The following is a 56,104-nucleotide window of genomic DNA, read 5'->3' as shown; positions in this document are numbered from 1 at the left end:
CAAGCTGCTGCAGCTCAACCCCACCGCGCTCAAGATCCTGCAGGCGCTGATGGAGGCCTCGCCGGCGGTGGTCACCCGCCAGGAGCTGGAGACCCGGGTCTGGGGCGAGGAGCTGCCGGATTCGGATTCGCTGCGCGTGCACATCCACGGCCTGCGGGCGATGGTCGACAAGCCGTTCGACACCCCGCTGATCCAGACCCGCCACGGGATCGGCTACCGGATCGCCCAGCCAGATGGCGGCAGCTGACCCGGGGACGGCGCCCGGACGCAGGCCGCGCTACCGGCGGCGCCTGCGCAGCCGCATCATCGTCACCTTCGTCCTGCTCGGCTTCGGGCTCACGGTGCTGTTCGCGTTCCTGACCCAGGAGGCGCGCAACCGGGTCGAGAACGCGCTGGTCGAGGACGTGCTGAACCAGAACATCGACGAGTACGCGCGCCTGTACTACACCGATCCCACCGGGCGGCCCGAGCTGCCGGTGCAGCAGATGGTGGGGCGGGTGGTCAAGCGCGACCGGTTCGAGGCCCTGCGGCTTGACCAGCCCGACTGGTACGACCTGTCCGACGGCATCCACAACCTGAGCGGGGTGGACGAGACGGGCGAGCCGTTCGCCTACAAGCTGGCGGTGCGCAAGACGCCGGAGGAGTGGTTCTTCCTGGCCTACGACATGACCCAGGCCAGCCGCGGCGAGGCCCAGTTCCAGCGTGCGATCCTGGGCGCGGTGCTGGTGGTGACGCTGCTGTCGGTGCTGCTGGGCTGGTGGTCGGCGGCGCGGGTGATGAGCCCGGTGTCCGAACTCGCCAGGCGGCTGCAGCGCTCCGGCGGCGAGGCCCGGCCCGAGGCCCTGGCCGTCCACTTTCCCGATGACGAGGTCGGCCAGCTGGCCGGCGCGCTGGACGACTACGCCGCGCGCCTGACCGAGGTGGTCGAGCGCGACCGCGAGTTCAACGCCGACGTCAGCCACGAGCTGCGCACGCCGCTGGCGGTGATCCGCGGCGCGGTCGAGCTGCTGCTCTCGCGCCCGGAGATGGACGAGCGCACCCGGGCGCGGCTGCTGCGCATCCAGCGCGCCGAGCAGCAGTGCACCGACCTGATCAGCGCCCTGCTGCTGCTCTCGCGCAACGAGCGCGGGCACGGCAATACCGATGTTTCCGCCGTCGCCGGCCAGCTGCTGGACGCGCATCGCGCCCAGGTCGGGAGCAAGCCGCTGGAGCTGCGCCTGGAGCAGCAGGCGCAGCTGGTGGTCGACGCCCCCGAGTCGGCGGTGTCCGTGGCGCTGGGCAACCTGGTCGGCAACGCGGTCAAGTACACCACGGCCGGCGAGGTGATCGTGCGGATCCTGCCCGGGGTGGTCGAGGTGATCGATTCGGGCCCGGGCCTGGGCGGGGAGGATGCGGCCAAGCTGTTCGAACGCGGCTACCGGGGCACCCACGCCGAGCACTCGCAGGGCGGCGGCATCGGCCTGTCGATCGTGCGCCGCCTGTGCGCCCTCTACGGCTGGGACGTGCGGGTGGTGCCCGGCGAAACCCAGGGCGTGGTGGCGACCCTGTCCTTCGAGGCCGGCGAGCCCCTGTAGGCGCGCGCCTACAGGGGCGGGTCGATGGTGGCGGCGTCGGCCTGGCCGCTGGCCAGCGTCCAGCCGACGATGTCGGCGCTGACCACGGCCAGCGCCTGCTCGAAGGCGGCGACCACCTGCGGCACCGCGGTGCCGGCGGCCGGTTGCGCGGCCAGGAACGTGCGCGAGGCCACCAGCCGCTGGTCGCGGTTGTACAGCAGCTTCGCGGTCACCTCGATGGTGGCCTCGGGCACCGCCTTGCCGGCGTAGTCCGATTCGAACCTGCGCACCTCCATCACCAGCTTGTAGTCGGGACGGATGCCGACCTCGCTGCGGGCGACCGCTTCGATGCGGCCGGAGTCCTCGAAGGCGCGCAGGACGGTGGTTTCCAGCAGGTCGGTGGAGGGCTGCGACCAGGAGGAGCCGGCGTACACCTGCAGCTCCGAGGACGCCGGGCGCACGTTGATGCGCGGGCTGTCCACCATCCGCGAGGCGCTGGAGCCGCCGATCGTGAGCTGCCAGTCCACATGCGGCCAGGACGGGTCGGGCTGCACCCGCACGTCGGGCGAGTAGATCACCCCGCGCTCGCGCGGGCCGCTGCCCAGCAGGCTGCAGCCGGCCATGGCCAGCGCCAGGGCGCAGGCCAGCAGCAGGCGGACGGATGCCGGGAGTGCGGGAGTGCGGACGGGATTGCGCATGTTCATTCGGGTTCGAACTCCGTGGGTGCGTCGCGGCCGAACAGGTAGCGAACCGGGTTGTTGTCCAGCCGGTCGCTGATCCGGCGCAGGTCGCGTACCAGGCCGCGCAGCTCGCCCAGGGTGGGGCCCAGCTGCGACAGGCCGTCGTTGGCGAAGCTGTTGATGGCCGCCCGGTTCTCGTTGAGGATCGCGTCGGCGCCGTCGGCGGCCGAGTCGAGCCGGGCCAGGGTGCTGTCCAGGCGATCCATCAGCGGCGGCAGCTCCTGCACGAACGCGCGGTCGAAGTCGACGATGGCGCTGTTGGCGCTGGTCAGCGTCTGCTCCAGCTGCTCGCTGGCCTGGCGCGCCGAGCTGAGCAGGGCGGTCACCTCCTCGCGGCTGTCGCCGAAGGCCGCGGTCGCGTTCTCCAGGTTGGCCAGGGTGTTTTCGATGCTGGCGATGTTCTCGTTGCTCAGCAGCCCGTCCAGCCGCTCCACCATCCGGCTGGCGGTATCGGCGATGTTCTGCAGGGCCGATGGCGCGGTCGGGATGATCGGCACCTCGCGATCGGTGGTGTCCACCAGCCACGGCGCCTCGGGGCTGCCGCCGGTGAGCTGGATGATCGGCGGGCCGGTCAGGCTGGTGATCGACAGCCGGGCCTGGGTGTCGGCCTTGACCGGCGCGCGCGCATCCAGGCGCAGGCGGGCGATCACCTCGCGCGGATCGTCCGGGGACAGCTGCAGCGACTGCACCGTGCCCACCGCGATGCCGTTGTACTGCACGCTGCTGCCTTCCGAGAGCCCGGTCACCGGCTCGTTGAACACGATCGCGTACTCCTGCCAGCTGCGGTCGGAGGCGAACTTGGCCGCCCACAGCGCGAACAGCAGGCCGAACACCGCCACCGCGATGGTGAAGGCGCCGATCAGGACGTAATTGGCTCGGGTTTCCATGGTCAGGCTTCCAGCGGGTTGCCGTGCGGCGGGTCGCGGTCACGGGCGTTGCGGGCGGCGCGGGCGCGGGGCCCGTGGAAATACTCCTGTACCCACGGGTGGTCGAGCTGTTCGACCTCGCTGATCGGGCCCACGGCCAGCACCTTGCGCTCGGCCAGCACCGCGATCCGGTCACAGATCGCGTACAGGGTATCCAGATCGTGGGTGATCAGGAACACGGTCAGGCCCAGCGCCTGCTGCAGGGTGCGGATCAGCTGGTCGAAGGCGGCCGCGCCGATCGGATCCAGGCCGGCGGTGGGCTCGTCCAGGAACAGCAGCGGTGGATCCAGCGCCAGCGCCCGGGCCACGCCCGCGCGCTTGCGCATGCCGCCCGAGAGCTGCGACGGGTACTTGTCGATGGCGTCGGCCGGCAGGCCGGCCAGCTTCACCTTCAGCAGCGCCAGCTCGTAGCGCAGCGAGTCGTCCAGCGCCGGGTAGTGCTCCTTCAGCGGCACCTGCACGTTCTCGCCCACGCTCAGCGAGGAGAACAGGGCGCCGTCCTGGAACAGTACCCCGATGTTGCGTTCGATATGGCGCCGCGCCTCGACGGACTCGCTCAGCCCGTCTTCACCCAGCACCTGGATCTGCCCGGCGTTGGGCCGGCGCAGGCCGATGACGGTGCGCATCAGCACCGACTTGCCGCTGCCCGAGCCGCCGACCACGCCGATGATCTCGCCCCGGCGCACGTCCAGGTCCAGGCCTTCGTGCACCACCTGCTCGCCGAACCGGTTCTCCAGCCCGCGGATGCGGATGATCGGCTCGCGGCCGTGGTCCTCGCCCATCGTCCTCACCAGCCCATGTGCATGAACCAGATCGCCGCGAACGCGTCGATCACGATCACCAGCGAAATCGTCTGCACCACGCTGGAAGTGGTGCGCTCGCCCACAGACTGCGCGGTGCCGGTGACCTGCAGACCTTCCAGGCAGCCGATCAGCGCGATCAGCAGGGCGAATAGCGGGGCCTTGGAAAGCCCGACCAGCATGTGCCGGAACTCGAAGGTGTCCTGCACCCGTGACAGGTAGGCCTGCACCGGGATTTCGAGGCTGAACACGCCCACGCTCAGGCCGCCGGCCAGGCCGGCGGTCATTGCCAGGAAGGTCAGGACCGGCAGCATCACCAGCATGGCGATGATCCTGGGCAGGACCAGCAGGTCGACGGGGTCCAGGCCCAGGGTGCGGATGGCGTCGACCTCCTCGCGGCTGACCATCGCCCCGATCTGGGCGGTGAACGCGCTGGCGGTGCGTCCTGCCAGGATGATCGCGGTCAGCAGCACGCCGAACTCGCGCAGGAACGCGATGCTGACCAGTTCAACCACGAAGATTTCGGCGCCGAAGTCGGCCAGGATGGTGGCGCCCAGGAAGGCGATCACCGCGCCGACCAGGAACGACAGCAGGGCCACCAGCGGCACCGCGTCCAGGCCCACTTCCTCCATGTGGTGCACGGTGGAGGTGGGCCGGAAGCGCGAGGGCTCTTTCACCAGGCGCACCATCTTGACCAGGTTCTCGCCCAGGAAGCTGAGCAGGGTGGTCGCTTCCTTCAGGTTGCCGTGCACCGCGGCGCCCAGCCGCGCCAGCGCCGCGCTGAAGCCGTACTCGCGCCTGCGCGCCGGCCGGTCGTCCTGCACGTCCTCGATTGCCGCCACCAGCGCGTGGTGGTCGGGATGGAAGCTGAAGCCCGAGGAGTCCAGGCCGTGGCGGTTGGCGAACCGGATCAGCCGCAGCACGCCCAGCGTGTCCAGCCGTTCCACGCCGGTGGCGTCGATCACGGTGATCCCGTCCGGCGCCTGGGCCAGCGCCTGGCCGATCAGCTCGGTGTGGCGCAGCGTCCAGCGCCCCTGCAGGCGCAGCCGCGCGGGATCGGCGGGGTCGGCGTGCGCGCTGGGCGGGGTGGCGGGAGGCGACATGGGCCATAGAGTACGCAATCACGCCTGCAGGCAGTGAATCCACGGCGTCCGGTGCGCCTGCCACTGTCAGGGCGGCGTGGCCCATGCGATCCTGTGCCGATGACCGCAACCCCGCTTCGCACGTACAGCTATGCCGCCCGGATCGGCTTCGTGGTGGAGCTGGCCGAGCACCTGCACGCCTACGGCACCACCGCCCAGCGCCTGGAGGGCGCGGTGGTGGGCGTGGCCCACCAGCTGGGCCTTGAGTGCGAGCCGCGGGTGTCGCCGACCGGCATGCTGCTGGCCTTCAGCGACCCGCAGTGTCCGCCCGGCGAGAGCGACATCACCCGGGTGCTGCGCATGGGCCTGGGTGAAATCGACCTGTACAAGCTCAGCGAGGCCGATCGGATCGCCGAGGAGGTGCTGGCCGGCACCCTGGATCTGTCGGACGGCCACAGCGCGCTGCTGGAGCTGCAGCTGCGCCGCCCCGGGCGCGGCGGCAGGATCCTGCATGCGTTCGGGTTCGCGATGATCGCGGCCGGCGTGGCCGGCCTGTGGCGGCTGCCGTGGCTGGACATCGCCACCGCCGCCGGCATCGGCCTGCTGGTGGGCCTGCTCGACATGGCCACCCGCAACGGCGACCGGCTCAAGGAGGCGCACGAGGCGATTGCCGGCATGCTGGCGGGCTTCGCCGCGATCGCCGTAGCGAGCATGGTCGGGCCGCTCAACCTCAATACCGTGGTGATCGCCTCGCTGCTGGTGCTGCTGCCGGGCATGGCGATCACCAACGCGGTCAACGAGCTGACCAGCCAGCACCTGGTGTCGGGCACGGCGCGCCTGTCCGGCGCGGTGGCCACGGTGATCAAGCTCACCGTGGGCACGATGATCGCGCTCACCGTCGCCCAGATGCTGGGCATCGAGCCGCAGGTGCGGGCCTGGCGGCCGCAGCCGGACTGGGTGGAGTTGGTGGGCCTGGTGGTGGCCTGCGCGGCGTTCGCGGTGCTGTTCCGGGCGCGCCTGCGCGACGTGCCGGTGGTGATGGCGGCCGCCGCTACCGGGTACCTGATTTCGCGCTACGCCGGGCTGGCCTGGGGGGCGCCGATCGGGCTGTTCCTGTCGGCGCTGGTGGTGACCGCGGGCGGCAACGGCTATGCCCGCTGGGCCAACCGGCCGGGTGCGATCGTGCGGGTGCCGGGCATCATCATGCTGGTGCCCGGCAGCGCCAGCCTGCGCGGGCTGATGACCCTGATCCAGCAGCAGGACATGGCCGTGGGCCAGCAGGCGCTGATGGCGGTGGTGAATATCATCCTGGCGCTGATCGCCGGGCTGCTGTTCGGCAACCTGATCCTGCCCGCGCGCAAGAACCTCTGATCCTCCGCCGCAAAATGAAAACGCCGGCGCGGGGCCGGCGTTTTCGAAGGGCGGTGCTGAACCGGTTGTTTCCCGGTTACTTCCTGATCAGGAAATCCTCGACTTTCTTGCCCTTGGCGACCTCGGCGGCCAGCCAGCGCGGCTGCTTGCCGCGGCCGGTCCAGGTTTCATCCTTGTTGGCCGGGTTGCGGTACTTCGGCGGAACCTTGCCGAGCTTGCGGCCGGCGGTGGTCTTCCTGGCCACCTTGCGGGTGGCGGTCTTGCGGGTGGCGCCGGTGCCGCCGAACAGCTCATCGATGGTGTAGCCCTCCGACTTGGCCAGGGCCCTGAGCCGGGCGCGCACGGTGGTGATCGGCTTGCGCTTGGCCAGGGCGGTCTTGCGGCGCTTGGCCTGGGTGATCAGCGAGGCCAGCTCTTTCTGGGACAGGTCGTTCAGGTCGATCGCCATCGAATGCTCCTGCGAATGGGGAAGATAATGGGATGGATAACCCTCGGCATTCAGATGCCGCGCCGCGGATCATAATCGAATATATAAAGGCGATACAAATGCCGGGGTAAGCACCCCGGCATTCCGGGCGGTGCCGCTTCAGGCCCCGAGCCTGTCCATGAGCGCCGCCCGGTCGAGCGGTTCGGCGGCATCGGCAGTGCGGGCACGGTATTCATAGGTGCCCGCGGCCAGCCCGCGTTCGGAAACCACCACCCGGTGCGGGATGCCGATCAGCTCCATGTCGGCGAACATCGGGCCCGGGCGCAGGCCGCGGTCGTCGAGCACGGCGTCGATGCCGGCGGCCCTGAGTTCTTCGTATAGGCCCTGCGCCGCGGCATCGACTTCGGCAACCTTCTTCGGGTTGATGACGCACACCGCCACGTGCCACGGCGCCATCGCCTCGGGCCAGATGATCCCGGCCTCGTCGTGGTTCTGCTCGATCGCGGCGGCGACGATGCGCGACACGCCGATCCCGTAGCAGCCCATGGCCGGATGCACGTGGCCACCGCTTTCATCCAGCACGGTGAAATCCATGGCCTGGCTGTACTTGCGACCCAACTGGAACACGTGGCCGACCTCGATCCCGCGCGCGATGTCCAGGGTGCCGCCGTCGGCGGCGCGCTCGCCCGCCACCACCTTGCGCACGTCGGCCACCACGTCCGGTTCGGGCAGGTCGCGGCCCCAGTTGACCCCGGCCAGGTGCCGGCCGGCCTGGTTGGCGCCGACGACGAAATCGGCCATCGCCGCCACGTCGCGGTCGGCCACCACCCGCACCTTGCCGCGCGGGCTGACCGGGCCGATGAAACCCGGCTCGCTGCCCAGGTGGTCGGCGATCTCGGCTTCGGTGGCCATGCGGTAGCCGGCCATGCCCGGCACCCGCTCCAGCTTGATCTGGTTGACCTCGTGGTCGCCGCGCACCAGCACCAGCACCAAGCCGTCATCGGTCATGGTGGCCACGGACTTGACGGTGCGGCCCAGGGCGATGCCCAGCAGTTCCGCCACCGCCTCGCAGGTCTTCTGGGTCGGGGTGTCGACCTCGTGCATGTCCCCGGTCGCGTCCGGGCGCGGGCCCGGCGCGGCGGCGGTCGCGGTTTCCACGTTGGCGGCGTAGCCGGAGGCATCGGAGAAGGCGATCGCGTCCTCGCCCGAGTCCGCCATCACGTGGAACTCCTGCGAGGCGTCGCCGCCGATCGCGCCCGAGTCCGCCTGCACCGCGCGGAAGCGCAGCCCCAGCCGGGTGAAGATGCGGGTATAGGCGGCGTGCATGTTGGCGTATTCGGCGGCCAGGCCGGCATCGTCCAGGTGGAACGAATAGGCGTCCTTCATCAGGAACTCGCGCGCGCGCATGACCCCGAACCGCGGCCGGATCTCGTCGCGGAACTTGGTCTGGATCTGGTAGTAGTTCACCGGCAGCTGTTTGTAGCTGGACAGCTCGTTGCGGGCGAAGTCGGTGATCACTTCCTCGTGGGTGGGGCCCACGCAGTACCAGGCTTCCTTGCGATCCTGCAGCTTGAGCAGCTGGCCGCCGAAAACCTCCCAGCGCCCGCTTTCCTCCCACAGCTCGCGCGGCTGCACCGACGGCATCAGCATCTCGATCGCGCCGGCCGCGTCCATTTCCTCGCGCACCACCGCCTCTACCCTGCGCAGCACCCGCAGGCCCAGCGGCGACCACGTGTACAGTCCGGCGGCCAGGCGCCGGATCATGCCGGTGCGCAGCATCAGCCGGTGGCTGGCGACCTCGGCGTCGGCGGGGGTTTCACGGGTGGTGTGCAGGTGGAATCGCGACAGGCGCATCGGCGGGGAACCGGGCAGGGAAGGGCCGGTCATTGTGCCACGCGCAGGCGCCCGGGCCGGGCCCGGGATCAGCGTTTGCGGCCGTCCACGTGGATGCCTTCGCGCGGCTGTATGTCGACCTTTTCGTAGCGCACGCCGGGCGGTGGCGGCTGGTCGGTCACGTGGCGCACGCCGTCGGCGTCGCGCCAGCGGTAAAGCACCGGCCGGGACTCCTCGTAGGCGGCTTCGGCCGCGGCCAGGGCACGCTGCTCGCGCTGCTGCCGCTGCTCCGGCGGATCGCGCGCCAGCCACCAGGCCAGCGCGATGACGCCGGCCACGACCACGACGATGGCCCAGCCCCGGTGCACGGGTCAGCCGTCGGCGTCGTCGCAGTAGGCGCGGGCGGCGGCGCGTGCCAGCTCAAGCTGGTTGGTGCGCTCGTCCGCGCTCAGTTCGCGCACGTTGCCGCTGCCGTCGTCCTGCTGCACCGGGCCTTCGCCGAGCAGGATCTCGATATTGGCGCGGGCGGTGGTGCACTGCGGGTTGGCCGCGGCCTCCTGCGCGGGCGGGGGCGTCGTGGCCAGGGTGCTGGCGCCGGTGCTGGTGACCTGGCGGGTCTGGTACGGGGTGCCGGCGGGGGGCGGGGTTTCGGAGAAATGGGTAACGCCCCGGGCGTCGGTCCACTGGTAGATCTCGCTGGCGCTGGCGCCCGCGACGGATGCGGCCAGGGCCAAGGCGGCACAGGCGATGGAAAGGCGCATTGCGGGTGCTCCGGTGGCGTTGGAAGTTATGCGGATTGCAGCACCCCGCCGCCGGGGGCGCAAGTCGCCGGCGGCCGGATTGCCCCGGGTTTCCGCCGTATCCGGGCGGCGGCCGGTAAACTCACGCCATGGACGACCAGCACACCCCGGCCGGGGCCGCGCGCTCGCGCGGCATCTACCTGTTGCCGAACCTGTTCACCACCGGCGGCCTGTTCGCGGGTTTCTTCGCCATCATCGCCGCCTCGCAGGGGCGGTTTGGGCCCGCGTGCGTGGCGATTTTCGTGGCCGCGATCCTGGACGGCATCGACGGCCGGGTCGCGCGCCTGACCAATACCCAGAGCGAGTTCGGCGTGCAGTACGACTCGCTGGCCGACCTGATCAGCTTCGGCATGGCGCCGGCGCTGGTGATGTACCACTGGGCGCTGCTGGAGCTGCGGCTGGACGGCACCACCCTGGGCCGGGTGGGCTGGCTGGCGGCGTTCCTGTACGCGGCCTGCGCGGCGCTGCGCCTGGCCCGGTTCAACAGCCAGGTGGCGGTGGTCGACAAGCGCTGGTTCATCGGCCTGGCCAGCCCGGCGGCGGCGGGGCTGATGGCCAGCTTTGTCTGGACTGCCCATTCGCTGGGCCAGGACGGATACACGATGCGCTGGGTGGCGCTGGCGGTCACGGTGGTGGCCGGGCTGCTGATGGTCAGCCGGATCCGCTACTCCAGCTTCAAGGGGCGGGGCAGCGGGCCGCGCTCGGATCGGGTGCCGTTCTTCGTGCTGCTGATCGCGGTGGGCGTGCTGATCGCGCTGTGGATCGACCCGCCCAAGACGCTGCTGGCGGCGTCGCTGCTGTACGCGCTGTCCGGCCCGGTGTGGTGGCTGGTGCGCCGCCGCAGGCCGGCCGGGCCCGACGCCGCATGAGCTGGGACGGCCTGCAGCGCGAAGCGCTCGATGCGATGGGCTACGGGCTCATGCGCAGGGTCGATCCGGAGGCCGGGGAGGTGCCCGAGGGGGCGCTGTACGACGCGCTGCTGCGTGCCGCCGGCCGCGACCGGGACTCGTCCGATGCCGCGGCGCTGTGCCGCTCGTGGCCATCGCCCGAGGCCCTGCGCGACCCGGCCGCCAAGCGCGCGCTGTGGCCACGGCTGCGCGCGCTGCGCAGGCGGCCGCCGCCGTGATGGGCGCGCAGCCGGCAGGTGTCCCCACGCCGCGTGCCGGGCTGCGCCGCATGCGCGAGCAGGATCTGGACGCGGTGATCGCGATCGAACACCGCGCCTATCCGTTCCCGTGGACGATCGGCATCTTCCGCGACTGCCTGCGCGCGGGCTACCCGGCCTGGGTGCTGCACGACGATGGCGGCATCTTCGGCTACGGGGTGCTCAGCGTGGCGGCCGACGAGGCGCACCTGCTCAACGTGTGCGTGGCCCCGGAGCTGCAGGGACGCGGGCACGGCCGCCGCCTGCTGCGGTCGCTGCTGCGCATTGCCCGGTACGAAGGGGCAATGCGGGTGTTCCTGGAGGTGCGTCCGTCCAATCCGCAGGCGGTGGCGCTGTACCAGGACGAAGGCTTCAACGAGATCGGCCGGCGCCCGCGGTACTACCCCACCCACCAGGGACGCGAGGACGCGATCGTGATGGCCCTGGAACTGCTGCCGGAATAGCGGCGCGGGTTACAGCCGGGCGCGCTGGGCGGCCAGGTTTTCGTGCTGGGCCGTCCAGTCGGCCAGGCGCTTCTGCTCCTGCTCGACCACGGCCGCGGGCACCTTGTCGCTGAACTTCGCCAGCTTGGCGGCGCTCCTGTCCTTTTCCGCCGCCACCCGGGCCAGCTCCTTGTCCAGGCGCGCGCGCTCGGCGTCCAGGTCGACCAGGCCTTCCAGCGGCACGAACAGCTTGATCGTGCCGGCCAGGCCGGTGGCGGCCGGCGGCGGGTCGCCGTCGATGGCGTCGATCCGCTCCAGCCGGAGCAGCGACCTGAGCTGGGAGTCGAAGCGCTGTACGCGGGCGGCATCGGCCTGGCTTCCGCCCTGCACCAGCAGCGGCACCTGGCGGTTGGGCGACACCCCCAGTTCGCTGCGGATGCGCCGCAGCGCGGACACCATCTGCTTGAGCCACTCCACGTCGGCCTCGGCGCTGGCGTAGCCGGCCGCGTCGAAGTCCCGCGCCTGCGGATAGGGCCGCAGCGAGATGGTCGCCGCCTCGATGCCCAGCCGCGGCGCGACCTGGCGCCACAGCTCCTCGGTCACGAACGGGATCAGCGGGTGCAGCAGCCGCAGCAGCGCCTCCAGCACCCGCAGCAGGGTGCGCCGGGTGCTGTCGGCCGCGGCCGGGTCGTCGCCCTGCAGGGCCGGCTTGGCCAGCTCCAGGAACCAGTCGCAGAACTCGTCCCAGGTGAACTCGTACAGCGCCTGGGCCAGCAGGTCGAAACGGTAGCTGGCGAAGTGTCCGGCGGCCTCGGCGGAGGCGGCGGCCAGCCGCGCCAGGATCCACTTCTCCGCGTCGGTCACCGGCGCGTGGTCGCCGCCGGCGTCCACGCCCTCGGTGTTCATCAGCACGAAGCGGGTCGCGTTCCACAGCTTGTTGCAGAAGTTGCGGTAGCCGTCGGCGCGGCCCAGGTCGAACTTGATGTCGCGGCCGGGGCCGGCCAGCGCGGCCATGGTGAAGCGCAGGGGGTCGGCGCCGTGGGCGGCGATGCCCTCGGGGAACTCCCTGCGGGTGGCCTTTTCGATCTTCGCCGCCATCTGCGGCTGCATCAGGCCGCTGGTGCGCTTGGCCACCAGCGCGTCGATGGAGATGCCGTCGATGATGTCCAGCGGGTCGAGGATGTTGCCCTTGGACTTGGACATCTTCTGGCCCTCGCGGTCGCGCACCAGGCCGGTGATGTAGACGTCGCGGAACGGCACCTGGCCGGTCAGCCGGTCGGTCATCATGATCATCCGGGCGACCCAGAAGAAGATGATGTCAAAGCCCGTGACCAGCGCGCTGGAGGGCAGGAATTCATCGAACCCGCGCTCGGCCATGGCCGCTTCGTCCGGCCAGCCCAGGGTGCTGAACGGCCACAGCGCGGAGGAGAACCAGGTCTCCAGCACGTCGCTTTCCTGGCGCAGCGGCACGTCGGCGGCCAGCCCGGAGCGGGCGCGGGCGTCGGCCTCGTCGCGGCCGACGTGGATGTTGCCGGCCTCGTCGTACCAGGCCGGGATCCGGTGGCCCCACCAGAGCTGGCGGCTGATCGTCCAGTCCTGGATGTTCTCCATCCAGTGGCGGTAGGTGTTGATCCAGTTGGGTGGCACGAAGCGGACGGAGCCGTCCTCGACCAGCTCCATCCCGCGCCGGCCCATGTCGTCCATGCGCACGAACCACTGGTCGGTAAGGTAGGGCTCGATCACCGAGCCGGAGCGGTCGCCGAAGGGCTGCATGATCGCCCTGGACTCGACCACCGGGTTGCCCTCGGCGTCGGTCACCGCCAGGCCCTCGGCGGTGATCGCTTCGACCACGCGCCGGCGCGCCTCGTAGCGGTCCAGGCCGCGCAGGTCGTCGGGCACCAGGTTGACCGCACCCACGTCGCCGGCATCGCGCCCGCCGCGGGCGATCTCGCCGGCGATGCGCGCGCTCTCTTCATAGCCCAGGCCGTCGCTGCGCATCCGCGCCTTGCCGTCCATCAGCGCGTACAGCGGGATGCCGTTGCGTACGGCCACCTGGTAGTCGTTGAAGTCGTGCGCGCCGGTGATCTTGACCGCGCCGGAGCCGAACTCCGGATCCGGGTATTCGTCGGTGATGATCGGCACCAGCCGGCGGTGCTGCTTCGGCCCGACCGGGATCTCGCACAGCTTGCCGACGATCGGCGCATAGCGGGCGTCGTCCGGATGCACCGCCACCGCGCCGTCGCCGAGCATGGTCTCCGGGCGGGTGGTGGCGATGGAGATGTAGTCGCGGGTCTCGCGCAGGGTGACGTTGCCGTCGGCGTCGCGCTCGATGTATTCGTAGGTCTCGCCGCCGGCCAGCGGGTACCTGAAGTGCCACATGTGGCCCGGCGCTTCGCGGTTTTCAACCTCCAGGTCGGAGATCGCGGTGTCCAGCACCGGATCCCAGTTGACCAGGCGCTTGCCGCGGTAGACCAGGCCCTGCTCGTGCAGGCGCACGAAGGCCTCGATCACCGCCGCCGACGGGCCCGGATCCATGGTGAACACCTTGCGCGACCAGTCGCCCGAGGTGCCCATCCGGCGCATCTGCCGCTCGATGGTGTCGCCGGACTGCTGCTTCCACTCCCAGACCTTTTCGATGAAGCGCTCGCGGCCCAGCGAGTCACGGGTCTCGCCCTTGCCCTCGGCGGCCAGGTTGCGGTTGACCACCATCTCGGTGGCGATGCCGGCGTGGTCGCTGCCCAGCTGCCACAGGGTGCGGAAGCCGCGCATGCGGTGGTAGCGCACCAGCGCGTCCTGCAGGGTGTGCTGGAACGCGTGGCCCATGTGCAGGGTGCCGGTGACGTTGGGCGGCGGCAGCAGCACGGTGTAGGCCGGGCCGTCGCCGCGCGGCGCGAACGCGCCGGAGGCTTCCCACTCGGCGTACAGGCGGGACTCGAAGCTTCCGGGTTCGTAGCTGGGGGCGAGGGACATGGGCGGTCGGGGATTGTCGGATCGGGGTGGCGGGGAACTACATGTCGTATTTCTTCAGCGCCAGGCCGCGGGCCTGGTACTGCTTCCAGCGCTCGCGCAGCGGGCCGCGGGCGGCGGGGTCGGCGGGCACCACTTCCAGCACCCGGTCAAAGCCGCCTTCCACCGGCGCGTCGCGCAGGTTGATCACCAGCGGGCGCATCGGCGGATCCATGTCCGGGCTGGCGATCAGCACCGGCGCGTCCGCGTCATCCTCGGGCGACTCCATGCCGGCGATCTGGTGGGGGATGAAGACGTCGTCGCCCATGTCCCACAGCAGGTCGTCGACCAGTTCGGCCTGGGCCTGGTCACGGGCCAGCACCAGGGTCGGCAGGCCGGCGTCGTGGGCCTTGCGCGCCAGTTCGCACACCAGCCGCATCGGCTGGTCGCGAAAGCGCGGCTTGGCGATCAGGTAGAAGTCGGCGCGCACGGCTGGCGGGGCGGGCGGCTCAGGCCGCCCGATCCAGCAGCCACTGGCTGAGCAGGCCCACCGGCCGGCCGGTCGCCATGCTCATCTTGCCGTCGCCGCTGGCGGTGCCGGCGATGTCGATGTGCGCCCAGCGCTGGCCCTCGGTGAAGCGCGAGAGGAAGCAGCCGGCGGTGATCGCGCCGGCCCAGCGGCCGCCGATGTTGTAGATGTCGGCGAAGCTGGAGTCGAGCATCGGCTGGTATTCGTCCCACAGCGGCAGGCGCCAGGCGCGGTCGAACACGGTCTCGCCGGCGGCCAGCAGCTCGTCGGCCAGGTCGTCGTGCTTGCTCATCAGGCCCGAGGCCTGGCGGCCCAGCGCGACCATGCAGGCGCCGGTGAGGGTGGCCACGTCGATCAGCGCCTGCGGCTCGAAACGCTGGGCGTAGGTGAGCGCGTCGCACAGGATCAGGCGGCCCTCGGCGTCGGTGTTGCCGACCTCGATGGTCTTGCCCGACATGCTGGTGATCACGTCCGAGGGGCGGTAGCTGTTGCCGTCGATCGCGTTCTCCACCGCCGGCACCACCACCCGCAGGTTGATCGGCAGCTCCAGGCCCACCGCGGACACGAACGTGCCCATCACCGTGGCCGCGCCGCACATGTCGTACTTCATGTCCTCGATGCCGCCCTGGGTCTTCAGGTTCACGCCGCCGGTGTCGAAGGTGATGCCCTTGCCGACCAGCACGTACGGCTTGGCGTCGCCGCCGTTGTTCCACTCCAGCACCACCAGGTGCGGGCGGTTGGCCGAGCCGCGCGCCACCGACAGCAGCGAGCCCATGCCCAGCTCCTGCATCTGCGCCTCGTCGAGCACGGTGCAGGAGGCCTTGTCGAAGCGGGCGGCGAAGGCCTGGCCCTGTTCGGCCAGGTAGGCGGGGTTGCAGACGTTCGGCGGCAGGTTGCCCAGCTCGCGGGCGAATGCGACGCCGGCGGCGATCGCCTTGCCCTGGGCCAGCGCCTGTTCGTCATCGGCGGCCACGGCCAGGGTGCGCAGGCCGGTCTGCTCGCGCTTCCTGTTCTTCGCCCCCAGGGTGGCGACGTAGCGGTAGGCGGCGTGGTCGGCGGCGATCACCGCCTGGCGCACGTTCCACGCGCTGTCGCGATCCTTGACCTGGACATCGGCCAGGGCCAGCAGGGCGTCCTCCACCGGGCCGGTCTTGAGCGCGCCCACGGCGGTGGCGACCGCCTTCTGGTAGGCCGCGGGCCCGAACCGGTCGCGCTCGCCCAGCCCCACCACCAGCACCCGGCTGGCGGTGACGCCGTCCACGCCGTGCAGCAGGGCGCTGGCGCCGGCCTTGCCGGGCAGGTCGCCGGCCGCGGCGAGCCTGGCCAGGCGCCCGCCGGCGGCCTGGTCGAGGGCCTGGGCGGCGGGGCTGAGGGTCTTGTCGGCGAACACGCCCACCACGATGCAGCCGGTCTGGGCGGTGGCGGGGGCGTCGCGGTTCAGGGTGAATTCGAGGGTCATGAACGAGATTCCATGTGCAGTTCCTTACAATCGGCGGTTCCGCCCCCGTCCAGATCCCTTCCCGGGGATCGGCGGAGCGGGCTGGAACGCCCGTGGCAAGGTACGAAAAAGAATCCACAATTCTAAGGCAAGCGGTTTTTTCATGCCCAAGCTCGACAGTTACCTGTTCCGCGAATTCACCCAGTCCACCTTCGCGGTGCTGGTGGTGCTGATGGTGGTCAGCCTGGGCGGGGTGTTCGCCGACGTGCTGGGCAACATCGCCCGCGGCCGGGTGCCGGCGGGGATGATGCTCTCCCAGCTCGGCCTGCAGGTGCTCAACTACCTGCCGCTGGTGCTGCCGCTGGGCCTGCTGCTGGGCCTGCTGATGTCGGTGGGGCGGCTGTACCGGGATTCGGAGGCGCCGGTGATCACCGCGATCGGGGTCGGCCCGGTGCGGATGCTGCGGCCGGTGCTGATGCTGCTGGTGCCGATGGTGCTGGTGATCGCGGTGTGCTCGACCTGGCTGGGGCCGTGGGCGCGGGACTATTCGGCGCGCATGATCGAGGCCGGCAGCCGCAGCATGCTGATCGCGGGGCTGGAGGCCGGCCGCTTCGTGGAGGTGCCCGGCGGCGGCGGTGTGGTCTACGTGGGCGGGATGTCCGGCGACGGCACCCAGATGGCGCGGGTGTTCGTCTACCAGCAGGAAGGCGAGCGCATGGACGTGACCACCTCGGCCACCGGCCACCTGCGGGTGGAGCCGGACGGGGAGCGCTACCTGGTGCTGGACGACGGATTCCGGGTCGAGGGGCCGCAGCTGGAGGGGCTGGATTTCCGCCTGATGCGCTTCGCCAGCAACGAGCTGCGCCTGCCCGAGGCCGACCACAGCCGCGACGAGGCCGATCCGGAGCTGATGCCCACCCTGGCCCTGTTCGATGACGCGCGGCCCGAGGCGCGCGCCGAGCTGCATTACCGCCTGGCGCCGCCGCTGCTGGCGCTGGGCTTCGGCCTGCTGGCGGTGCCGCTGGCGCGCAGCCCGCCGCGGCAGTCGCGCTATGGCCGCACCATGCTCGCCTTCCTGGGCTACTTCGTCTGCGTCAACCTGATGATCCTGGGCCAGGACTGGCTGGCCGAGGGCACGATTCCGGTCGGCCTGGGCCTGTGGTGGCTGGTGCTGCCGGTGCTGGTGCTCGGGACGTGGCTGTATTTCGCCGATGGCCGGCTGCGGCGCTCACCCTGGAGGCGCCGCGCATGATCCGGTTCCCCAGGCTCCATGACCTGTACGTGGCGCGCGTGGTGATGACCACGGTGCTGCTGACCTGGGCCGTGCTGACCGGGCTGGATTTCATGATCAGCGGCCTGCTGTCGGAAATCGACGACATCGGCGAGGGCAATTACGGCTTCGTCAGCGCCCTGACCTACGTCATCTACACGGTGCCGCGGCGGGCCTACATCATGTTCCCGACCGCGGCGGTGATCGGCACCCTGATGGGACTGGGGGTGCTGGCGGCCAGCTCCGAGCTGACCGCGCTGCGCGCGCTGGGGCTCTCGCGCAAGCGCCTGAGCGCCTCGGTGGCGGTGCCGCTGCTGGTGCTGACGGTGGTGATGGTCCTCAACGCGGAGACCCTGGCGCCGTGGGCGCAGCGCAGCGCCGACACCATGAAGGGCGCGGCCAAGTCCAGCGACCTGATCGTGGCCCGCTATTCGGGCCTGTGGGCGCGCGAGGGGCAGACCTTCCTCAACGCCCAGGGCGGCCAGGAGCGCACCGAGGGCGGCCGCCAGGTGCTGGAGTTGCAACAGGTGCGGCTGTTCGAGTTCGACGAGGGCGGCCGCCTGGCCTCGGTGGCCAATGCCGCCAGCGCCGAGCATGACGGCGACGGCTGGCTGCTGCGGGACGTGCGCCGGGTGTGGTTCGAGGAGCGCGCGGTGTCCGAGACCGAGGTGATGGAAGAGCGCTGGACTTCGGAACTGGACGCGGCCGCGCTGGCCACCGCCGGCAACCTGTGGCGCCCGCGCTACCAGAGCGCGGCCGACCTGCGCAGGGGGATCGACTACCGCCAGCGCAACGGCCTGGACGCCGCCGAGTACGAGGAGCACTACTGGGGGCGCTGGTTCTATCCGCTCAGCGTGCTGGCGCTGGTGCTGGCGGCGATTCCGTTCGCGTTCGGCAGCCTGCGCAGCGGCGGGCTGGGGCGCAGGCTGTTCATCGGGGTGGTGTTCGCGCTGGGCTTCTGGCTGCTGCAGAACCAGTTCGTGCGCATGGCGGGGGTGTACCGGTTCGACTTCCGGATCGCCTACATGATCCCGCCGATGGTGATGCTGGCGGTGTCGTTCCTGCTGTTCCGGCGCCGCAGCGGCTAGCTGCGGCGGGGCCGCTCAGTCGATGCCGAGCTTCTTGAGCTTGTAGCGCAGGGCGCGGAAGGTGATGCCCAGCGCGGCGGCGGTGCGGGTCTTGTTGTAGCGGTTTTCCTGCAGCGCCTGCTGGATCGCCGCGCGCTCGATCTCCTCGATGTAGGAGGGCAGGGCGGAGGAGGCGGTGTCGTAGGGGCTGATCCTGGCCGGGTCGGTTTCCGGCGTGGTGGCCTCCGGCCGGGACTGGCGCGCCTCATGCCGGGGCAGCTGCAGGTCGTCGGCCTGGATGACCTCGCCGTCGGCCAGGGCCAGGGCGCGTTCGAGGATGTTCTCCAGTTCGCGCACGTTGCCGGGGAAGCCGTAGCCCTCCAGCGCCTGCAGGGCGCCGTCGGACAGGGTCGGCACGTCGCGGTGCATGGCCTGGGCCAGGCGCTTGAGGATCGCGGTGGACAGCAGCGGCAGGTCGCCGGTGCGCTCGCGCAGCGGCGGCACGTGCAGGCCGATCACGTTGATGCGGTAGTACAGGTCGTGGCGGAAGCTGCCCAGGTCGACCAGCCCGGAAAGATCCTTGTGGGTGGCCGAGAGGATCCTCACGTCCACGCCCACCTCGTTCTGGGCACCCACCGGGCGCACCTTCTTCTCCTGGATCGCGCGCAGCAGCTTGACCTGCATCGACAGCGGCAGCTCGGCGACTTCGTCCAGGAACAGGGTGCCGCCGTCGGCGGACTGGAACAGCCCCGGCTTGTCGGCGTGGGCGCCGGTGAAGCTGCCCTTCTTGTGGCCGAAGAACTCGCTTTCCATCAGCTCGTTCGGGATCGCGCCGCAGTTGACCGGCACGAACGGGCCGGCCGCGCGCGAGCCCTGGGCGTGGATGGTGCGCGCCACCAGCTCCTTGCCGGTGCCCGACTCGCCGCTGATGTGCACCGGCGCCTGGCTGCGGGCGACCTTGGCGATGGTGCGGCGCAGCCCGACCATCGCCTCGGACTCGCCGAACAGGCGGCCGGCCTCGTCGGGCTGCTCCTGCTGGCGCTGGCCCAGCTCGAGCGCCTGGCGCACCAGGCCGCGCAGCATGTGCACGTCGACCGGCTTGCTGACGAAGTCGAAGGCGCCGGCCTTGAGCGCTTCCACCGCGGCCTCGACGTTGCCGTAGGCGGTGATCACGGCCACCGGGGTCTGCGGGAAGCGGGTGGCGATCTCGGCCACCAGCTCCAGCCCGGAGCCGTCCGGCAGGCGCATGTCGGTCAGGCACAGGTCGTAGGCCACGTTGCCCAGCATCTGCCGGGCGGCGCCCAGGTTGGGCGCGGTGTCCGTGCGCAGGCCCATGCGGCCCAGGGTCAACACCAGCAGTTCACGGATGTCGTGTTCATCGTCGACGATCAGAACGCTGCTGTTCTCACTCATGGGCGCGACCGGGGGCAGGCAGGGGAAATCCAGTGCACATTGTGCCTTGGATCACGTCCAACGTAACAGTTTGGGGCCGATATTGCCCGGCTGGGGCGGTTTTTTGCCCGGCGCGGGTCAGGCCCGGTCGCGCGCCAGCAGCGGGTTGCGCCCGGCCAGGGTGATCCGGAAACAGGCGCCGCCGCCCGGAACCGCCACGTAGTCCAGGCTGGCGCCGTTGGAGCGGCACAGCTCGCGGGCGATATACAGGCCCAGGCCGGTGCCGTGCTCGGAGGTGGTGAAGAACGGGCGTCCCAGCTGGGCGGCGATCGCGTCGGGCACGCCGGGGCCGCGGTCGCTCACCTCCAGCACCGGACGCCCTTCCAGCTCGTCCACCGACAGCGTGATCCGGGCGGCTTCGGAGGGAAGGCGGCCGTAGTTGATCGCGTTCTGGGCCAGGATGGTCAGGATCTGCTGCAGATGACCGGGGTCGAACACCCCGGTCAGCGGCCGCTCGCGGCCGGCGACCCGCAGGCTGCCGTTCTCCGGGGTCATGGTGCGCGAGAACTCGTCCACGAACCTGCGCGCGAACGCCACCAGCTCAAGTTGCTCGCCCATGGCGCGCTCGCGCCGGGCCAGGCCCAGCACGCTTTCCACGATACCGTTGGTGCGCTGGCACTGCTGGTGGATGATCTCCAGCAGCCGGCGGTCGCTGTCGGGCAGGGCGGTGGACTCCTCCAGCAGCTGCACCGAATAGTTGATCGCCGCCAGCGGGTTGCGGATCTCGTGGGCGAGGCTGGCCGAGAACCGCCCCATCGCCGACAGGGTCAGCGATTCGGCCCGGCGCGAAACCAGCGAGGCGTCGTCCAGGAACACCAGCACGGTGTCGCTGTCGCTGAGCAGGCGGGTGAAGCGCGGCTGCACCTCCAGCTTTTCGTGGCCGTAGGGCATCGGGGTGTCGTCGGGCTCGCCGGTGCGCAGCCACTGGGTGAGGCGGGCGGCAAGTTCGGGCGACAGATCTGCCAGGTTGCGGCTGTCCAGGCCCCGGTCGGACTCGCCGTACAGCTGCATGGCCGCCTCGTTGGCCAGCCGCACCCGGCGGGTACCGTCGACCATCAGCACCCCGGTGCGCATGCGGCGGATGATCAGCTCGTTGATCCCGGCCAGGCTCTCGGCCTCGGCCCCGCGCCGGTCGGCCAGGTCCTGGCTGGCGCGCAGGCGTTCGCCGAGCAGGAAGGTCAGGGTGACCATGGCGAAGAAGCTGAAGGTGAACATCAGCAGCTCGGCCAGCGGCCGGTCGGCCGAGCCGCCGGCGAGCCGGCTCCAGACGAACTCCACCAGCAGCGCCACCGAGGCGAACGCGGCCACCGCCAGGCTCGCCCGGAGCGAAAGGAACAGCGCCGCCGCGCCCAGGTTGAACACCAGCATCAGGGCGATGCCGGGCCCGGCCTGGGGCAGGGCGTGGGTGACCAGCGCGGCCACCACGATGTCGGCGCACACCCCGACCAGGGCGATCTCGCCCATCCGGGTGTCGGCGCGCCGCGACCACAGCAGCAGCGCGATCGCCGCCGGCACGTAGGCCAGGCAGGCGGCGATGGCCAGGGCCAGGTTGCGCGGCTCGCCGATCAGGGCCTCGCCCGGGCCGAACACCATCAGCGCCAGCAGGCTGGCCTCGAGCAGGCGGTAAAGCGAGAACAGGTACAGCTCTCGCCGCAGGACGCGCTGGGTGTAGGCGGGCTGGGAGAAGATCGAGAGCAAGCGCGGGCCTGTCGGACGCCGGGGCGGGTACAGGCGCGAGTATAGGCCCGGGGCGGCCGGGCCCGGGCGCCGGGGCGGGTGCTTTTGCCCGGATCGGCCGCATCGGCGAGAATAGCGGGCCGGCCCGGCCGTGCGCCGCGTCCGTCCCCTCCCACGCATGGATTCCACATGAACTTCCACGAATACCAGGCAAAACAGCTTTTTGCCGACTACGGCATCGCCGTTCCCGCCGGGCGCGTCGCGCGCTCCCCCGAGGAGGCCGTGGAGGCCGCCAAGGCCATCCCCGGTGACCTGTGGGTCGTCAAGGCGCAGATCCACGCCGGTGGCCGCGGCAAGGCCGGCGGCGTGAAGCTGGCAAGGACCATGGACGAGGTGCGCGACTACGCCAAGGGCATGCTCGGCACGAAGATGGCCACCTACCAGACCGCCGGCGTCGAGCTGCCGATCGATTCGGTGCTGATCTCCGAGGGCACCGACATCGACAAGGAGCTGTACCTGTCGGTGCTGGTCGACCGCGGCACCCAGTCGGTCACCTTCATCGCTTCCAGCGAGGGCGGCATGGACATCGAGCAGGTGGCCGCCGAGACCCCGGACAAGATCCAGACCCTCAACGTGAACTACGTGCAGGGACTGCAGCCCTACCAGTGCCGCGACCTGGGCTTCGCCCTGGGCCTGAACGCCAAGCAGGTCGGCCAGCTGTCGAAGATCATGCTGGGCCTGTTCAAGCTGTTCAACGAGAAGGACCTGGCCCTGGTGGAGCTCAACCCGCTGGCCATCCTCACCGACGGCAGCCTGGCCGTGCTCGACGGCAAGGTCGACTCGGATGACAACGCCGCCTACCGCCATCCCGACCTGGTGGCCATGCGCGACATCCGCCAGGAAGACGAGACCGAGGTGGCCGCCAGCCAGCACGACCTGAACTACGTGACCATGGACGGCAACATCGGCTGCATGGTCAACGGCGCGGGCCTGGCCATGGCCACCATGGACGTGATCCAGCTGGAGGGCGGCTCGCCGGCCAACTTCCTGGACGTGGGCGGCGGCGCCACCAAGGAGCGCGTGACCGAGGCGTTCAAGCTGATCCTCTCGTCGGACGACGTGAAGGCGATCTTCGTCAACATCTTCGGCGGCATCGTCCGCTGCGACATGATCGCCGAGGGCATCATCGCCGCGGTCAAGGAAGTGGACGTCAAGGTGCCGGTGATCGTGCGCCTGGAAGGGACCAACGTGGACGCCGGCAAGGAGCTGCTGAAGAGCTCCGGCCTGGCGATCACCCCCGCCGACGACATCAACGACGGTGCCCGCAAGGCCGTCGCCGCGGCCAAGGCCGCCTGACCGAACTCCAAGGATCCTGACGAAATGAGCGTTCTTGTAAACAAAGAAACCAAGGTGATCGTGCAGGGCTTCACCGGCCAGCAGGGCACCTTCCACGCCGAGCAGATGCTCGAATACGGCACCAAGGTGGTCGGCGGCGTGACCCCGGGCAAGGGCGGCAGCGAGCACCTGGGCCTGCCCGTGTTCAACACCGTGGCCGACGCGGTCAACGAGACCGGCGCCAACGCCTCGGTGATCTACGTGCCGCCGCCGTTCGCGGCCGACGCGATCCTGGAGGCGGCCGAGGCCGGCATCCAGGTGATCGTGTGCATCACCGAGGGCATCCCGGTGCTGGACATGCTGCGGGTCAAGAAGACCCTGGTCACCACCTACCCGGACACCGTGCTGGTGGGCCCGAACTGCCCCGGCATCATCACCCCGGGCGAGTGCAAGATCGGCATCATGCCGGGCCATATCCACCAGCCGGGCAAGATCGCGATCGTGTCGCGCTCGGGCACGCTGACCTATGAGGCGGTCAAGCAGACCACCGACGCGGGCCTGGGCCAGTCGACGGTGATCGGCATTGGCGGCGACCCGATCAACGGCCTGAACTTCATCGACTGTCTGAAGCTGTTCCAGGACGACGCCCAGACCGAGGGCATCATCATGGTCGGCGAGATCGGCGGCAGCGCCGAGGAAGAGGCGGCCGAGTTCATCGCCCAGTACGTGACCAAGCCGGTGGTGGGCTTCATCGCCGGTGCCAGCGCGCCGAAGGGCAAGCGCATGGGCCACGCCGGTGCGATCGCCTCAGGCGGCTCGGGCACGGCCGAGGGCAAGTTCGCGGCGATGGAGAAGGCGGGCGTGACCACGGTCAAGTCGCCCGGCGACCTGGGGCCGGCGATCGCCAAGCTGCTCAACGGCTGATCTCGCGCCAATGCAGGACAGCGAAAAGGCCGCCCGGAAGGGCGGCCTTTTTCATGGGTCTTCTTTCAGGCCTAGGGTGCTGCTTCTTCGCTTTGGCTCGCCCGTGACCTGACGGGCCCCGCCGTAGCGCAGCGCAGGCCGGGGGACATGGAGCCTGAAGGGCACCCCCGCCCGGTGCCCCCGCATCACGTCAAGCCCGTTTTCTTCGCCTGTCGGGAAAAAGCCTATTTCAGCTTCGCAGCCTTGCGCAGCGCCTCGGCGCGGTCGGTCTTTTCCCAGCTGAAGGCGGTCGCGGTCTCGGACTTCTTCACCACCTCGCCGTTCACCGTTTCGTCCCAGCGGTAGGTGTACTCGAACGGCTTGCGGCCGAAGTGGCCGTAGGCGGCGGTCGGCTGGTAGACCGGGTGGATCAGGTCGAGCATGGTGACGATGCCGTACGGGCGCAGGTCGAAGTGGGCGCGGATCAGCTTTTCGATCTGCGCGTCGCTGATGCGGCCGGTGCCGAAGGTGGTGACCGAGATCGAGGTCGGCTCGGCCACGCCGATGGCGTAGCTCAGCTGCACCTCGCACTTGTCGGCCAGGCCGGCGGCCACCACGTTCTTGGCCACGTAGCGGGCCGCGTAGGCGGCCGAGCGGTCGACCTTGGAGGGATCCTTGCCCGAGAACGCGCCGCCGCCGTGGCGGGCCATGCCGCCGTAGGTGTCGACGATGATCTTGCGCCCGGTCAGGCCCGCGTCGCCCACCGGGCCGCCGATCTCGAACTTGCCGGTGGGGTTGATGTGCAGCTTCTTCTTGGGCAGCGCGTCCAGCCACGCCTTGGGCAGCACCGGCTTGAGGATGTGCTCGCGCACGCCCTCCACCAGGTCCTTCTGCTTCACGCCCGGATCGTGCTGGGTCGAAAGCACCACCGCGTCCAGGCCGACGATCTCGTTGCCGTCGTAGCGCAGGGTGACCTGGCTCTTGGCGTCCGGGCGCAGCCACGGCAGCGGCGAATTGCGCTTCTTGCGCACCTTGGCCTGCTGCTCGACCAGGCGGTGGCTGTAGTAGATCGGCGCCGGCATGTACTCGGGCGCCTCGTTGCAGGCGTAGCCGAACATCAGGCCCTGGTCGCCTGCGCCCTGCTGCTCGGGGTTCCTGCGATCCACGCCCTGGGCGATGTGCTGGGACTGCTTGCCGATCAGATTGAGCACGCCGCAGGTCTCGCCGTCGAAGCCGACCTGCGAGCTGTCGTAGCCGATGCCGGTGATGACCCGGCGCACCAGCGCCTCCAGATCCACCCAGGCCGAGGTGGTGACCTCGCCGGCCACGATCGCCACGCCGGTCTTGATCAGGGTCTCGCAGGCCACGCGGGCGCGCTTGTCCTGGGCCAGCATGGCGTCCAGCACGGCGTCGGAGATCTGGTCGGCGACCTTGTCCGGATGGCCTTCGGACACCGACTCGGAGGTGAAGAGGTAGCTCGACATCGCCATATCCTTGTATTCGGATGGAAAGATAGTCGCGAATGATACTGCCCGCGGGGCAGGATTGCATGATGGCCTGGAGGCCATTGGGGCGGGGTTAAACTGGCCGCCCCCCGCATCGCTGACCCACGACACATGACACAGATGCATATTCCCGACGAGCAGCTCGGCGAGCAGGAGCTGGAGGAGCTGGAAGCGCTGGCCCATGAGTGGGCCGGGCACGGCGGCATGCCGCTGGAGGCGCTGGACGGGTATTTCTCCGCGCTGATCGCCGGCCCCGGCCCGGCGCCCATGCCCAGCGAGTACCTGGCCGCGGTGGTGGGAGAGGACTACCAGTGGGCGGGCCGGGAGCAGGCGTCGCGTGCGCTCGAACTGCTGACGGGGTTCTGGAACCACGTCGCCTGGCGGATCGCGCAGCCGATCCCGGACGATGACGACGAGTCCGACGAGGCGATGGAGGCGCGCATGATGCTGCTGCCGATGCTGGCGCTGCCCGAGCCGGAGACGGAGGGCGAAGGGGACGAAGTGGCCGACGATGCCGATCCGTTCGACGGCATCCCGCCCGAGTTCCCGGTCGGCGCGCTGTGGACGTCGGGCTTCCTGCAGGGCATGTCGCTGCGCTCGGACGGCTGGGAGCAGTGGATGCAGGCTGACGAAGACCTTGCCGCCGACCTGCAGGATCTTTCGCGCCTGGCCCTGGTCGACCCCCGCCAGGCCGAGGAGCTGGGCGAGGACTGGGACGCGCGCTACGGCCTGGAGGAGCGCCTGGGGCTGCTGACCATGGTGCCGGGACTGCTGAACGACCTGTACCTGTCGGGGATGGAGGAGCAGGCGGCCGGCAGCGAGCCGATCCGCCGCGAGCCGCAGCCCGGTCGCAACGATCAGTGCCCGTGCGGCAGCGGCCGCAAGTGGAAGAAGTGCTGCGGGGCGCCCACCCTGCACTGATCCGGGCGCCGGGCCCGGCCGCGCTGTCACCGACCTGCCGCACGGCTGCCATCCGGATGTCTTGACCACGGCGCAGCATGCGTGGCGGCTGGAGGCCGGTGACCGCGCGCATGCTTCAGGTCGAAGAACGACTGCAACGCAACTTTCCGCACTGGTTCAGGGGCCGGCGGGCGCGCATCGCGCGACCGCTGCTGCGCACCGCAGGGCGCTGGTCGCGGCTGGATGCGGTCGACGCCTTCCTGGCCGGTCACGGCCACCTGGACGGCTTCGCGTTCGTGTCGGCGGCGCTTGCGCACCTCGGCGTGCGCTACCGCATCGACGATGCCGACCTGGAGCGCATCCCGGCGCAGGGAGCGCTGCTGGTGGTTGCCAACCACCCCTCCGGCGCGCTGGACGCGCCGGTGCCGCCGGAGCTGGTTGCAGAAGCGATCGCCGGTACCGAGCTGCTCGGCAGCACCGCCGACCGCATGCAGATCCGGCTGGCCAGCTGCGCCCCCGGCTCGCCGCTGCTGCGCGAGATCGGCCGGCTGCGCGAGCTGACCTTCCGCAGGGTCGGCGAGGGCACCGGGCGGCGGCTGGACTTGGATGCGTACGACGCCCACTACCAGCACATCGTGGTCTGGGACGCCGCCGCGCAGCGGATCGCCGGCGCGTACCGGATCGCACGCGGGGCGCGGGTGCTGGCCGCGCGCGGGCTGGACGGGCTGTATACGGCGTCGCTGTTCCGCTACGAGGACGCGGCGATCCCGCGGATCGCCGAGGGGCTTGAGCTGGGGCGCAGCTTCGTGACGCCCGAATACTGGGGCAGCCGCAGCCTGGACTACCTGTGGCAGGGCATCGGCGCCTACCTGCGCCGGTACCCGGGGGTGCGCTACCTGTTCGGCGCGGTGTCCATCAGCGCGGCGCTGCCGCTGCAGGCCCGCGAGCAGCTGGTGGCGTACTACCAGCGCTACTACGGCGCCGGCGACACCTTCGCCAGGCACGCCAACCCGTTCGAATACTTTGCGGCGCCGCCGTGCTTCGGCGACCTGGACGCGCAGACCGCATTCGGGTGATGGGCGGAACCGGGATTGGATCGGGCCGGCAAAGGACGGTGTTCGTCTCCGACGTGCACCTGGGCTCGCGGCATTGCCACGCCGACGCGCAGGCGCGGTTCCTGTCGGGACTGGAGTGCGAGCGGCTGTACCTGGTGGGCGACATCGTCGACCTGTGGTGGATGGCCAGGCGCCGCGCCAGCTGGCACCAGGCGCACAGCCGGGTCGTCCAGGCGCTGCAGGAACTGCACCGCGCCGGCACCGAGATCATCTACATCCCCGGCAACCACGACCGGCCGGTGCGCAGCATCTGCGGGCTGATGCTGCCGGCGATGCAGGTGCGCCGGCGCGCGATCCACGTCACCGCCGACGGCCGCCGGCTGCTGGTGGTGCATGGCGACGAGTACGACGGCATCACCCACTTCGGCGGGCTGCAGGAGAAGTTCGGCGACTGGCTCTATTACCGGATCCTGACCGGCAACGGCATGCTCAACGCGGTGCGGCAGAAGCTGGGGATGCGCTACTGGTCGCTGTCGGAGTTCCTCAAGCGCCGCAGCACGGCGGCCGAGCGCTATATCGAACGCTTCGTGCAGGCCGGGCTGGACGATGCCGCCACCCGCGGGCTGGACGGGATCGTGTGCGGGCACATCCACCGCGCCGCGCTGGTCGAGCGCGATGGCCTCATCTACGCCAACGACGGCGACTGGGTGGAGAGCCTGACCGCGCTGGCGGAGGCGCACGACGGCAGCCTGCGCCTGCTGGCCCACACTGGCGAGGTGCTGGCCGAGCTGCCGCCGCGGCTGCGGCTGGTGCACGACGGGGGGCTTGCCCGGGCGGCCTGAGCCGGGCCCTCCCCCCTACAATGGCGGCATGGATTCGCTGAGCCAGATACTGCTGGGCGCTTCGGTCGCCGCCATCGCCGTTCCCGCCGCCCACCGCCGCGCCGCCCTTGCTGCCGGCGCCGTGCTGGGCACGTTGCCGGATCTTGATTCGCTGCCGCTGTGGCTGCTGACCGACGACCCGGTGGCGCTGATGACCCTGCACCGCGGCGCCAGCCATTCGCTGCTGGTGCTGCCGTTCGTGGCCTGGGCGGTCTGGTGGTTCTTCCGCCGCCGCGGCGGCCGGGTCGCGCAGGCGCCGGGGCGCTGGTTCTGGGCGATCACGCTGGCGCTGGTCACCCATCCGCTGCTGGACGCGTTCACCGTCTACGGCACCCAGCTGCTGTGGCCGCTGCCGGTGCGGCCGGTGATGTGGTCGAGCCTGTTCATCGTCGATCCGGCGTACACGGTGTGGCTGCTGCTGGGGGTGGTGGTGGCGCTGTTCGCCGGCCCGCGCATTGCGGCGCGGAATGCGCTGGCGGCGGGGCTGGCGCTGAGCACCGCCTACATCGGCTGGTCGCTGGTGGCCAAGGCCATGGTCGAGCGCGAGGCGCAGCGTTCGCTGGCGGCGATCGGCCTGGCCGACGCGCCGCGGTTCTCGGTGCCGATGCCGCTCAACACCCTGCTGTGGCGGGTGGTGGCGATGACGCCGGACGGGTTCGTGGAGGGTGAGCGCTCGCTGGTGGCCGACCGCGGGCCGATCCGCTTCCGCCACCATGCATCGGACGTGCGGGCGTTCGGGGACGCGGGCCACGTTCCGGCGCTGCAGCGCCTGGCGTGGTTCAACCACGGCTTCATGAAGGCGCAGGTGCAGGACGGCCGGCTGCTGCTGAGCGACCTGCGGATGGGCGCCGAGCCCGACTACAGCTTCACCTTCGCCGTGGCCGAGGCCGATGGCGGCGGCTGGCGCGCGATCCCGCCCGAGCAGCTGCGGTGGGATCTGCCGCGCGGAGACCAGCTGGCGGTGATGTGGGAGCGGATCTGGAACCAGCCGCCGGTACACGAACCCGGCGCCGTGCAGGGCATCGGCGCTCCTGGCCCTTAGCAGGCGGCAGAAGCCGCGGTCAGGCGGCGACGGGCAGGGCGGGAGGCACGCCCGCGATCAGCGCGTCGAAGTAGTCACGGGTCAGCGCGATCTGGGAGTCGGCGGCCTGGGCCTGGTTGACCACCGCGCGGAAGGCCTGGTTTTCGGGCCTGTCCTTGGCATACCAGCCCAGGTGCTTGCGGGCGATGCGCACGCCGGCCTGTTCGCCATGGAAGGCGTGCAGCGACTCCAGGTGTCCGATCAGGATGTCGCGCACCTCCACCAGCGCCGGCTCGGGGAGCTGCTCGCCGGTGGCCAGGTAGTGCGCGACCTCGCGGAAGATCCACGGCCGGCCCTGGGCCGCGCGGCCGATCATCACCGCGTCGGCGCCGGTATGGCGCAGGACTTCGGCGGCCTTGCGCGGCGAGTCGATGTCGCCGTTGGCGATCACCGGGATCGCCAGCGCGGCCTTGATCGCGGCGATGGTGTCGTATTCGGCCTGCCCCTTGTAGTGCTGGTCGCGGGTGCGCCCGTGCACGGCCAGCGCGGCGATGCCGCTGTCCTGGGCGATGCGCGCGATCACCGGGGCGTTGCGATGGCAGGCGTCCCAGCCGGTGCGGATCTTCAGCGTCACCGGCACCTCGACCGCGGCCACCACCGCTGCCAGGATCCGGCCCACCAGCGCCTCGTCGCGCATCAGCGCCGAGCCCGCCCACGCGCTGCACACCTTCTTGGCCGGACATCCCATGTTGATGTCGATGATCTGCGCGCCCTGGCCGGCGTTGTGGCGCGCAGCCTCGGCCATGGCCGCCGGCTCGGTGCCGGCGATCTGCACGCTGACCGGGTCGGGCTCACCGGCGTGATCCATGCGCTGCAGCGACTTGCGGGTCTTCCACAGCCGCGGATCGCTGGTGGTCATCTCCGACACGGCCAGCCCCGCGCCCAGCCGCTTGCACAGCTGCCGGAATGGCTTGTCGGTGACCCCGGCCATGGGCGCCAGGATCACCTTGGGCTGGATGTGGTGCGGGCCGATGCGCATCGGGCGATTGTACCGCCGGGCCCGGCGGCTATTGCTCCGGCGGCTCCTGCGCCGGGGGCGCGGACAGCTGCGGTTCGGCCGCCGGGTGCCGGCGGGAGATGAAGAACCCCCACAGCGCGATGAACAGCGCCGCGATCATCGGCCCGGCGACGAAGCCGGTCAGGCCGAACATCGCCAGCCCGCCCAGGGTAGACAGCAGCACCAGGTAGTCCGGCATCCGGGTCTCGCGGCCGACCAGGATCGGGCGCAGGATGTTGTCGATCAGGCCGATCACCACCGCGCCCACCACGATCACGATCACGCCCCTGACGATAGACCCGGTGGCCAGCAGCCAGATCGCCACCGGCCCCCAGACCAGCCAGGAGCCTACCGCCGGCAGCATCGACAGGAAGGTCATCACCACCCCCCACAGAACCGCGCCGGGCACCCCGACGGCCCAGAACAGGATCCCGCCCAGCCCGCCCTGCACCATGGCCACGATGAGGTTGCCGCGAATGGTGGCCTTGACCACCGAACTGAACCTGGCGACCAGGCCGTCGACGTAGGCGCGCTCCATCGGAATCGCCTGTTCGATCAGCCCGACGATGCGCTCGCCGTCGCGGAAAAAGAAGAACAGCAGGTAGAGCATGACCGCGATGGTGACCAGCATCTGCAGGGTGTTCTGGCCGATGCTGAGCGCCTGGGTGGCGACGAACTGCAGCGCCTGGGTCGCGGCCTGGGCCGCGCGCTCCTGCAGCGCGGCCATGTTGTCGATGCCCAGCCGCTGCAGCCACTCCAGCGCCCACGACGGCGTGCGCGCACCGATGCCTCGCAGCTGCTGCGCCAGGGAGCCGCCGTCGTGGGTGAAGCGGGCGTAGATCTGGGCCACTTCCTGGATCACCGACATGGTGATCAGCCAGATCGGGATGATCACGATCAGCACGCAGATCAGCAGCGTGGACAGCGCCGCCAGCGTCCGGCGGCCGGACAGGCGGGCGAGGAGCGACTGCTGGATCGGCCAGAACAGCACCGCCAGCGCCGCCGCCCAGAAGATCGCCGCGTAGAACGGCCGCAGCAGGAACAGGAAGGCGAGGCTGACGCCGGCCAGCGCGACCAGGAAGGCGCCGTTGTGCAGTGAGGAGTCTTTCATGGCCGGTGGTCGCGCTGGATGCGTCGGAAGTTAGCAGGGATCGCCGGCTGCTGCCCGTCAGCCGCCGAAGCGCTCCAGCACCTGGGCGCGCCAGGGCATCGCCGAAGCCGCCCCTGGGCGCTCGGTTGCCAGCCCGGCCATGCGTACGGCGTAGTGGACGTGACCGGCAAACGGCGCCTGCGGCGCCATGGCCAGGCCGGCCGCGAGGGCGCCGTTGAAGGCGTCGCCCGCGCCGGTGGTGTCGACCGGCTGCACGCTGGCTGCCGGCACCCGCTGGTACGGATGCGCGTCGCCGCGCAGCCCGCCTTGGGCGTGGGAAATAAAGGCCCCTGTCGCTCCCAGGGTCACCACGACCGTGCCGTGCGGCAGCAGGATGCGGCAGAGCCGATGCAGCCGGGCATCGTCCATCGTGGCCACCTTGGCGGCATCGATCTGCTCGCCGGCGTGGGCCGCGAGCAGGGCGGCGAACTCGGTTTCATTGGGCGTCAGCACGTCGCTGGCGGCCAGCAGGCCGGCCGGGCAGTCGGCGTTGGCCGGGGCGGGGTTGAGCACGGTGGTGGCCCCGCCGGAGCGGCCCGTCCGCAGCGCCTGCAGGATACTGTCCGCCGGTGACTCCAGCTGGGCCAGAACCACCGCCGCCGCCGCGCCCAGCGCCGCGGCCTGGGAATCGATGAAGGCGATGTCCAGGTCGGCGTTCGCGCCGGCGCCGATCACGATGCTGTTGCGGCCGGCCCCGTCAACGTAGATCCCGGCGGTGCCGGTGGGCGCCGCGCTGGCGGCCGGGCGCAGGTCGATCCCGTCCGCCTCGGCCAGCGAGCGGGCCAGCGCGCCGCCGGCATCGGCGCCGATCGCGCACAGGAACACGGTGTCCGCACCCGCCCGCCGCGCGGCCACCGCCTGGTTGAAGCCCTTGCCGCCCGGGCCGGTGGAGTACTCGCCGGCCAGGGTCTCGCCGGGGTGCGGCAGCCGCGGCGCCCGCCACACGTGGTCGACGTTGAACGAACCCACCACCACGACCCGGCCCATGGCGCGTGCTCCTCAGACGAACTGCGTCAGCATGCCGGCGATGGTGGCGGTCATCAGGGTCACGATCGAGCCGCCCAGCACCGCGCGCAGGCCGAACCTGGCCAGATCCGCGCGCCGGTTGGGGGCGATGCCGCCAACGCCGCCGATCTGGATCGCGATCGAGCTGAAGTTGGCGAAGCCGCACAGCGCGTAGGTCGCGATCACGGTGCCCTGCGGGGTCAGGCTCACGCCCTCGACGTTGCCACGGATGATCTCGCCCAGCTGCACGTAGGCGACGAACTCGTTGAGCACCAGCTTGGTGCCGATCAGCCCGCCGATGGTGTGCGCGTCCTGCCAGGGCACGCCGATGACCCAGGCCAGCGGCGAGAGCAGCACGCCCAGCAGCGCCGATAGGTCGGTCGGCCGGCCCATCACCTCCTGCAGGCCGGTGGCCTCGCCCAGCCACACCAGCGGCGCGTTGAGCAGGGCGATCAGGGCGATGAACGCCAGCAGCATCGCGCCCACGTTGAGCGCCAGCTTGAGGCCGTCGGCGGCGCCGGAGGCCGCCGCGTCGATCACGTTGGCGGTGGTCTTTTCCACCTCGATGGCCACGCTGCCCCGGGTCAGCGGGGTTTCGGTCTCGGGCTTGAGGATCTTGGCGATCACGATCGTCGCCGGCGCCGCCATCACGCTGGCGGTGATCAGGTGGCGGGCGAAATAGGCCTGCTGGGCAGGATCGTCACCGCCCAGCAGGATGACGAAGGCGCCAAGCACGCCGCCGGCGATCGTCGCCATCCCCGACACCATCACCGTGAGCAGTTCGGACTGGGTCATCTTCGCCACGTAGGGCCGGATCACCAGCGGCGCCTCGGTCTGGCCGACGAAGGTGTTGGCGCTCACCGCCAGCGTTTCCGCGCCGGACACGCGCATCAGCCGGGTCATGCCCCAGGCCATCGCCTCCACGATCTTCTGCATGATCCCCAGGTGGTAGAGCACGCTCATCAGACTGGCGAAGAAGATGATGGTGGGCAGCACCTGGAAGGCGAAGATGAAGCCGAAGCGCGAGGTGTCCATGAGGTCGCCGAAGATGAACGTCGCGCCTTCCGCGGTGAAGCCGAGCAGGAGCACGAAACCGCGCGACACCGCGCCGATCACCGCGCCGAAGTAGGGAGCCGACAGCACCGCGGCCACGGCCGCGACCTTCAGCGCGCCGCGGCTGAAGCGTGCCGGGGCCTGGGGAGCGGCGCCGTTGCGCCGGGCGAGGGCCTCGGCCAGCACCAGCAGCGCGGTGGCGGCCCAGCCGGCGATCGCCAGCCGCGGCAGCCACTGCAGCACCGGCGGGCTGACCGAGCCCAGCCAGGCCAGGAAGGTGTCGCCAAGCAGCACCAGGCCCGCGAACACGATCTGCAGCACCACCCCGGTGGCGACCAGCGGCCACGACACGCCGCGCTTGTTGTCGGAGAACAGCCAGGTGATCGCCAGCAGAACAGCCAGTCCCAGGAGGCCGAAGCCGACCCGCATCAAACCTTCCATCCGCTGTCCCCGGGACCGTGATCGATCGCGCAGGGTAGGCGAGGCGGGGCGATCGCGGCAACATTTGCACCCTGCCGCAGCCCCGCGCGGGGCATGCCGGGCTCAGCCGTCGCGCGCGACCACCCGGTTGCGGCCGGCCTGCTTGGCCTGCTGCAGGCGCCGGTCGGCCGAGCGCAGCAGCTGCGAGGTCGAGGCGCCGTCCTGCGGCCAGGAGGCCAGGCCGGCGCTGAAGGTGAGTTGCTGCGGATCGGCGCCGCGGCCGCCCAGGAACGGGCGCTCGGCCAGGCTGCGCCGCATCCGGTCCAGACGTTCCCACGCGCTGCCGATCGGAGACGCCAGCAGCAGCACGAACTCCTGGCCGCCGATCCGCGCCAGGTGCTCGTTCTCCTCCAGCATCCCTTCCAGCTCGGCGGCGACCTGGCGGATGGCGCGGTCGCCGCCCTGGTGGCCGGACTCGTCGTTGATCCTGCGGAAGCCGTCCAGATCCAGCAGCGCCAGCGTCAGCGAGCCGCCGCCGGCGCGCACCGAGTCGAAGATGCGCGGCATGCTCTGCAGCAGCCAGGCGCGGTTGGGCAGGCCGGTCAGCCCGTCGCGGCCGGACATCGCCACCAGCCGCTGCATGCGGTAGACGATGGTGGCCGTCACCACGGTGACGATCAGTAGCAGCACCACCCGTTGCACCTGTCCGCCCGGCGTGGCGGTGCCGTACTCCACCGAGACCAGCAGCGGGTCGGGGGTGAGGGCGAACACCGCCCAGCCGATCAGCGCGTACTGCACTATCGCAAGCCCGCCGATGTACAGGGTGAGGCGGCCGTCGTGGCGCAGCGCGGTGAGCACGATCGCGATCACGTAGAAGCACCACACCACCAGGCTGCCGATGCCCGCCACCGGGTCGTAGCCGGTCAGCGCCACCAGCACGCCGCTGGTGGCGGTCACGTCCCAGATGCTGGTGGCGTGCGGCAGCCATGGATGGCGGCGGGCGTTGCGGGCCAGGGCCAGCCAGACCTGGGCCACGATGTTGACCACCACCGCCGCCACCAGCCCGATCATCGCCTCGTGCACGGTACTGCCGCCCAGCAGGGCCAGCAGCGGCAGCAGCAGCGCAATGGCGCAGGCGGCGGCGCGTACGCGTGCCACCAGCAGCTCGCCCCCGGCGCCCATCTCCAGCGCCAGCTGGTCGGGCCGGGCCAGCAGTTCGCTGATGATCCTGGATGGGCGCTTGCTCGCGTCCAGCATGTCCGGTCTCCCAATCCCCGGCGCAGCATAGCGCCCCGGGCCCGGTGGCCCCTGGGACGCGCCTTGCCGTTGACAGTCAAATGATAATCATTAACATTAAATTTCCCGATTCGCCGAGGACGCCCCCAATGGCCGTCGCCAATCCGCACGTTGAGTTCCAGCTCGTCCGCCGCTCCCCGGGCCAAGTGTCCCCCGGGGGCGCATCGACGGCCCAGTGCGATTGCGAGGTGGACAGCGCCTGCCTGCTGCAGGGCCGGCGCGAAGTCCTGATCCGCCACGCCGGCGAGTGCTACCGCCTGCGCCATACCCGCAACGGCAAGCTGATCCTCACCAAGTAAACCGGGCGGGCGCCTTCCGCGCGCCCGCTGTTCCAAGGCACGCCCGCAACCCGGCCCCGCCGGACGCCAGCCGCCGCCCGCCTTCCCCCGAGCGAGCCTGCGATGCGTCCAACCCGCCTGTTGCTGCCACTGTGCGTGGCCTTTTCCGGTGCCGCCTTTGCCGATACCCGCCCCGAGGCGGATCCCGCCGCGGATGCGGTCGACTTCCATCGGGTCGTGGTCACCGCCACCCGCAACGAGCGCGCGATCCTCGACGTGCCCAACACCGTGGACGTGATCGAGCGCGAGCGCATGGACGTGCTGCTGGTGCGCGACCTGAAAGACCTGTTCCGCTACGAGCCGGGGGTGACGGTGACCGGCTCCTACGGGCGCTTCGGCATCGGCGACATCCGCATCCGCGGCCTGGGCGGCAACCGGGTGCGCATCCTCACCGACGGCATCCCGGTGTCGGATGCGTTCGAGATCGGCAGTTTTTCAAACGCCAACCGCAACTTCGTCGACCTGGACACGCTTAAGCGGGTCGAAGTGGTGCGTGGGCCGGGCAGTTCGCTGTACGGCTCTGATGCGCTGGGCGGGGTGGTGTCGTTTGTGACCAGGGACCCTTCGGACTATCTGGAGCCGGGCAGGGATGCCCACCTTGGCTTCAGGCTGGGCGTGGAGAGCGACTGGGACGGCCTGTTCGCAGGCGCCACCGCGGCACTTGGCGGCGAGCGCTGGTCGGGGCTGGTGGCGGTGGGCCACCGCCAGGGCCGGGAGACGGAGAACATGGGCGGCAACGACAGCGCCGGCTCCGCCCGCACCGCGCCCAACCCGCAGGATCGCGACGGCCGCAGCGTGCTGGCCAAGCTGGTGTTCGAGCCCAGCGCCCGCCAGCGCCTGCGGCTGACCGTGGAGGGCAACGAGGACAGCGCCGAAACCGACATGCTGAGCATGCTCGGCCTGCAGGGGCTGACCGGCGCGGTCAATACCGCGGTGCGCGCGGACGACCACCAGACCCGCGCGCGGGTGGCGCTGGCGCACGAGATCGGCGGGCTGGGCACGGGCTTTGCCGACGCGCTGGACTGGCAGGTGTACCGCCAGGACAGCGAGACCACCCAGGACACCCTGGAGGAGCGGATCACCGCCGGCGAGGCCCGGGAGCGGCGCGAGCGCAGCTTCAACTTCGACCAGCGCGCGTACGGGCTGCAGGCCAACTTCTACAAGGCTTTCGCCACCGGTGGCGCCCGCCACGACCTGACCTGGGGCATCGACGCCTCGCGCACCGAAACCCGGCAGAAGCGCGACGGGCTGGTGACCAACCTGGTGACCGGCGCCACCAGCAGCGCGATGCTGCCGGACGTGTTCCCGGTGCGCGACTTCCCGGTCAGCACGACGACGACGTACGCGCTCTACGCCCAGGACGAGATTGTCTTTGGCGACAGCGGATTCCGGCTGGTGCCGGGGGTGCGCGTGGATCGCTACGAGCTGCGGCCGGAGCTGGACGACATCTTTGCCGGGGACAACCCGGGGGCCGGGGTCAGCGACCTCACCCGGACCCAGGTCTCGCCCAAGCTCGGCGCGGTGTGGCAGTTCGACGGCGGCTGGTCGCTTTTCGGCGGCTACGCGGGCGGTTTCCGGGCGCCGCCCTACAGCGACGTCAATATCGGCTTTACCAACGTCATGTTCGGCTACACCGCGATCGCCAATCCGGACCTGCGGCCGGAGACCAGCGACGGGCTCGAAGCCGGCGCGCGCTACGCCGGGGAGGCGGTGTACGCGGGGCTGACCGGGTATTACAACCGCTACGAGGACTTCATCGAGTCGCTGCGCTTCGTCGGCTTCGACGGCCAGGGGCTGATGGTATTCCAGTCGCAAAATGTGTCCGAGGCGCGCATCCGCGGCGCAGAGCTGAAGGCGGGCGTGGACCTGGGCGCGCTGTCGCCGGCTTGGCACGGGTGGTCGCTGCGCGGCGCGGCGGCGTGGTCGCGCGGGGAGGACCGCACCGCCGGCGTGCCGCTGGACTCGGTGGACCCGCCCACCGCGACCCTCGGCGTGGCATATGACGCCGGCGGCTGGGGCGCCGAGCTGGCCGGCCGCTTCGTGGCAAGGAAGGACCGCGTGTCCGACCCCGAGCTGTACCGCACCCCCGGCCACGCCGTGTTCGACCTGTACGCGCACTGGGAATTCGCGCCTGGCCTGCGGGTGAACGCGGGCGTGCGCAATCTCGCCGACCGCAGGTACTGGGCGGCCGGAGACCTGCCGCTGGCCGTTGCCACCAGCGGCGTGCTGGACCGCTACACCTCCCCCGGCCGCAGCGTCGCGGTCAGCCTTTCGGTGGAGCTTTGATTCTTCCGCAACACATCCAGACGAGGACCCTGCCCATGAAACCGGAACTGCTTTTCAAGCTGGCACTGCTGCCGCTGCTGTCCTGCGGCGTCGCCGCGGCCTCCGAACCCCTGCCGCCCGACCCGCAGCGCGACCGCGAGTCGATCCTGGCCATGCAGGGCGAATACACGGTGGACTTCATGTTCGATGAAACCGTGCTCCTGGCCGAAGGCTACGAGCGCATGGAGCCGCAGCGCAGCGGCGGCGACGAGGTCGTCATCGTGGTCGAGGACTCGCCCGGCAAGGTCGTGCTGCAGCACATCCTGGTGCACCAGCCGACCGGGCATGTGACCAAGCACTGGCGCCAGGACTGGATCTACGAGGCGCCGCAGCGGTGGGAGTTCACCGACGAGCTGACCTGGCAGCTGCGCGACATCCCGGCCGAAGTCAGCAGGGGCGCCTGGACCCAGTGCGTGTACGAGGTCAACGACGCGCCGCGCTACTGCGGCACCGGGCGCTGGAACCACCGTTACGGGGTGGCCACCTGGACCTCGGACCGTACCTGGCGCCCGCTGCCGCGGCGCGAGTACACCAGGCGCGACGACTACAACGCGCTCAACGTGGAGAACCGCCACACCATTGTCGCCGGCGGCTGGACCCACGAGCAGGACAACACCAAGGTGGTGCGGCGGGCCGATGGCAGCACCGAGCGCACGATCGCGCGCGAGGTCGGCTTCAACGACTACATCCGTACCGACGAGCTCGAGTTCGCGCCGGCGTACGCCTACTGGGATGCGACCGCCGGCTACTGGGCCCGGGTGCGCGAGCGCTGGGACGCGCTGCTGTGGCAGGGGCCGGGCATGCGCCTGAAGACCGGCGTCGACGGCATGGAGCTGATCATGCCGCTGTTCGAGCAGGCCGGGCGCGTGGAGGAGGGCGAACAGGTCGGCGACGCCGAGATCGATGCGGCGTTTGATGAATGGGTGGAGCCGGTGGAAGCCGGCGCCCGGGCCGCGGCAGGGTAGCCTCCCTGCGCCCCCGGTGGCACGCCCCGGCCCTATACTTCCGCCGTCCGCCAACCGGCGGGTCCAAGGGGAGAGGATCGATGGGGGCGAGTGGATTCCTGGCGGCCGTGCTGCTGGTGGCCGGCGTGATCGTGCTGTTCAAGACCGTGCGCATGGTGCCGCAGGGCTACGAGTGGACGGTTGAGCGCTTCGGCAAGTACACCCACACCATGGATCCGGGGCTGCACTTCCTGATCCCGGTGGTGTACGGCGTGGGCAGCAAGATCAACATGATGGAGCAGGTGCTGGACGTACCCAGCCAGGACGTCATCACCAAGGACAACGCGGTGGTGCGGGTGGACGGGGTGGTGTTCTTCCAGGTGCTGGACGCGGCCAAGGCGGCGTATGAAGTGGCCAACCTCGAAGTGGCCACGATCGCCCTGGTGCAGACCAACATCCGCACCGTGATTGGCTCGATGGACCTGGACGAATCGCTGTCCAACCGCGAGAGCATCAACGCCAGGCTGCTGGACGTGGTCGACCACGCCACCAGCCCTTGGGGGGTGAAGGTCACCCGCATCGAGATCCGCGACATCGCGCCGCCGCGCGACCTGGTCGACTCGATGGCACGGCAGATGAAGGCCGAGCGCGACCGCAGGGCGGTGATCCTGGAGGCCGAAGGCCACCGCCAGTCCGAGATCCTGCGCGCCGAGGGCGAGAAGCAGGCCGCGATCCTGGAGGCGGAAGGCGAGAAGGAGGCCGCGTTCCGCGAGGCCGAGGCCCGCGAGCGGCTGGCCGAGGCCGAGGCCAACGCCACCCGCATGGTGTCCGAGGCGATCGCCCAGGGCGACGTGCAGGCGATCAATTATTTCGTTGCCCAGAAGTACGTGGAGGCGTTCGAAAAGCTGGCAACCGCGCCCAACCAGAAATTCGTGCTGATGCCAATGGAGGCCAGCGGCATCATCGGCTCGATCGCCGGCGTGGCCGAGCTTGCCCGCGAAGCGCTGGGCAAGCAGCAGAACGAGACCCAGGCCCGGGTCGCCGCGCGGCGGGGAGGCTGACCGTGCGCTGGGACGTGGTGGCCTGGGCGGCGGTGGCGCTGCTGCTGTTTGCGGCCGAGGCGCTGGCGCCCGGCGCCTTCATGCTGTGGATGGGCTTTGCCGCCGCGGCGGTGTTCCTGGCGGTGCTGGTGGTGCCGGGGATCCCGCTGCTGGTGCAGATCGCGGCCTTCGTGGTGCTCAGCTTCGTGTCGATCCAGGTCTACCGGAAGTGGTTCCGGCAGCGGGCGCGCGAGAGCGACCGGCCCACGCTCAACCGCCGGGCGTCCCAGCACGTGGGGCGGGTGGTGCCGCTGGAGCGCGCGATCGAGGCCGGCAGTGGCCGGGTGAAGATCGGCGACGCGTTCTGGACCGTGCAGGGCCCGGACCTGCCGGCGGGTACGCCCGTGCGCGTGGTCGGCACCGACGGCAGCAACCTGCAGGTGCGAGCGGAGCCCGCCGCCGGCCCCGCCGGTCCGCATCTGGGATAATGCCGGTCCCCGCCCCACTCGACAGGTAAGCCATGCTCCGCAGGACCGTGCTCAACGACACCCACCGCGCCCAGGGCGCGAAGATGGTCGACTTCGGCGGCTGGGACATGCCGCTCAACTACGGCTCGCAGATCGAGGAGCACCACCAGGTCCGGCGCGCGGCAGGGATGTTCGACGTCAGCCACATGACCGTGATCGACCTGTCCGGCCCGCAGGCGCGGGGATTCCTGCGCAGGCTGCTGGCCAATTCGATCGACAAGCTGAAAAAGCCGGGCAAGGCGCTGTACTCGTGCATGCTCAACGAGCAGGGCGGGGTGATCGACGACCTGATCGTCTACCTGCTCGGTGAAGACAACTACCGCATCGTGTCCAACGCCGCCACGCGCGACAAGGACATGGCGTGGATCGAGGCCCAGGCAAAGGGTTTCGACGTGCAGGTGAGGGAGCGCCCGGAGCTGGCGATCATCGCCGTGCAGGGCCCGCAGGCGCGCGACGCGGTGATCGGCCTGGTGGCCGACGGCGACCGCGAGCGGGTCACGGCGCTGGGCAAGTTCGCCGCGCTGGACGTGGCCTCGGCCGAAGGCGTGCCGCTGTTCATCGCCCGCACCGGCTACACCGGCGAGGACGGCTTCGAGGTCGTCCTGCCAGAAGACGGCGCGGTCGCGTTCTGGAACGCCCTGGCCGAAGCCGGGGTGAAGCCGGCCGGCCTGGCCGCCCGCGACACCCTGCGGCTGGAGGCGGGCATGAACCTCTACGGCCAGGACATGGACGAGGAAGTCACGCCGTACGTTGCCGCCCTGGGCTGGACGGTGTCGCTGGACGAAGGCCGCGATTTCATCGGCCGCCAGGTGCTTGAGCAGCAGAAGGCCGCGGGCGTGCCGCAGCAGCTGGTCGGCCTGGTCATGGACGAACGCGGCGTGCTGCGCCACGGCCAGCGCGTGCTGACCGATGCCGGCGAGGGCCAGGTCCTCTCGGGCACCTTCTCGCCCACCATCGGCAAGGCGATCGCGTTCGCGCGCGTCCCCGCCGGCGAGCCGGGCCAGGTCCGCGTGGACCTGCGCGGGCGCGAGGTCCCGCTGCGCCTGGTGCGCTATCCGTTCGTGCGCGAAGGCCAGGTCCAGCCCGGCATCGCGGAGTGATTCCAGGCCGGCCGGACTGCCATCCCGGCCGGCTCCTTGGCTACACTAGGCGCGTTCCTTCCCAACCCACGTGATCCGGAGCAAGTCATGAGCGAGATCCCAGGTGATCTGAAATTCCTCAAGTCCCACGAATGGGCGCGCGTCGAAGAGGGCGGCAAGGTAACGATCGGCATCTCCGATCACGCGCAGGAATCGCTTGGCGACCTGGTTTACGTGGACCTGCCCGCGGTGGGCGACACCGTCGAGGCCGGCAGCGGCGTGGCGGTGGTGGAGTCGGTCAAGGCCGCCTCGGACATCTACTCCCCGGTGTCGGGCACGATCGTGGCGATCAACGAGGATCTGTCCGACAAGCCGGAGACGATCAACGAGGACGCCTACGGCGATGGCTGGATCTTCGTGGTCCAGACCGACGACATCGAGCCGGTCAACGACATGCTCGATCCGGACGCCTACGCGGCGCTGATCGAAGAGTAGTCCGCGGCCATCGCGATCGCCTTCGGGCTCGCGTCATGTCCAACACGAATGCCGGCGCATGCGCCGGCATTCGCGTCTTCGGGTTCGCGCACTTTCGGCGCAGTCGGTCTTGTGCGGCGCGAAATGCGCACGCGTTGATGACTGCAAGGCAACCATGACCCGACGCTTGCCCGCGTGCCACGCGAAGCCGTTGCCCGCGTAGCCGGGTTGCGTGCCAACGGCAGCGCGCTTGCAGGCCTGCAAGCACCAAACAGCTTGAATACAGCTGTTTCCCATCGTGCATGACATTGCATGCCGACGCGTGCCGCGCGCTGCGCCTGATCAATGCGAGGTGCCTGGCGACGCGCGTTGCCTGCATGGGATGCATTGCGACGTGCATGCGCGCGTGACGAGGTGTTGACAGTGGAAAAAAGCGTGATTAGGTTTCGCCCAAGCAGGCGTTGACTGCATAGACGAGTGAAGCGCATCAAAGCGAACGGACACGGGACGCACAACTCTTCCGCCACGAACCTCGAATCGGTGGAAGCGGGCATCGTCTCCCCCGGGAAAACCACATACGAATTCCATGGCACCCGCGATGCAATCGTCGCGGGTGTTTTTTTGTCCTGCAGGCAGTCGCCGGCCACGCTGGCCGCGCGTGCGCTGCGGGCACTGCCAGATCCGTCCCGTCGCGCGTTGCGCGTCGGCGGTTGGTCGCGGGTCCGATCCCCGCGATGTCTTGCAAACTGGGCCGTAGTCAGCAACGCGTAGTCCAACGACGAGGAGAGCCATCACATGGCCACGAAGAAAGCTGCGAAGAAACGCACCGCCACGAAGAAGGCGGCCAAGAAGGTAGCCAAGCCGAAGAAGGCAGCCGTTCGCAAGGTCGCCAGGAAGGCGGCGGCGAAGAAGGCCGTCCGCAAGGTCGCCAAGAAGAAGGTCGCCAAGAAGGCGACGAAGAAGGCCACCAGGAAGGTCGCAAAGAAAGCAGTGAAGAAGGCGGCGAAGAAGGCCACCAGGAAGGTTGCGAAGAAGAAGGTCGCAAAGAAGAAGGTTGCCAAGAAGGCCACGAAGAAGGCAACGCGCAAGGTCGCAAAGAAAGCCGTGAAGAAGACCGCGAAGAAGGCGACGAAGAAGGCGGCGAAGAAGGCCACCAAGAAGGTCGCGAAGAAAAAAGTCGCCAAGAAGGCCGCGAAGAAGGTCGTGAAGAAGGCGACGGCAAAGAAGGCCGCCCCGAAGAAGGCTGCCAGGAAGACCGCGAAGAAGGCTGCGAAGAAGACGGCCAGGAAAAAGACGTCCCGCGCCAAGAAGGCGGCCCCGGCCGTGATTCCGGCGGCACCCGCGCCGTTGATGTAAGCCAGGCCCCGGTTCGCAATCCAGACTCCCTTCCCGCGTGCCCAGGCGGGGAGGGAGTTTTTTTATCCGCGTGGGTCAACCGCGCCAGCGGCCTGCTGCAGCTGCGGGCCGCGGCCGGCGGCAGGGCCGGCCGGCGCCGGGGTCACTCCGGCATTGCGCGCGAAATGGTGGCGGCAGGGCCGCCGGCGACGTGTCCGGTGCTGTCGCCACGGGCGGCGGTTTCGCCACCGTAGCGGGTCTCGGGCTCGTAGTCGTAGTCGACGGCCAGCCAGCGCTCGCCCGACAGGCCGATGGCGCGATCCAGGATGGTCGGCATCAGGCCGGAAGGCAGCGAGCTGCCGCTGTTCCACAGGATCACCACGCCCAGGTCGCGCTCGGGCAGCATCGCCATCGCGCCGCGATAGCCCTGCACCGCGCCGCCGTGGAAGACCATGCGATGGCCGGAGTAGTCATACACCCGCCAGCCCAGGCCGTAGCCGGCCGCGTTCAGGCGCTGGCTGCGCCAGGAGCCGCGACGCCCGCGCATCTCGCCCGGGGTGCCGACGATCGGCGAGTGCAGCGTGGACAGCAGCGGCGCGGGCAGCACGTCGGGCCGGTAGCCCATGTTGGCGATCAGCCACTGGGCCATGTCCGAGATGCTGGCGTTGACGCCGGCGGCCGGGGCCACGCGGTAGTAGGTGGGCTTGGGGGTGAGCGAAGTCCAGCCGCGGCCGGAGCGCACGTGCGGCCGGGCCCAGCGCGGGCTGTTCTGGATGCCGTCCAGGCCGTAGCTGGCATCGTGCATGCCCAGCGGCTTGAACAGCCGGCGCGACACGGCCTCGTTGAAGAACTGCCCCGAGGTGGCGAACACCACGTCACCGACCAGGCTGAAGGCCACGTTCTGGTAGCCGTAGCAGTCGCCCGGCTGGCAGGTCATCGGCGCCTGCGACAGCCGCTGCACCAGGCTGCTGTATTCGGCGCCGGCCTCGATGTCGCGGTCGTAGGTGTGCCGGCCCAGGCCGACCCGGTGGCTGAGCACGTCGGCCACGGTAATCATTTCCGCCGCGGTGGGGTCGGACATGCGCAGGCCGGGCATGTAGTCGACCACCCGGCTGTCCCAGCGCATCGCGCCTTCGGACACCAGCATGCCGGCGATGGTGCCGGCGAAGGACTTGGACAGCGAGGCCAGGCGGAACACGGTGTGGGCATCCACCGGCTCGGCGGCGCGCACGTCGGTGATGCCGTATCCGCGCGCGCTGAGCACCTGGCCGTTGTGGACGATGGCCATGGCCAGCCCGGGTACCTTCTGGCCTTCAACTAGGGCCTCGGCCATCGCTTCGAACTCGCGCACGTCGAAACCCTGTGCGAGCGGCATCACCTCTTCGGGCGGGGGTAGCCCGGCGGGGCGGCCATCGGACGGCGCGGGGAAGGCCGGCATGGTTTCCGGGAACGGGGCAACGGCCTGCGCCGGTGCCTGCGCCGGCGTCTGCGCGGCGGTGCCCAGCGCAAGCGGCATCAGCATGCCGACCAGTCCCAGCTGCCAGGCCCTGTTGCCGGCCCGCCACCGCCCACGCGTTTTCACTTTCATCGGGTCTTCCCCCTGCGTATGCTCTGCCTGCCGGCCCGATGATAACGCGTCGAAATCCAATTGCATGAACAAGGGGAGCTTTGATGGGTAGCATGCTGATTGTCCTGGTATTTCTTGGCCTGATCGTGGCCTTCGCCCTGTGGGGCGTGGGCATCTACAACGGCCTGGTCACCGCCCGCAACGCATTCAAGAACGCATTCGCCCAGATCGACGTGCAGCTGCAGCGCCGTTTCGACCTGATCCCCAACCTGGTCGAGACCGCCCGGGCCTACATGGGCCACGAGCGCGAGACGCTGGAAGCGGTGACCGCCGCGCGCACCGCGGCCCAGTCCGGCCTGGCCGCGGCCAAGGCCAACCCCGGCGACCCCGAGGCGATGGCCACCCTGGCCGCCACCCAGGGCCAGCTCAACGGCGTGCTCGGCCGGCTGATGATGGTGGCCGAGGCCTACCCGGATCTGAAGGCCAACCAGAACATGATGCAGCTCACCGAGGAGCTGACCAGCACCGAGAACCGGGTGGCGTTCGCACGGCAGGCCTACAACGACTCGGTGATGGCCTACAACAACAAGCGCGAGGTGTTCCCGTCCAGCGTGATCGCCGGCATGTTCAACTTCGCCGCCGCCGCGCTGCTCGACATTCCCGCCGATCGCGCCGAGGTGCGTGAGGCGCCGAAGGTGCAGTTCTGAATTTCTTCGAGCGCCAGGAGCAGGCGCGCCGCAATACCACGCGGCTGGTGGTGCTGTTCGCGCTGGCGGTGTTGGGCATCGTCGGCGCGGCCTGCCTGGCGGTGGCGGCGGTGGTCGGCCCCGATCCGGGCGCGCTGCTCGGCACCGCCGTCATCACCGGCGGCATCATCGGCGTCGCCTCGATGTACCGGATCTCGTCGCTGGGCGGCGGCGGGGCGGCGGTGGCGATGCAGATGGGCGGCGTGCCGGTGCCCGAGGACACCCTCGACCCACAGCTGCGGCGGCTGCGCAACGTGGTCGAGGAGATGTCGATCGCGTCCGGGGTGCCAGTGCCGGCGGTGTTCGTGCTTGAGCAGGAAGCCGGCATCAACGCCTTCGCCGCCGGCTACTCCCCGTCCGACGCGGCGGTGGCGGTCACCCGCGGCACCCTGGACAGGCTCAACCGCGACGAGCTGCAGGGCGTGATCGCCCACGAATACAGCCACATCCTCAACGGCGACATGCGCCTGAACATCCGCCTGATGGGCGTGCTGTTCGGGATCCTGGCGCTGGGCCTGATCGGGCGCAAGATCCTGTACTTCGGCGGGCGTTCGCGCGAGCGCGGTGCGGCCGTGATCCTGGTCGCGGCGCTGGCGGCGATCGTGATCGGCTACATCGGCATCTTCTTCGGCCGCATGATCAAGGCCGGCGTGAGCCGCTCGCGCGAAGTGCTGGCCGACGCGTCGGCGGTGCAGTTCACCCGCCAGACCCGGGGCATTGCGGGCGCGCTGAAGAAGATCGCCGGGGTGCAGGAGGGTTCGCGCTTCGAGCAGCGTGCCGACGCGGAGGAAGTCAGCCACATGCTGTTCGGCGACGGGGTGGGGCTGTCGGGCCTGTTCGCCACCCACCCGCCGATCCTGCAGCGCATCCAGGCGCTGGAGCCGGGCTTCCGTTCCGAGCAGCTGGAGCGGCTGCAGAAGCAGTGGTACGCCGCGCCGCCCAACGGCATGCAGGAGGATCTGGCCATGGGCCTGGCCGCCGATGGCGTGGCGGTGCTTCCGGATGCGCGCTCGGAGCTTTCGGTGACCCCGCCGATGGTTTCGGCACAGGTCGCCAATCCGCGCGACGACGACTACCGCCGCGCAGACACCATCGCCGCGACCCTGCCCGAAGAGCTGGTGGCGCTGGCCCGCCAGCGCGAGGCGGTCAAGCCGCTGCTGCTCGGCCTGCTGCTGGATGATCCCGATGCCTCGGTGCGCGGCCACCAGCACAGCGAGATCGTCGCCCGCCTGGGCGAGGAAGTGGCCGCAAAGGCGGAGGAGCTGCGCGCCGGGCCGCTGCTGGCCCTGCATCCGATGTACCGCCTGCCGCTGGCCCAGCTTGCGTTCCCGGTCCTGCGCCTGCGCCCGCGCCCGGAGCTGGAGGCCTTCCTGGACACGGTCCACGCCGTGGTCCACACCGACGACCACGTATCGCTGTTCGAATACTGCCTGGGCCAGCTGCTGGAAACCCAGGTGCGCGAGTCGCTCGACCCGCGCCGCCATGCGCGCTTCGGCCGCCGCAAGCCGGGCAACGTCAAGCAGGAGTTCGCCACCCTGCTGGCCGTGGTGGCGCAGGCCGGCCACGCCGACCCGGACGAGGCGCGCCGTGCCTACCTGGCCGGGATGCAGCGGGTGCTGCCGCGCGACCACGTGGCCTACGCGCCGCCGGCGCGGGGCGTACTGGCCCTGGACGACGTGTGGGATCCGCTGGACCGGCTGGATCCGCTGGCCAAGCAGGTGATGGTGGAGGCGATCACCGCCGCCGCCATGCACGACGGCCGGGTCACGGTGGCCGAGGCCGAGCTGCTGCGCACAATCTGCGCCGTGCTGCACTGCCCGCTGCCGCCCATGCTCGAACAGGGCTGAGGTGCTTTGAGCCCGGCCGCGCTTGCGGCATACTCGGCAGTCCGCGCGTTTGATGATGGATCATCAAGGAGCACGACATGGACGTACTCGCGACCGCGATGGCCGCGCTGGCCTCGCCGGGACAGCACGACCGCCTGCTGCGGCTGCACACCCCGCTGGGGCGCGACGCCCTCGTGGCCGAGACCCTGCACGCGCGCGAATCCCTGGACGGCGGCGGCTTCCGCCTCGAACTGACCGCGCTGTCCACCGACGCCCACCTGGCCCTGGACGACCTGTTGGGCCAGCCGGCGCTGCTGGAGCTGCTGACCGCCGACTCGCGCACCGACCTGCGCCCGTTCCACGGCCACGTCACCGCCTGCGAACTGCTCGGAAGCAACGGCGGCCTGTCGCGCTACCGGCTGGTGGTGGAGCCGTGGCTGGCGTTCCTGCGCCAGCGCGTGGACAGCTACGCCTTCCAGGACATGACGGTGGTGGAGATCGTCGAGGACATCTTCGCCGACTACGCGCAGGCGGGCGCGCTGGTGCCGGCCTGGCGCTGGGAGCTGGCCGATCGCGCGCTGTACCGCAGGCGCAGCCTGACCACCCAGTACGAAGAGAGCGACTCCGGCTTCCTGCACCGGCTGCTGGCCGAGGAGGGCATCTTCTACTGGTTCGAACACGCCGGCGCCGCGGATGACGAGGGGCTGGGCAGCCACACCCTGGTGCTGTGCGACCACGTGGACGCCTTCGCCGATGCCGGCGCGGTGCGCTATCACCGCAGCGACGCCACCGAGCGCGAGGACAGCATCCAGCAGTGGCAGCAGGTGCGCCGCTGGCAGACCGGGCGCATGGAGCGCGCGAGCTGGGATTACCGCAGCCTGGGCATGCGGCCGGCTTCGGCGGACGGCGAGGTGTTTGGCGACGTGGTGGCGGTGGATGAGGACACCGCGGGGCCTTATGGCTGGGTCGATGCCGCCCAGGGCGAGCTGCGCGCGCGCAGACAGATGGAGGCGCTGCAGGTGCGCGCGCACGCCGTGGACGGTGCGGGTACGTGGCGGCGGTTGGCGCCGGGGGTCGGCTTCGAACTGACGGGGCACCACGCCCACCGGGAAGCCGGTGAGCGCGGCTTCGCCTGCGTTTCGGTGATCCATGAGGCGCGCAACAACCTGGACGCGGAGATCTTCGACGCGCTGGAGCAGGCGCTGGGGCCGGTGGCGATGCCGGGGGCAGGGCTTCCCGCGCCGCTGGCGGGCCTGGATGCGGAGGATTCCGGGCAGATAGGGGAGGCGCCGGGAAGCGACCAGTTCTATCGCAACACCTTCAGCGTGATCCCGCAGGGCGTGGCCTACCGGCCGCGCACCGTGGACGGCCACGGCCTGCGGCTGCATCCGCGGCCGACCGTGCACGGCACCCTGGGCGCGATCGTGGTCAGCGACGGCGCGCCGCTGCAGACCGACCGCGACCACCGGATCAAGGTGCAGTTCCCGTGGCAGCGCGGCGCGGACGCCAGCAGCGGCACCGCCCACCCGGGCGGCGACGACAACGCCCCCGGCAACGACGGCGCCTGGACGTGGGTGCGCGTGGCCACCCCGTGGGCCGGTGACAACTGGGGCGGGGTGGCGATTCCGCGCCGGGGCCAGGAAGTGCTGGTCGCGTTCCTGGAGGGCGACATCGACCGGCCGGTGGTGGTGGGCACCGTCTACAACGGGCGCGGCCAGGACGATGCCCAGCACAACCAGGTGTCAGGCGGCGGTGCGGGTGCGACCGGCAACGCGGCGGCCTGGTTCGACGGCAACGACCACGGCGCGGTGTACACCGGCTTCAAGAGCCAGGCCCTGGCCAGCAGCCAGGACGGCGGTGGCGGCTACCAGCTGCTGCGGCTGGACGACACCCCGGGCGAGGGCCGCGCGCAGGCGGCCACCACCCAGCACCAGAGCACGCTGACGCTGGGCCACCTCAAGGGCGGGCAGGACAACGTGCGCGGCGTGGACCGCGGGTTCGGAGTGGAGCTGTCCACCCAGGCCAGCGGCGCCCTCCGCGCCGGGAGCGGCCTGTTGCTGACCACCGAGCCGGGCCGGCAGCAGCTGGAGGCATCGCAGACCCTCGGCCAGCTGGGCGAAGGCGAGCAGCTGCTGCAGGCGCTGGCCGACACGGCGAAGAGCCAGGAAGCCGTTCTACCCGGCGACCCGGACACGCTGCCCGCGCAGGAGGGCCTGCAGCAGCTGCAGCAAACCCTGCAGGCGACCCGCCAGGGCAGTGCCGGGGGCGGGGAGGGCGAGGGTGCCATCGGCGGTGGTGAAGGTGAAGTACCCGCCTGGAGCAGCCCGCAGCTGGTCGCCTCCAGCCCCGAGGGCCTGATGAGCCTGACCCCGGCCGACCAGGCCTGGGTCTCCGGCACCCAGACCACGCTGGTGGCCGGCGCCGACCTGGACTGGGCCAGCCAGGGTGAGAGCGTGATTGCCGCAGGCGGCGGCATTGCGCTGTTCACCCAGGGCAGTGACGGGCCGGCGGGCAAGCCGAACCAGGAAACCGGTATCGCCATGCACGCGGCGCAGGGGAAGGTGAGCGCGCGGGCGCACCGCAACGAGGCGAAGGTGGCGGCGAAGCAGAGCGTGATGATTGCCAGCACCCAGGCGGATGTGGAAGTCGCCGCGCCCAGCAAGCACGTGCTGCTGACGGCGCAGGGCGCCTACCTGAAGCTGGAGGGCGGGGATATCGAGCTGGGGGCGCCGGGGACGGTGGAGTTCAAGGCGGCGAAGCGGGAGTTGACGACGCCGAAGGCGGCCAGCGGGCAGGTGCCGTTGTTCGGAGAGGCCGAACCGAAGTTCTGCGACTACACCGCGCGCCAAGCCGAAGCAGACGGCGCTGCTACGGTGCCAATGGGCGGATGATGGCCCTGGAGCGACTCCACGACCTGGGTTACCGGGAACTGTTCGGCCACGACTTCGCGCTGATCAATCCGGTGCGGGTGCGCGAAGAACGGTGGCAGGACCTACCGGTCGTGCCCCTGCGGGCGCCGGCGTTTGACGCGCAGCCCCACCTCGTGCCCCGGCTGCTGCCGCTGGCGTCGCTCGATGACGAACAGCAGGTCGAGCTGCTCGAGCGCAACGACCGCCAGTGCGTGGAAACCGGCCAGCCAATGTTCTGCGCCCTGCTTGCGAGCCCTGCCGAAACCCGATCGCTGGCGGCCAGCCTCGGCAGCAGGATGCTGCTGGATGCGCCCACTGGGCAGGCGGTGTGGCTTCGCTTCCATGATCCGAGGGTGTTCAGTGCGCTGGCGTGGTGGCTGGATCAGGATCAGATTGGATGTCTGCTGGGGCAGGCACAGCGCTGGACCTGGTACGAGCCCAGGGACGCCAGCTGGCACCAGCTGGAACGTCCGCCCGTCTCGGGGCCCCGGCGGTTGAGGCTCAACAAGGAACAATGGGATCGGCTTGAACGCCAGCCTCTGGTCAACCGCACCCTGAAGGAGTCGGGCCGGACGCCGCCGTTGGGTCGACCGCTGAGAGACCTGGTTGAGCTTGTTGATGTCCAGCTCATCCGTGCTTCAGCCAGCGGCTTGGCTGAAGCAACCGACCTGACCCGCTTCGCTGCAATGACGGCGCGGCACGGTGAAACCTGGATCAACCACCCGGTTGCAACGCGTGCCCTGAGCGCCGCAGCCGAAGGGCGGCAGACGCTGGCAGCCGGGCTGGCAAGCCTGGGGCATGCCGAGTTGCAACAATGGGCGCGCGCGAGCGCTGTGCACAAGGAGGAGCACGCATGAACACTTCATCAGGGCAGGCAGGGACTGCGGACAAGCCACACCGTTGCCCCGCCTGTACGGTAATCGGGCTGCCGATCATGCCGTTGCGCTATGGCGTGGCGTGGGCGGGGGACGACGTGCCCGATGGGGAGCACGCTCCCCCCCTCGTGGCTCCATTTGAAGCTTCGGCATACCCCGAGCTGGGAACCGGAAGCGCGCTGTACACGCTTCGCCAGCTGCGGGGCGGATACCTGTACGTATACGAGGAAGCGACCGAAGAGTGGGCCGGGTATGAAGTGAATGATGCGGGCCGCCTTGATCGATTTGAAATCGGCGACGGCCCGCTGGCTAGCGAAAGCCCGGATGAAGCGGCCAGGTGCAGCCGGAACGCGCCGCTATCACTTGCAAACTGCATCCAGGTCCAGAACGCAGGGAACGCAACGAAAGTCCGGCTGGCGTACAGCCAGACCCGGTGGACGCCTGCGGTGAAAGCCCGATATGACGAGGATTCATACCGGCGAAAGCACATGCGGCTCGTCGACGTTTCTGCGTGGATCAACAGCGGAGGGGAAGCCGGACAACCCCATGTGCGTCCGCTTTCGGACGCGCTGGAGCAGCTTCCGGAATACTCGCTGGGCCGGCAGGATCGCCAGTACTACGACAACGAGGAGGCGCAGGCCAACAAGACCTGGGTCGGCGCGGGCGCCATGGCCGCAGTTCAGGCGGTGCGCTCTCCGGTCTCATTCGAGTTCTCGCCTTATTCCATTGGGAACGGGTCGCGTGCACACTTCAACGGCGTGCTGTGGGGCAGCCAGCCGGATGATCCAGTGCCGGATCCACCACCGTTGATGGTGGCGCTTGATGATCCCGTGGGCGTTGCGGCCGAGTTGGCCGCACTGATGAACTGGCGGCTGGAAAATTTTCTGCATGAACCCGACCGCATCCGGCCGATGGCGGTCTCGGCGGCAATTCAGCAGCTGCGCGATTCCGTGGAACATCAGGCGGAGCTGAAAGCCGCTGATGCGGTGAGTAGCGCCCGGGCCAACATCTCCGCCTATGCGGAAATGCGCGGTGGTCCCGGTGCCGGTGCCGTGGCAACCGAAGGGTTTGAGCTGACGCCTGCAGACCTGGCCAATATCCGGAAGGGGGCGTGGAAGAACGGCGGGTACCTCGAAAAATACGATGAGGGCCAGCGTGGATCGTGGCAGGAACGCCACGAAACCGAGCTCAGGGCGCTCGATGCAACGGTGATCAAGCCGCTGGCAGATGCGCATGTTGCCCTGTTGAAGGGCGAGAAATTGCAGGCACACCTGAACTGCAACCACGACCCTGAGGACCTCCAAAGTGGTGCCGGCTATCTGGGGGCGGTGCTTTCGTGCATCGCCAGCACAGCGGACAAGGAGCCGCAGGCAAGCCTGTACCAGGAGTGGTTCGAGAGCACCCCGCAAAGCCGGGACAACATGTTGCTGCGCGCCTTCTCCCTCAACCAGGATCGGATAGCCGGAGAAGTGGCTGCGGTCGCCGAGTCCACCGGCGACATGAAGCTGGCGAAGCTTCCCTGGGACAAGCTGTTTTCGCTGTACAACGAGGCATCCAGGCAGATTGGTGCGGATACGTTGGATGCCTTCATGGCGGTTCTGGTGCGGGAGACACTGGCGCCGGCCGCCAAGGCGATGTCAAAAGTTGTCGACGGCGCACCCAGGCTTTATGGGCTGGCGGCCTGGGGAATGGCGACCGAGCTGCCGCTTGAGTGGGTTCCAATAGAGGGCACGAGCGACCACATCGTGCGTTCCGTCATGCTGGCATTCCAGCGCGAGCTTGGATTCCGGCGAGGAAGCAGCGCGGTGCGCTCCGAACTGCGCCGGCTGCATATCTATGGAGTGGAGTCGAGGACGAAAATCACCACTGGGTTCATCGGCTTGAACGCGAATGGGACACTGACCACCCGGGCACAGCTGAGCGCAAGGCGCAGCAACTTCCTGGAGGCGAAGCTGCTCAATTGGCGCGCTACCATGGATACCAGTGTGAGGACCGGTGTAGGCGCAAGCCTCCTGTCATCAATGGCGCTGTTCCAGCTGTACCGGGATGCCACCACCGGAATGCGCCATCAGCGGGTGGAATCATGGGCTCGGTTTGCAACAACCGCAACCGCCTCCGTTGCCGGTGCGGTGGAGGCAGCCGGGACCGCGCTCGACAACATGAAAGACGTGAGTCCTCGATATGCGCGACATACGAGGCTGTTCGGGCTGATGAAGGTGGGTGGCAAGGCTGTGGGTGTGGTGGCGGGTGTGGCGTTGGCTTTTTTTGACTTTGCTAGAGGGTTTGCGGAGCTTAGAGAAAAAAACCATTCCGTTGGATTGGCCTACCTCGTTTCCGGCGTTGCGGGAGCTGTCTTGTCTTTCGCCATTGTTGCGGGTGCGATTTTCATAGGGGTTGTTGCATTCGTGGTTCTTGTTTTGGCGTCTGCGTTCATTCTCTGGCAGCAAGATTCCCCTGGGCATGACTGGCTTGAGCGCTGCCTATGGGGGCGCCTTGCGAGTCGCAAGTATCCGGATCTTGACCTTGAGATGAGTGAGTATGAAGTGGCATTGAGAGCGGTCTGATGTCTGGGTATACCGGGTTAATAAAGAAGTTCCCTGTCAATCGGTTGTTGACAGCGCAGGATCGCAAGTTCCATCTGGATCAGAACGAGCGGCTGGATGTAAGGCCCTATCCGGATATTGTGGCCATCAGGCTCAATTCCACATATTTGGAAGTGGTTGATAAGTACTTTCAGGGGAAGGGGTTTCTTTCTCTCATGGCTTTGGCGTTTTCTGCTCTTCTCCTCGGGTTTGGAATGGCAATTTTCTCACTTGCAGTAACTGAGGTCCTGCAGGGAGATTCTGATGTGACTCACATTGCTTACACGTCCGTCACGGGGGTGGTGATGGCTTTGTTCGGTCTGGGAGTAATTTGGTTCTGCCGTGTCGAGTGGCGTGGATACACGCACTACCCCATCCGCCTCAACCACAAAACGCAGATGGTCCACGTGTTCCGCAAGGACGGCAGCGTATTGAGCGTGCCGTGGGCCGATCTCTATTTCACCCTTGATTACGATTTCAGCTATTTCCGGTTCTGGCACATCCACGGGCATGTGCTGGCCGAGGACCGGGAGACGGTGCTGGAGACCTTCGCCCTGGGCATGAGTGGGGATGTCGATCCCGGCGGGCTGCAGTTGCTGCACAAGCACTGGGAGTTCTTCCGGCGCTATATGGACGAAGGTCCTGAGTCGGTCGCCAGCTACGTTCGCAACGCGATGCCTGTGGATGGCAAGCGTGAATCGTTCCGCTCCGGATACGAGGTGATCATGTCCGAGCTCCGTCATGATCACCCGATCGCAGATGTGATCAGGTTCGTCCTGTGGCCGTTCTTCTTCCTGCAGTCGCTGGTCCGCTGGGTGGTCATGCGCACCAGCAAAATGCCGCGCTGGCCGGATGAGATCGAGGCGGTGAACGAGGTTTCCGCCAATGATCCATATGACATCGATTCGCGCATCAATCCACCGGAGCTGCGCTGACGAGTCAGCCGTCCCAGCTTTCCAGCTTTTTGCCTACGAGCGCATTCTCCAGCGCCACGTAGGCCGGAACCCCATCCCGCCCATACGGCGGATACGCCTCGCCGCGAATCAGCGGCGCCAGATATCGCCGGGCCGCAGCGGTGATGCCGAATCCATCCTTGCGCAGGTATGCCGCCGGCAGCTTCTTTTCCCGGTTGGCGCGTAAGCTTCCCTGTCAAGCAGACATTTCAAAAGTAGAACCTTCGGCGGCTTGACGATACTCGACCGGCGTCAGGTCGCCGAGCGAGTCATGGGGACGCTCCTCGTTGTACTCGAGCATCCACCAGTAGGCGGCCTCGCGCACGTCATCAAGGCGGGTGAACAGGTGCTGGTCCAGGACCTCCTCGCGGAAGGTCCGGTTGAAGCGTTCGATGTAGGCGTTCTGGTTCGGCTTGCCCGGCTGGATGTACCGGATGGCCATGCCGTTGAGCTTGGCCCACTGCACCAAGGCCTCGCCCAGGAACTCCGGGCCGTTGTCGGTGCGCAGGACCTGGGGCAGGCCGTGGTCGCGCTTGAGCTGCTCGAAGATGCGGACAAGGCGCGTTGACGAGATCGAGGTGTCGACCTCGATGTGCAGCGCCTCGCGATTGAAGTCGTCGACGACGTTGAAGGTCCGGAACCTGCGGCCGCAGGCCAGCGCATCGGCCATGAAGTCCGCAGACCAGACAGCATCGGGCAGCAACGGAACGTACAGCGGCACGCGCTCGCGCTTGGGCAGCCGCTGCTTGGCCTTGCGGCGCAGGTTGAGCTTCATGGCCTTGTACACCCGGTAGATCCTCTTGTGGTTCCAGTCAGGCCGCTTCCGCCGCAGCACCTTGCAGCACTTCCAGAAGCCGCGGCTCGGGCGACTCTCGATCAACTCGGCCAAGGCCGCGATGATCTCGGCATCACGCACCGTCCAGTCCAGCGGCGGCCGATACCAAGTCGCTCGTGACAACCCCACGCACTCGCAGGACCGGCTCAGGGGCCGTGCGTGTACCTCGACCAGGTACCGCACTGCCTCGCGCTTCTGCTCCGGCCCTACAGTTTTTTTGCGATCAGGTCCTTCATTGCCGCGTTGTCGAGCGCCAGCTCGGCGTACATCCGCTTGAGCTTGGAGTTCTTGGCTTCCAAGTCCTTGACCCGCCGCAGATCGGAGGCCTCAAGGCCGCCGTACTTCGACTTCCACTTGTAGTAGGTCGGCACGCTGATGCCGGCCTGGCGGCAGATGTCCTTGACCGGCACGCCAGCGTCGGCCTGCTTGAGGATTGAGACGATCTGGGTCTCGGTGAAACGGGACTTCTTCATGGAACCTCCTGGCTGGGAAATGTGCCAGAAAGCTCTACTTCTGTGGTGTCTATCTACCGGGGAAGCTTACGGTCTACCGCATCTACCGGGAGCTGGAGTTGAACCTGCGCATCAAGCCGAAGAAGCGCCTGGTGCGCGAGAAGCCCGAGCCGCTTGCCGTGCCGGAAGCCATCAACCAGGTCTGGTCGATGGACTTC

At 69.5% G+C, this 56,104-nt stretch carries 46 protein-coding genes and 6 pseudogenes (1 of these 52 cut by a window edge); 29 read left to right on the top strand and 23 right to left on the bottom strand.

Annotation, left to right across the window (positions count from 1 at the left end; genetic code table 11):
- Both ACOZ90_RS06930 and ACOZ90_RS06925 read left to right on the top strand, forming a co-directional pair.
- Window positions 1–247, top strand: partial view of a response regulator transcription factor gene (locus tag ACOZ90_RS06930; protein WP_422892919.1) — the 3' end only. 437 nt of this gene lie to the left of the window's left edge; only the last 247 of its 684 coding nucleotides appear in the window; its start codon lies beyond the left edge, outside the window; its stop codon occupies window positions 245–247.
- Complete coding sequence (locus tag ACOZ90_RS06925; protein WP_422892918.1) at window positions 234–1,574, top strand: sensor histidine kinase; 1,341 nt, start codon at window positions 234–236, stop codon at window positions 1,572–1,574. The genes ACOZ90_RS06930 and ACOZ90_RS06925 overlap by 14 nt, the downstream gene beginning before the upstream one ends.
- Window positions 1,575–1,582: 8 nt before the next feature.
- On the opposite strand, the gene ACOZ90_RS06920 is transcribed toward ACOZ90_RS06925, so the two are convergent.
- From ACOZ90_RS06920 to ACOZ90_RS06905, 4 genes are read right to left on the bottom strand one after another with little or no spacing between them, the layout of a single operon-like run.
- Entirely contained in the window at window positions 1,583–2,251 is a 669-nt protein-coding gene (locus tag ACOZ90_RS06920; RefSeq protein ID WP_422892917.1) for an ABC-type transport auxiliary lipoprotein family protein, read from the bottom strand.
- A 2-nt stretch (window positions 2,252–2,253) separates the two neighbouring features.
- Window positions 2,254–3,180: an MlaD family protein gene (locus tag ACOZ90_RS06915; RefSeq protein WP_422892916.1), complete on the bottom strand. Its 927-nt coding sequence runs from the start codon at window positions 3,178–3,180 to the stop codon at window positions 2,254–2,256.
- Window positions 3,181–3,182: 2 nt separating this feature from the next.
- Window positions 3,183–4,001, bottom strand: a complete 819-nt coding sequence (locus tag ACOZ90_RS06910; RefSeq protein ID WP_422892915.1) for an ABC transporter ATP-binding protein — start codon at window positions 3,999–4,001, stop codon at window positions 3,183–3,185.
- Between the two features lie 5 nt (window positions 4,002–4,006).
- On the bottom strand, window positions 4,007–5,122 hold the full coding sequence (locus ACOZ90_RS06905; RefSeq protein WP_422892914.1) for an ABC transporter permease: 1,116 nt from the start codon (window positions 5,120–5,122) through the stop codon (window positions 4,007–4,009).
- 99 nt (window positions 5,123–5,221) lie between these two features.
- On the opposite strand from ACOZ90_RS06905, the gene ACOZ90_RS06900 reads away from it, so the two are divergent.
- On the top strand, window positions 5,222–6,472 hold the full coding sequence (locus ACOZ90_RS06900) for a threonine/serine exporter family protein (RefSeq protein WP_422892913.1): 1,251 nt from the start codon (window positions 5,222–5,224) through the stop codon (window positions 6,470–6,472).
- 79 nt (window positions 6,473–6,551) lie between these two features.
- Here ACOZ90_RS06900 and ACOZ90_RS06895 read toward each other — a convergent pair.
- The 4 genes and pseudogenes from ACOZ90_RS06895 to ACOZ90_RS06880 form a co-directional block, all read right to left on the bottom strand.
- Window positions 6,552–6,920, bottom strand: a pseudogene (locus ACOZ90_RS06895) (H-NS histone family protein); the annotation flags it as partial.
- Window positions 6,921–7,058: 138 nt separating this feature from the next.
- Window positions 7,059–8,753 carry a proline--tRNA ligase gene (locus ACOZ90_RS06890; RefSeq protein ID WP_422892912.1) on the bottom strand — a complete coding sequence of 565 codons (1,695 nt, stop codon included), beginning with the start codon at window positions 8,751–8,753 and terminating at the stop codon, window positions 7,059–7,061.
- A 68-nt stretch (window positions 8,754–8,821) separates the two neighbouring features.
- On the bottom strand, window positions 8,822–9,100 hold the full coding sequence (locus ACOZ90_RS06885; protein ID WP_422892911.1) for a DUF4124 domain-containing protein: 279 nt from the start codon (window positions 9,098–9,100) through the stop codon (window positions 8,822–8,824).
- A gap of 3 nt (window positions 9,101–9,103) precedes the next feature.
- Window positions 9,104–9,493: a DUF4124 domain-containing protein gene (locus ACOZ90_RS06880; protein ID WP_422892910.1), complete on the bottom strand. Its 390-nt coding sequence runs from the start codon at window positions 9,491–9,493 to the stop codon at window positions 9,104–9,106.
- 128 nt (window positions 9,494–9,621) lie between these two features.
- Between ACOZ90_RS06880 and pssA the strand changes: the two genes are divergently transcribed.
- The 3 genes from pssA to rimI are packed head-to-tail and all read left to right on the top strand — an operon-like array spanning window position 9,622 to window position 11,140.
- A complete protein-coding gene (pssA, locus tag ACOZ90_RS06875; protein ID WP_422892909.1) occupies window positions 9,622–10,401 on the top strand; it encodes a CDP-diacylglycerol--serine O-phosphatidyltransferase in 780 nt (259 codons plus the stop codon).
- Entirely contained in the window at window positions 10,398–10,658 is a 261-nt protein-coding gene (locus ACOZ90_RS06870; RefSeq protein ID WP_422892908.1) for a hypothetical protein, read from the top strand. Before pssA ends, ACOZ90_RS06870 begins: the two co-directional genes overlap by 4 nt.
- A complete protein-coding gene (rimI, locus tag ACOZ90_RS06865; RefSeq protein WP_422892907.1) occupies window positions 10,658–11,140 on the top strand; it encodes a ribosomal protein S18-alanine N-acetyltransferase in 483 nt (160 codons plus the stop codon). Before ACOZ90_RS06870 ends, rimI begins: the two co-directional genes overlap by 1 nt.
- A 9-nt stretch (window positions 11,141–11,149) precedes the next feature.
- Here the strand turns inward: rimI and ACOZ90_RS06860 are convergent, their stop codons facing one another.
- From ACOZ90_RS06860 to ACOZ90_RS06850, 3 genes are read right to left on the bottom strand one after another with little or no spacing between them, the layout of a single operon-like run.
- Window positions 11,150–14,089 (bottom strand): valine--tRNA ligase, encoded by a 2,940-nt coding sequence (locus ACOZ90_RS06860; protein WP_422892906.1) that lies wholly within the window; start codon window positions 14,087–14,089, stop codon window positions 11,150–11,152.
- Window positions 14,090–14,126: 37 nt separating this feature from the next.
- Window positions 14,127–14,555 (bottom strand): DNA polymerase III subunit chi, encoded by a 429-nt coding sequence (locus ACOZ90_RS06855; protein WP_422892905.1) that lies wholly within the window; start codon window positions 14,553–14,555, stop codon window positions 14,127–14,129.
- 19 nt (window positions 14,556–14,574) lie between these two features.
- Window positions 14,575–16,053, bottom strand: a complete 1,479-nt coding sequence (locus ACOZ90_RS06850) for a leucyl aminopeptidase (RefSeq protein ID WP_422892904.1) — start codon at window positions 16,051–16,053, stop codon at window positions 14,575–14,577.
- A gap of 142 nt (window positions 16,054–16,195) precedes the next feature.
- On the opposite strand from ACOZ90_RS06850, the gene lptF reads away from it, so the two are divergent.
- Complete coding sequence (gene lptF / locus ACOZ90_RS06845) at window positions 16,196–17,284, top strand: LPS export ABC transporter permease LptF (RefSeq protein WP_422892903.1); 1,089 nt, start codon at window positions 16,196–16,198, stop codon at window positions 17,282–17,284.
- Entirely contained in the window at window positions 17,227–18,390 is a 1,164-nt protein-coding gene (gene lptG, locus ACOZ90_RS06840) for an LPS export ABC transporter permease LptG (RefSeq protein WP_422892902.1), read from the top strand. Before lptF ends, lptG begins: the two co-directional genes overlap by 58 nt.
- A 15-nt stretch (window positions 18,391–18,405) precedes the next feature.
- On the opposite strand, the pseudogene ACOZ90_RS06835 reads toward lptG, so the two are convergent.
- The 3 genes and pseudogenes from ACOZ90_RS06835 to ACOZ90_RS06825 form a co-directional block, all read right to left on the bottom strand.
- Window positions 18,406–18,570 (bottom strand): annotated as a pseudogene (locus ACOZ90_RS06835) (helix-turn-helix domain-containing protein); the annotation flags it as partial.
- 62 nt (window positions 18,571–18,632) lie between these two features.
- A pseudogene (locus ACOZ90_RS06830) lies at window positions 18,633–19,782 on the bottom strand (sigma-54-dependent transcriptional regulator); the annotation flags it as partial.
- A 117-nt stretch (window positions 19,783–19,899) separates the two neighbouring features.
- The gene (locus ACOZ90_RS06825) at window positions 19,900–21,519 is read right to left on the bottom strand and encodes a sensor histidine kinase (RefSeq protein ID WP_422892901.1); all 1,620 of its coding nucleotides are present in this window, start codon (window positions 21,517–21,519) and stop codon (window positions 19,900–19,902) included.
- Window positions 21,520–21,687: 168 nt separating this feature from the next.
- Between ACOZ90_RS06825 and sucC the strand changes: the two genes are divergently transcribed.
- Entirely contained in the window at window positions 21,688–22,854 is a 1,167-nt protein-coding gene (sucC, locus tag ACOZ90_RS06820; protein WP_422892900.1) for an ADP-forming succinate--CoA ligase subunit beta, read from the top strand.
- Window positions 22,855–22,878: 24 nt separating this feature from the next.
- Complete coding sequence (gene sucD, locus ACOZ90_RS06815) at window positions 22,879–23,757, top strand: succinate--CoA ligase subunit alpha (RefSeq protein ID WP_422892899.1); 879 nt, start codon at window positions 22,879–22,881, stop codon at window positions 23,755–23,757.
- A 224-nt stretch (window positions 23,758–23,981) separates the two neighbouring features.
- Here the strand turns inward: sucD and metK are convergent, their stop codons facing one another.
- Window positions 23,982–25,220 carry a methionine adenosyltransferase gene (gene metK, locus ACOZ90_RS06810; RefSeq protein WP_422892898.1) on the bottom strand — a complete coding sequence of 413 codons (1,239 nt, stop codon included), beginning with the start codon at window positions 25,218–25,220 and terminating at the stop codon, window positions 23,982–23,984.
- A gap of 132 nt (window positions 25,221–25,352) precedes the next feature.
- Here metK and ACOZ90_RS06805 point away from each other — a divergent pair, with 132 nt between their 5' ends.
- The 4 genes from ACOZ90_RS06805 (at window position 25,353) to ACOZ90_RS06790 (ending at window position 29,119) form a co-directional block, all read left to right on the top strand.
- A complete protein-coding gene (locus tag ACOZ90_RS06805; protein WP_422892897.1) occupies window positions 25,353–26,162 on the top strand; it encodes a UPF0149 family protein in 810 nt (269 codons plus the stop codon).
- A gap of 110 nt (window positions 26,163–26,272) precedes the next feature.
- Window positions 26,273–27,217: a GNAT family N-acyltransferase gene (locus ACOZ90_RS06800; protein ID WP_479724351.1), complete on the top strand. Its 945-nt coding sequence runs from the start codon at window positions 26,273–26,275 to the stop codon at window positions 27,215–27,217.
- Window positions 27,217–28,038, top strand: coding sequence for a UDP-2,3-diacylglucosamine diphosphatase (locus ACOZ90_RS06795; RefSeq protein ID WP_422892896.1), 822 nt, complete (start codon window positions 27,217–27,219; stop codon window positions 28,036–28,038). Before ACOZ90_RS06800 ends, ACOZ90_RS06795 begins: the two co-directional genes overlap by 1 nt.
- A gap of 28 nt (window positions 28,039–28,066) precedes the next feature.
- Entirely contained in the window at window positions 28,067–29,119 is a 1,053-nt protein-coding gene (locus ACOZ90_RS06790) for a metal-dependent hydrolase (RefSeq protein WP_422892895.1), read from the top strand.
- 19 nt (window positions 29,120–29,138) lie between these two features.
- Here ACOZ90_RS06790 and dusB read toward each other — a convergent pair whose 3' ends face one another.
- The 5 genes from dusB to ACOZ90_RS06765 form a co-directional block, all read right to left on the bottom strand.
- Window positions 29,139–30,137, bottom strand: coding sequence for a tRNA dihydrouridine synthase DusB (gene dusB, locus ACOZ90_RS06785; protein WP_422892894.1), 999 nt, complete (start codon window positions 30,135–30,137; stop codon window positions 29,139–29,141).
- A gap of 28 nt (window positions 30,138–30,165) precedes the next feature.
- Window positions 30,166–31,266, bottom strand: a complete 1,101-nt coding sequence (locus ACOZ90_RS06780; RefSeq protein ID WP_422892893.1) for an AI-2E family transporter — start codon at window positions 31,264–31,266, stop codon at window positions 30,166–30,168.
- A gap of 57 nt (window positions 31,267–31,323) precedes the next feature.
- Window positions 31,324–32,292 carry a ribokinase gene (locus ACOZ90_RS06775; RefSeq protein WP_422892892.1) on the bottom strand — a complete coding sequence of 323 codons (969 nt, stop codon included), beginning with the start codon at window positions 32,290–32,292 and terminating at the stop codon, window positions 31,324–31,326.
- Window positions 32,293–32,304: 12 nt separating this feature from the next.
- Window positions 32,305–33,804: a NupC/NupG family nucleoside CNT transporter gene (locus ACOZ90_RS06770; protein ID WP_422892891.1), complete on the bottom strand. Its 1,500-nt coding sequence runs from the start codon at window positions 33,802–33,804 to the stop codon at window positions 32,305–32,307.
- Window positions 33,805–33,906: 102 nt separating this feature from the next.
- Window positions 33,907–35,040, bottom strand: a complete 1,134-nt coding sequence (locus ACOZ90_RS06765) for a GGDEF domain-containing protein (RefSeq protein WP_422892890.1) — start codon at window positions 35,038–35,040, stop codon at window positions 33,907–33,909.
- A gap of 227 nt (window positions 35,041–35,267) precedes the next feature.
- On the opposite strand from ACOZ90_RS06765, the gene hemP reads away from it, so the two are divergent.
- The 8 genes and pseudogenes from hemP to ACOZ90_RS06725 all read left to right on the top strand — a co-directional run.
- The gene (gene hemP, locus ACOZ90_RS06760; RefSeq protein ID WP_422892889.1) at window positions 35,268–35,378 is read left to right on the top strand and encodes a hemin uptake protein HemP; all 111 of its coding nucleotides are present in this window, start codon (window positions 35,268–35,270) and stop codon (window positions 35,376–35,378) included.
- 102 nt (window positions 35,379–35,480) lie between these two features.
- Window positions 35,481–37,703, top strand: a complete 2,223-nt coding sequence (locus ACOZ90_RS06755; RefSeq protein ID WP_422892887.1) for a TonB-dependent hemoglobin/transferrin/lactoferrin family receptor — start codon at window positions 35,481–35,483, stop codon at window positions 37,701–37,703.
- Between the two features lie 35 nt (window positions 37,704–37,738).
- A complete protein-coding gene (locus ACOZ90_RS06750) occupies window positions 37,739–38,707 on the top strand; it encodes a DUF6607 family protein (RefSeq protein ID WP_422892886.1) in 969 nt (322 codons plus the stop codon).
- Window positions 38,708–38,787: 80 nt separating this feature from the next.
- Window positions 38,788–39,747: an SPFH domain-containing protein gene (locus ACOZ90_RS06745; RefSeq protein ID WP_422892885.1), complete on the top strand. Its 960-nt coding sequence runs from the start codon at window positions 38,788–38,790 to the stop codon at window positions 39,745–39,747.
- A gap of 2 nt (window positions 39,748–39,749) precedes the next feature.
- A complete protein-coding gene (locus ACOZ90_RS06740; protein ID WP_422892884.1) occupies window positions 39,750–40,214 on the top strand; it encodes an NfeD family protein in 465 nt (154 codons plus the stop codon).
- A gap of 32 nt (window positions 40,215–40,246) precedes the next feature.
- Window positions 40,247–41,353 (top strand): glycine cleavage system aminomethyltransferase GcvT, encoded by a 1,107-nt coding sequence (gene gcvT, locus ACOZ90_RS06735; protein ID WP_422892883.1) that lies wholly within the window; start codon window positions 40,247–40,249, stop codon window positions 41,351–41,353.
- A gap of 87 nt (window positions 41,354–41,440) precedes the next feature.
- Window positions 41,441–41,827, top strand: coding sequence for a glycine cleavage system protein GcvH (gene gcvH / locus ACOZ90_RS06730; RefSeq protein WP_422892882.1), 387 nt, complete (start codon window positions 41,441–41,443; stop codon window positions 41,825–41,827).
- 969 nt (window positions 41,828–42,796) lie between these two features.
- Window positions 42,797–42,871: pseudogene (locus ACOZ90_RS06725) on the top strand (histidine biosynthesis protein HisIE); the annotation flags it as partial.
- A 433-nt stretch (window positions 42,872–43,304) separates the two neighbouring features.
- On the opposite strand, the gene ACOZ90_RS06720 reads toward ACOZ90_RS06725, so the two are convergent.
- Complete coding sequence (locus ACOZ90_RS06720) at window positions 43,305–44,729, bottom strand: serine hydrolase domain-containing protein (RefSeq protein ID WP_422892881.1); 1,425 nt, start codon at window positions 44,727–44,729, stop codon at window positions 43,305–43,307.
- An 83-nt stretch (window positions 44,730–44,812) separates the two neighbouring features.
- Between ACOZ90_RS06720 and ACOZ90_RS06715 the strand changes: the two genes are divergently transcribed.
- The 6 genes from ACOZ90_RS06715 to ACOZ90_RS06690 all read left to right on the top strand — a co-directional run bounded on the left by ACOZ90_RS06715 (window position 44,813) and on the right by ACOZ90_RS06690 (window position 54,581).
- Entirely contained in the window at window positions 44,813–45,415 is a 603-nt protein-coding gene (locus ACOZ90_RS06715; RefSeq protein WP_422892880.1) for a LemA family protein, read from the top strand.
- Window positions 45,416–45,462: 47 nt separating this feature from the next.
- Window positions 45,463–47,301 carry a M48 family metallopeptidase gene (locus ACOZ90_RS06710; RefSeq protein WP_422892879.1) on the top strand — a complete coding sequence of 613 codons (1,839 nt, stop codon included), beginning with the start codon at window positions 45,463–45,465 and terminating at the stop codon, window positions 47,299–47,301.
- Window positions 47,302–47,378: 77 nt separating this feature from the next.
- Entirely contained in the window at window positions 47,379–50,171 is a 2,793-nt protein-coding gene (locus tag ACOZ90_RS06705) for a type VI secretion system Vgr family protein (RefSeq protein ID WP_422892878.1), read from the top strand.
- Window positions 50,168–51,046 carry a DUF4123 domain-containing protein gene (locus ACOZ90_RS06700; RefSeq protein WP_422892877.1) on the top strand — a complete coding sequence of 293 codons (879 nt, stop codon included), beginning with the start codon at window positions 50,168–50,170 and terminating at the stop codon, window positions 51,044–51,046. Before ACOZ90_RS06705 ends, ACOZ90_RS06700 begins: the two co-directional genes overlap by 4 nt.
- Entirely contained in the window at window positions 51,043–53,628 is a 2,586-nt protein-coding gene (locus ACOZ90_RS06695; protein ID WP_422892876.1) for a T6SS effector BTH_I2691 family protein, read from the top strand. The genes ACOZ90_RS06700 and ACOZ90_RS06695 overlap by 4 nt, the downstream gene beginning before the upstream one ends.
- Window positions 53,629–53,675: 47 nt before the next feature.
- Complete coding sequence (locus ACOZ90_RS06690) at window positions 53,676–54,581, top strand: DUF6708 domain-containing protein (protein WP_422892875.1); 906 nt, start codon at window positions 53,676–53,678, stop codon at window positions 54,579–54,581.
- A gap of 4 nt (window positions 54,582–54,585) precedes the next feature.
- Here ACOZ90_RS06690 and ACOZ90_RS06685 read toward each other — a convergent pair.
- Both ACOZ90_RS06685 and ACOZ90_RS06680 read right to left on the bottom strand, forming a co-directional pair.
- Window positions 54,586–54,780: pseudogene (locus ACOZ90_RS06685) on the bottom strand (diphosphate--fructose-6-phosphate 1-phosphotransferase); the annotation flags it as partial.
- 15 nt (window positions 54,781–54,795) lie between these two features.
- Window positions 54,796–55,907, bottom strand: a protein-coding gene (locus ACOZ90_RS06680) for an IS3 family transposase (protein WP_422892874.1) whose coding sequence is annotated in 2 segments (ribosomal slippage) — window positions 54,796–55,655 and window positions 55,655–55,907 — 1,113 coding nt in all. Because the reading frame shifts where the segments join, the coding sequence is not laid out codon by codon here.
- Window positions 55,908–55,978: 71 nt separating this feature from the next.
- Between ACOZ90_RS06680 and ACOZ90_RS06675 the strand changes: the two are divergent.
- A pseudogene (locus tag ACOZ90_RS06675) lies at window positions 55,979–56,104 on the top strand (IS3 family transposase); the annotation flags it as partial.

Origin of the sequence: Luteimonas dalianensis (genome assembly GCF_049339425.1) — a bacterium.
Lineage (GTDB): Bacteria > Pseudomonadota > Gammaproteobacteria > Xanthomonadales > Xanthomonadaceae > Luteimonas > Luteimonas dalianensis.
This window is presented reverse-complemented; position numbering and strand designations above follow the sequence as displayed.

What these genes read in the sequence shown, in the direction of transcription:
- ACOZ90_RS06925 (WP_422892918.1), top strand. Translation starts at nt 234, where the DNA reads ATGGCGGCAGCTGACCCGGGGACGGCGCCCGGACGCAGGCCGCGCTAC.
- ACOZ90_RS06920 (WP_422892917.1), bottom strand. Translation starts at nt 2,251, where the DNA reads ATGCGCAATCCCGTCCGCACTCCCGCACTCCCGGCATCCGTCCGCCTG.
- ACOZ90_RS06915 (WP_422892916.1), bottom strand. Translation starts at nt 3,180, where the DNA reads ATGGAAACCCGAGCCAATTACGTCCTGATCGGCGCCTTCACCATCGCG.
- ACOZ90_RS06910 (WP_422892915.1), bottom strand. Translation starts at nt 4,001, where the DNA reads ATGGGCGAGGACCACGGCCGCGAGCCGATCATCCGCATCCGCGGGCTG.
- ACOZ90_RS06905 (WP_422892914.1), bottom strand. Translation starts at nt 5,122, where the DNA reads ATGTCGCCTCCCGCCACCCCGCCCAGCGCGCACGCCGACCCCGCCGAT.
- ACOZ90_RS06900 (WP_422892913.1), top strand. Translation starts at nt 5,222, where the DNA reads ATGACCGCAACCCCGCTTCGCACGTACAGCTATGCCGCCCGGATCGGC.
- ACOZ90_RS06890 (WP_422892912.1), bottom strand. Translation starts at nt 8,753, where the DNA reads ATGCGCCTGTCGCGATTCCACCTGCACACCACCCGTGAAACCCCCGCC.
- ACOZ90_RS06880 (WP_422892910.1), bottom strand. Translation starts at nt 9,493, where the DNA reads ATGCGCCTTTCCATCGCCTGTGCCGCCTTGGCCCTGGCCGCATCCGTC.
- pssA (WP_422892909.1), top strand. Translation starts at nt 9,622, where the DNA reads ATGGACGACCAGCACACCCCGGCCGGGGCCGCGCGCTCGCGCGGCATC.
- ACOZ90_RS06870 (WP_422892908.1), top strand. Translation starts at nt 10,398, where the DNA reads ATGAGCTGGGACGGCCTGCAGCGCGAAGCGCTCGATGCGATGGGCTAC.
- rimI (WP_422892907.1), top strand. Translation starts at nt 10,658, where the DNA reads ATGGGCGCGCAGCCGGCAGGTGTCCCCACGCCGCGTGCCGGGCTGCGC.
- ACOZ90_RS06860 (WP_422892906.1), bottom strand. Translation starts at nt 14,089, where the DNA reads ATGTCCCTCGCCCCCAGCTACGAACCCGGAAGCTTCGAGTCCCGCCTG.
- ACOZ90_RS06850 (WP_422892904.1), bottom strand. Translation starts at nt 16,053, where the DNA reads ATGACCCTCGAATTCACCCTGAACCGCGACGCCCCCGCCACCGCCCAG.
- lptF (WP_422892903.1), top strand. Translation starts at nt 16,196, where the DNA reads ATGCCCAAGCTCGACAGTTACCTGTTCCGCGAATTCACCCAGTCCACC.
- sucC (WP_422892900.1), top strand. Translation starts at nt 21,688, where the DNA reads ATGAACTTCCACGAATACCAGGCAAAACAGCTTTTTGCCGACTACGGC.
- sucD (WP_422892899.1), top strand. Translation starts at nt 22,879, where the DNA reads ATGAGCGTTCTTGTAAACAAAGAAACCAAGGTGATCGTGCAGGGCTTC.
- metK (WP_422892898.1), bottom strand. Translation starts at nt 25,220, where the DNA reads ATGTCGAGCTACCTCTTCACCTCCGAGTCGGTGTCCGAAGGCCATCCG.
- ACOZ90_RS06805 (WP_422892897.1), top strand. Translation starts at nt 25,353, where the DNA reads ATGACACAGATGCATATTCCCGACGAGCAGCTCGGCGAGCAGGAGCTG.
- ACOZ90_RS06800 (WP_479724351.1), top strand. Translation starts at nt 26,273, where the DNA reads ATGCTTCAGGTCGAAGAACGACTGCAACGCAACTTTCCGCACTGGTTC.
- ACOZ90_RS06795 (WP_422892896.1), top strand. Translation starts at nt 27,217, where the DNA reads ATGGGCGGAACCGGGATTGGATCGGGCCGGCAAAGGACGGTGTTCGTC.
- ACOZ90_RS06790 (WP_422892895.1), top strand. Translation starts at nt 28,067, where the DNA reads ATGGATTCGCTGAGCCAGATACTGCTGGGCGCTTCGGTCGCCGCCATC.
- dusB (WP_422892894.1), bottom strand. Translation starts at nt 30,137, where the DNA reads ATGCGCATCGGCCCGCACCACATCCAGCCCAAGGTGATCCTGGCGCCC.
- ACOZ90_RS06780 (WP_422892893.1), bottom strand. Translation starts at nt 31,266, where the DNA reads ATGAAAGACTCCTCACTGCACAACGGCGCCTTCCTGGTCGCGCTGGCC.
- ACOZ90_RS06775 (WP_422892892.1), bottom strand. Translation starts at nt 32,292, where the DNA reads ATGGGCCGGGTCGTGGTGGTGGGTTCGTTCAACGTCGACCACGTGTGG.
- ACOZ90_RS06770 (WP_422892891.1), bottom strand. Translation starts at nt 33,804, where the DNA reads ATGGAAGGTTTGATGCGGGTCGGCTTCGGCCTCCTGGGACTGGCTGTT.
- ACOZ90_RS06765 (WP_422892890.1), bottom strand. Translation starts at nt 35,040, where the DNA reads ATGCTGGACGCGAGCAAGCGCCCATCCAGGATCATCAGCGAACTGCTG.
- ACOZ90_RS06755 (WP_422892887.1), top strand. Translation starts at nt 35,481, where the DNA reads ATGCGTCCAACCCGCCTGTTGCTGCCACTGTGCGTGGCCTTTTCCGGT.
- ACOZ90_RS06750 (WP_422892886.1), top strand. Translation starts at nt 37,739, where the DNA reads ATGAAACCGGAACTGCTTTTCAAGCTGGCACTGCTGCCGCTGCTGTCC.
- ACOZ90_RS06745 (WP_422892885.1), top strand. Translation starts at nt 38,788, where the DNA reads ATGGGGGCGAGTGGATTCCTGGCGGCCGTGCTGCTGGTGGCCGGCGTG.
- gcvT (WP_422892883.1), top strand. Translation starts at nt 40,247, where the DNA reads ATGCTCCGCAGGACCGTGCTCAACGACACCCACCGCGCCCAGGGCGCG.
- gcvH (WP_422892882.1), top strand. Translation starts at nt 41,441, where the DNA reads ATGAGCGAGATCCCAGGTGATCTGAAATTCCTCAAGTCCCACGAATGG.
- ACOZ90_RS06720 (WP_422892881.1), bottom strand. Translation starts at nt 44,729, where the DNA reads ATGAAAGTGAAAACGCGTGGGCGGTGGCGGGCCGGCAACAGGGCCTGG.
- ACOZ90_RS06715 (WP_422892880.1), top strand. Translation starts at nt 44,813, where the DNA reads ATGGGTAGCATGCTGATTGTCCTGGTATTTCTTGGCCTGATCGTGGCC.
- ACOZ90_RS06705 (WP_422892878.1), top strand. Translation starts at nt 47,379, where the DNA reads ATGGACGTACTCGCGACCGCGATGGCCGCGCTGGCCTCGCCGGGACAG.
- ACOZ90_RS06700 (WP_422892877.1), top strand. Translation starts at nt 50,168, where the DNA reads ATGATGGCCCTGGAGCGACTCCACGACCTGGGTTACCGGGAACTGTTC.
- ACOZ90_RS06695 (WP_422892876.1), top strand. Translation starts at nt 51,043, where the DNA reads ATGAACACTTCATCAGGGCAGGCAGGGACTGCGGACAAGCCACACCGT.